The following is a 56,325-nucleotide window of genomic DNA, read 5'->3' as shown; positions in this document are numbered from 1 at the left end:
GGTGGTCGGGCCCCCACACTCCATCGAACTGTCCGGACCCCACTGATGATGACCTTCAGACCTGCCCCGGGAGGCCTGTCGGTCCTGTGCCTAGGGGCACACCCCGACGACATCGAGATCGGCTGTGGCGGCCTGCTGCTCACCCTCGCTCACCGTCCAGTGACCACCGTCTCCGCAGTCGTGCTCTCCGGCACCCCGGAGCGGCGTGCCGAGGCCGAGGCAGCTCTCCCGTCCTTCGTCCCCGGCGCGAGTGTCCAGGTGCTTGACCTCCCGGACGGGCGAATGCCCGGTCGGTGGGAGGACGTCAAGCTGGCCCTCCAGGAGCTTGCCTCCGTGCACTCCCCCGACCTGATCCTTGCTCCTCGGGTCGACGACGCCCACCAGGACCACCGGCTCCTCGGACAGCTCGCCGCCACGTCCTGGCGTAGTGCCGTCGTACTGCACTACGAGATCCCGAAGTGGGACGCCGACCTGACCCCTCCGACCCACTACGTCCCCCTCTCCGAGGAGCAGGCGCGCCGCAAGGTCGCCTTGCTGCACCGGGGGTACCCGAGCCAGCACGGCCGGGACTGGTGGGACGAGGAGCTCTTCCTCGGCGTGATGCGCCTGCGGGGAGTGGAGTGCCGTTCGCGCTACGCGGAGGCATTCCACAGCCACAAGGTCCTGCTCGACCTGGGCCCGGACGAATCATGACCAGCTTCAGCCTTTCGAATGCCGCCCAGAAGCGGCTGCACGAGCTCGTTCCCGGTGGCGCCCACACCTATGCCCGTGGCTGCGACCAGTACCCGGAGGGGATGGCACCGGTGATCCGCCGTGGCAGCGGCGCCAGGGTCGAGGACCTCGACGGCAACATCTTCGTCGAGTACGGGATGGGCCTGCGATCGGTCACCCTGGGGCACGGCCACCCCGCGGTGGTGGAAGCAGTGACCCGGGCGGTCGCGGACGGCACGAGCTTCAGCCGACCGCATCACCTCGAGCTGGCCGCAGCAGAGGACTTCCTGACGCGGGTCTCCGGAGCCGAAATGGTCAAGTTCACCAAGAACGGCTCCGACGCCACGACGGCCGCGGTGAAGCTCTCCCGTGCCGCCACCGGCCGGCCGCTCGTCGCCGTCTGCGCGTCCCAACCCTTCTTCTCGACAGCGGACTGGTTCATCGGGACGACGCCGATGAAGGCCGGGATCCCGGCGGCCGACACCAGCACGACGGTCTCCTTCCGCTACAACGACCTCGACTCCGTCCGAGAGCTGCTCGACGCACACCCGGGGCGCATCGCGTGCTTCATCCTCGAAGCGGCCACTGCTCTCGCCGAGCCTGCTCCGGGATTCCTCGAGGGGCTGCGCACGCTGGCCGACGAGCAGGGCGTCGTGCTCGTCCTTGACGAGATGATCACGGGCATGCGTTGGTCCGGCGGTGGCGCACAGTCGGTGTATGGGATCACCCCCGACCTGTCGACGTGGGGCAAGGCCCTGGGCAACGGCCTAGCCGTCTCGGCCCTCGCGGGCAAGCGGGCACTGCTCGACCGAGGCGGCCTCAACACGGACGACTCCCGGGTCTTCCTGCTGTCGACGACGCACGGCCCCGAAGCCACGGGCCTCGCCGCGTACCTGGCCGTCTCACGCGTCTACCGCGAGGAGGACATCGTCGGGGTCATGGAACGTCAGGGAGCTCGGCTGGCCGCCGAGGTCAACCTGGCCGCCCGCGAGGCTGGCCTGCACGAGCACGTCTCGGTGATCGGCCGTCCCTCCTGCGCCGTCTTCACGACCAAGGACCACCTGGGCGCCCCGTCGCAGGCCTTCCGCACACTCTTCCTCCAGGAGCTCCTGCAGCGGGGAGTCCTGGCCCAGTCCTTCGTCATCTCAGCCGCCCACACCGACGCAGACGTCGACCTCACGGTCGCGGCCGTGAGCGAGGCGCTGCCGGTGTACGCCCGGGCGATCGAGCAGGGGGGTGTCGCTGGCCTGCTCAGGGGACGCCCGGTGGCGCCGGCGCTGCGCGAGTTCGCAGCGCCACGACGGCTCGGCCGCGGGTGAGCTCCGGGAAGCTAGCCGGGCGCTCCTCCACCTGCAGCAGGCTCTACTCCGAGAGTCTGCTGTGTGAGACGATCGCGGAGCCGGTCGACTCCTGATCCGGCCCTGCGCGAAGGGGACTTGAATGCGCGTACTCGTCAACGGCGACCGTGGATACATCGGAGCCGTCCTGGTACCCATCCTCCAAGCAGCTGGCCACGAGGTCGTGGGCCTCGACGCCGGTTGGTACGACGGGTGCGACTTCGGCCCCCAGCCGGGTGGATACACCTCTTTGACGGGTGACGTGCGGGACATCGTCGCCGCCGACCTCGAGGGCTTTGACGCCGTCGTCCACCTCGCCGCGATCTCCAACGACCCCATCGGCCACCTGAACCCCGACGCCACCTACGCTGTCAACGCCGATGCCGTCGGGCACATCGGGGCTGCGGCCAAGGCGGCAGGGACCGAACGATTCCTCTTCTCCTCCTCCTGTTCGCTCTACGGGGCCGGTGGCAGCGCGCTCAAGGCGGAGGACAGCGCGTTCAACCCCGTGACGCCCTACGGCGAGAGCAAGGTGCGCGCCGAGGCCCTCCTCGGCCGGCTGGCGGACGACGACTTCAGCCCGACATATCTGCGCAACGCGACGGCCTACGGCTCCTCGCCTCGACTGCGCGCCGACATCGTCGTCAACAACCTCACCGGTACGGCGCTCACCCGGGGCGAGGTCCGGCTCCAGAGCGACGGGAGCCCGTGGCGGCCCCTCGTGCACGTCCGCGACATCTCGATGGCCTTCCTCGCCGCGCTCGAGGCGCCCCGCGAGGACGTCCACGACGAGGCCTTCAACATCGGCCGCGACGAAGACGTCGTCCAGATCCGCGATATCGCGACCTCCGTCGCCGAGCTCACCGGCCGCCCGGTGACCTTCGCGGACGGCGCCGGCCCCGACGCCCGCGACTACCGTGTCGACTTCCGCAAGCTCGGCGACCGGCTGCCCGCGTTCACCCCGGAGTGGACCATCACCCGGGGCATCGCCGAACTGGCCGAGGACATGGGGCGCATCGGCCTGACCACCGAGGACTTCGAGGGCCCGCGCTACGTCCGCCTCCGGCGGATCGAGGAGCTGACCCGGTCCGGACGGCTCGACGCCCTGCTGCACGTCCGAGGGTGAGCCCGGTGGACGAGACCGACCGATCCGAAAATCTGGGGGGCCTCCTCCTCGACCGCGTCCGCCGCCTGCGACCGCACCTGCGCAGCCTGACGGGAGACGGGGTCAGGGCCACCCTCGACGTCATCGCCGACGAGCTGCCCATCGAGCGGCACTCCGTCCCCTCCGGCAGCCGAGCCTGCGACTGGGTGGTCCCCGACGAGTGGAATGTTGCAGCGGCACACGTCACTCACGTCGACGGGCGACGCGTCGTCGACCTGGCCGACCACGACCTGCACCTCGTCGGCTACAGCGTCCCCGTCCGCGAGCGCATGGACCTCGCGGCGCTGCGCCCGCACCTGCACACCCTGCCCGAGCACCCTGACTGGATCCCCTACCGCACGACCTACTACCACCGGGACTGGGGCTTCTGCCTCACCCAGCGTGTGCTCGACTCCCTGGACGAGGGACCCTACGACGTCGTGGTCGACAGTCGGCTCGAGACCGGCGAGCTCGTCTGGGGCGAGCTGGTCGTGCCCGGCGAGAGCGAGGACGAGGTCCTCGTGAGCAGCCACCTTTGCCACCCGTCGATGGCCAACGACAACCTCAGCGGGCTCGCCGTCGCAGTCGAGCTCGCTCGCCAGGTCCGTGCCCTCCCCTCGCGGCGCCTCACCTACCGCTTCGTCTTCGCCCCCGGGACCATCGGCTCCCTCGTCTGGCTAGAGCACCGCGCCGACGTGCTGCCCCGGGTCCGGCACGGGCTCGTCCTCACCGGCGTGGGTGGCCCAGGCCCCCTCGTGTACAAGCGCAGCCGTCACGGCGACCGCTCGATCGACCGCGCAGCAGCGCACGTCGTCGCACGACGCCGTGGCGAGATCCGCGACTACACCCCTTGGGGATATGACGAACGGCAGTACAACTCCCTGGGATTCGACCTGCCGGTCGGCCGACTGACCCGCACCCCGCACGGCGAGTACCCGGAATACCACACCTCGGCCGACGACCTCGACCTGCTGTCAGGCGATCACCTCGAGGAGGCCGTGCAGGCCCTCCTCGAGATCGTCGAGGTGATCGAGCACGACGGCCTGCACCGCAACCTCCTGCCGCGCGGCGAGCCCCAGCTTGGCCGACGCGGCCTCTACCCGACGACGGGCGGCCAAACCGCCGACGACGCCGTCATGGCGATGCTATGGGTCCTCGCCCTGGCCGACGGGCGGACCTCGCTGCTCGAGATCGCCGAGCGGGCCGACACCGACTTCGGCGTCGTCCGAGCGGCCGCGCGTCGGCTGCTGGACGCCGGGGTCCTCGAGGCCCTCACGTCGGACGCCGCCGAGGGTTGAGGGGGGCACCCAGCAGAAGCTGGTCAGCGCAGCTCAGGGGCGATCATCGCCAGACGTTCGCCCAGCTGGTCTATGGGCGGCGCGCCCAGATCCCGATCCGAGGCCAGGGTCACCGGTAACGGCCACGGGATGTCCAGCTGCGGGTCCCGGAAGGAGATCGTGAGGTCCTCCGCGGGGTCGTGCTGACGGTCGATCCGGTAACTGATGTCCGCCGGCCCGGTGAGCGCCTGGAAGCCGTGGGCGCACCCAGCCGGTATGTACACGGAGCGCGGGGTCTCGTCGTCGAGCTCGAAGGGGAGCCACCGCAGGTACGTGGGCGAGCCGGGCCGCAGGTCGACCACCACGTCGAAGATCGCCCCCCGAGAGCACCGCACGAGCTTGGACTCCCCCGCTCCGACGCGGACGTGCAACCCACGCACCACGCCCGATGCGGACCTGGAGACGGAGTCCTGGACGAAGCCGTGCGGGTCGATGCCCGCCGAGGCGACCACGGCGGCGTCGAAGGTCCGTGAGAAGAAGCCGCGATCGTCCCGGTGCGGGGTCGGCGTGAGGACGAGGACCCCCCGGATCGACGTGTGCGTGACGTCCATGCACCGAGTATGCCGTGCCTGACCCCGGTTGCTTGTCCCGACAAGCACGGGACAGAATGACCGGATGGAACCGCGCTGGCTCACCGACGACGAGCTGACGGCGTGGCTTCGCCTCATCGCCCTGGCGGAGCTGCTGCCATCGCGTCTGGACGCTCAGCTGCGGCGTGACTCGGCCCTGACGCACTTCGAGTACCAGGTGCTCGCGATGCTCTCCGAGGCACCCGAGCGCACGCTGCGCATGTCGTGGCTGGCCCAGCGGACCCAGGCCACCCTCCCCCGCCTGTCGCACGTCGCGCGGCGTCTCGAGGAGCGCGGGCTGCTCGTCCGGCGACCCAGCCAGACCGACGCGCGGGCCACCGACGCCACGCTCACCGACGCGGGCTGGGAGACGATCGTCGCGGCCGCCCCAGGTCACGTGTCGCTCGTGCGCGAGGAGGTCCTCGACGCACTCACCCCGGAGCAGGTCGGCCAGCTGTCCGACATCTGCTCGGCCGTCCTCGACCGGCTCGACCCGGAGGGGCACCTCACGATGAAGGCTGCAGAGGCTCCCCACTGAGCGCGAAGTCGGTCATGGGGCGCCACACGCCGTCGTCACCGTGCTCGTAGAGGTGGAAGTCGGTCACCTCGAAGGTCGCGTCGAAGGTCGCGAGCGCCCCAAAGGCCTCGTCGAGCTGGGCATCGCTTACCTGGTGGGCGATCGTGACGTGCGGGTGGTAGGGGAACTCGAGTTCGCGCACGACGGGCCCGCGCCGCACGGCCTGCTCGAGCCGCTCGCACATCGGGATCCCCCGGGCCACCTGGACGAAGACCACGGGGCTCACCGGGCGAAAGGTTCCGGTGCCCCGCAGCTGCATCGTGAAGGGGCCGTGCGCCGAGGCGACGGACCCGAGGTGGTGGGTGAAGGCCGCAAGCTCGCGGTCGGGGACCTCGGTCGGCGGCATGAGCGTGACGTGGGGCGGAATCGCCCGGGCCATCGGGTCGCCGACGTCCTCGCGCTGCTGCTGCAGCTGCGACCCCCAGGGCTCGGGGATCGCGATGGACACGCCGTGGACCGCCACGATCAGGCCTTGGGGGCGAGCAGCCCGACGCGCTCGTAGACGCGGTCACGGGTCGCGGAGGCGACCTCGGCGGCCCGGGCGGCGCCCTTGGCGAGGATGTTGTCGAGCTCGGCCGGGTCCGACATGAGCTCGTCCATGCGGCGCTGGTAGGGCTCGATCGCGGTGACGACGACGTCGGCGACCTCCTGCTTGAGGTCGCCGTAGCCGCGGTCGGCGAAGTGCGTCTCGAGGTCGGCGATCGACGTGCCGGACAGGGCCGAGTGGATCGACAGCAGGTTGGACACGCCGGGCTTGGCGTCGACGTCGTAGCGGATCTCGCCGTCGGTGTCGGTGACGGCGGAGCGGATCTTCTTGGCGATGCGCTTGGGCTCGTCGAGCAGCGAGATCAGGCCCTTGTCCGTCGACGAGGACTTGCTCATCTTGGCCGTCGGCTCCTGCAGGTCCATGATCCGCGCCGACTCCTTGAGGATGTGCGGCTCGGGGACGACGAGGGTGTCGCCGAAGCGGGCGTTGAAGCGCTCGGCGAGGTCGCGGGTGATCTCGAGGTGCTGGCGCTGGTCGTCGCCGACCGGCACCCGGGCCGCGTCGTAGATCAGGATGTCGGCGGCCATGAGGATCGGGTAGGTGAAGAGGCCGACGTTGGCGTTGTGCCCCTTGGCCGTCTTGTCCTTGAACTGCGTCATCCGGCTCGCCTCGCCGAAGGCGGTCTGGCAGGACAGCACCCACATCAGCTCGGTGTGCTCGCGCACGTGGCTCTGGCAGAAGATTGCCGAGCGCTCGGGGTCGACGCCGCCGGCGATGTACTGGGCGGCGGTGACGCGGCTGCGACGGGTGACGTCGGCCGGGTCGGTCGGCACGGTGAGCGCGTGCAGGTCGGCGACGAAGTAGTAGGCGTCGAAGTCCTCCTGCAGACCGACCCAGTTGACGAGCGCCCCGAGGTAGTTGCCGAGGTGGAGGGAGTCGCTCGTGGGCTGCATCCCGGAGAGGATGCGGGGCCGGTCAGTTGCAGGACTGGTCATGCGCTCATGATGCCAGCCGCGCCGCGGCGGCTCGCACGCGCTCGACGAATCTGTTGGGAGAGAAGGCCTCCACGTGCGCGCGGATCGCCGCGTCGTCCCACGTGGCGCTACGGTCGGCAACGACCGCGGCCCGGATCGCGTCGCCCGTCGGTACGTCGAAGAAGGCGCCGTTGACCCCCTCGGCGATGGTGTCGAGGTAGCCACCGGCGCGCAGCGCGAGCGTCGGTCGGCCGAAGGCCCCGGCCTCGAGCGGGGACAGGCCGAAGTCCTCGTGACTCGCCGCGACGAGAGCGCGCGCATGGCTGTAGGCCCACCGCATCTGCGCGTCGGTGAGGTCGGTCGCGATGCGCACGTTGTCCGGGGCGGCGGCCCGCAGCTGCTCGAGCAGGGGGCCGGCGCCGACGACGAGGAGGCGCTCCGGCAGACCGCGGAAGGCCTCGATGACCTGGTCGACGTTCTTGTACGGCAGCAGGCGAGAGACGACGAGGTGGTAGCCAGGGCCCAGCTCGACGCCCTCGTCCACGGGGGCGCGTTCGCCGGTGGTGTCGACGGCGAAGGGGGGCGGCAGCACCTCGGCGTCGATGCCGTAGGCCTCGTGGACCCGGTCACGCACGACGCGGCTGTTGGCGAGGTAGGCGTCGGCGCGGGCGGCCGCACGGCGGTCCCAGCGACGAAGCGGGGCGCGCAGCGCGAGCAGCGCCAGCCCGGTCGGCGAGCGTCGCGGGTCGCCGCCGAGATAGCGCTCGCTCTGGTAGAGCCAGCGGGCCGGCGCGTGGCAGTAGACGAGCTTGGGTCCGGTCGTCGGGAAGCCGTGCGCCCAGCCGCTGCTGCTCGCGATGACGAGGTCCGCGTCGATCCGCAGCAGGCTCGAGGCCAAGGGAAGGAAGGGCAGCGCCGCGCGGTGGTGGCGGCGCAGCGGCCCGACGCGGTTGAGCGGGCTGACCCGGATGTCGACGTCGCGGAACTCGGGGAAGGTGCCTGCGGGGTCGTAGAGGGTCGTATGCACCGTCGCGTCGGGGAAGGCGCGCAGCAGGGCCAGGACGACCCGCTCCGCTCCGCCGCGCTGGGTGAGGTAGTCGTGGGCGATCGCCACGCGCGGGCGCTCGTGCGTGCTCGGGCCGGGCCGGCCGGCCACCTCGCGCCACAGGCCCACGATGGTGTCGGTGCTCGGCCCGATGCCGAGGTCGGTGCGCGCCCGCTGCCAGCCGGCGGCGCCGCGACGCTCGGCCTCGTCGGGATCATCGAGGGCAGCGGTGATCGCCTCGGCGAGGGCGTCGACGTCACCCGGACGGACGAGCCAGCCGACCGGCACCGGGCCGCCCGTGACGATCTCGGGCACTCCCCCGGCGTCGGTCGCGACGACCGGCACCCCGCGGGCCATCGCCTCGGCCACGACCTGCCCGTAAGGCTCGGGGACGGGCGACGCGTGGACCGCCACGGTCATCGCGTCGAGCTCGGCGGCCGGGTCATCGCTGAAGCCGACGAGCTCGACGTGGTCGTCGAGACCCAGCCGGGCGATCTCGTGACGGATCTCCCCTTCGTGCTCCTCGTGGCCGAACATCGGGGAGCCCATGATGCAGAAGGTCGCCTCCGGGTGGCGGCGCACGACCTGCGCGGCGGCACGGACGAACTCGAGCTGACCCTTGGTCGGGGCAATCCGGCCGAGGATGCCGACGACCGGGGTGGCGGGTCGGGTGCGCGGAGCAGGCGCCAGCTGATCGGGGGCCAGCCCGGGGTGGGCGACGACCAGGCCACGGGCCCCCGGGAGGGTCTCGGCCGTGGCACGTGAGTTGGCGACGACCGCCCGCGGAGCACGAGCCGCCAGCCCACGTACCAGAGCGACCACGGGGGTCGGCAGGTAGTCGCGGCTGATCCGGTCATGGACATGCCACACGAGTGGCCGCCCGGCCAGACGCACAGCCGGGACGCCCAGCAGGTCCGCCTTGAGCGAGGTCGTGTGGACGACGTCGACGTCCAGCTGGCGCAGACGAGCGGCAAGACGTCGGACGAAGGGGATGGCTCCCGCCGCGCTCTTGGCCGCCGTCGCCGGGCGAGCCGCCTCGTACCGCGTCATGCGGCGCAGCCCCGGACGAAGGGGGAGCACCTCGACCTCGTGGCCGTGGTCACGCAGTCGGTCGACGAGGGGCCCATTCCCGAAGAGGATCACCCGAGCCACCACGTCATCGCGTGCCGCGAGCGCATCCATCTGGCGCAGGAGCGCAAGCTCGGCTCCTCCGAGCTGCGCGGTGTGGTCGAGGATGACGACCTCGAGAGGCCGCGCTCGGTCGCTCACCGTCGGCTTCCCCATGCGTGGAGCCTACCCGCGGAGCGGGGTGAGGTAACCGGCCTCGCGGGGGATGTCCGTGCAACGATCGACCCGTGACGATTGTGCAGCGTGCCACCCCGGTCCGGGTGGACGACGATCCGCGCCGGGGCCTGCCGACCAGGACGTCGACATGACCACGGGCTCTGGCCCCGGGCCCGGCAGGCTCGGCCGCCGGGACCTCGAGACAAGAGCCGTGAGCGGCGCCATGTGGACCATGATCCATGTGCTGGTGTCACTCCCCCTTGCCTTCGTGGTCAACGTCCTCCTCGCCCGCCTGCTCGGTGTGGAAGGTTACGGACGCGTCGCCTACCTCACCCTGGTCATGGAGATCGCCGGGGTGGTCGTCCTCGCCGGCGTCGGCGACGGTCTGGTCCAGTTCGGCGCGAAGGCACACTCACGCGGCGACCGATCCGAGGTCCGGTCGCTCCTGAGTCGTAGCCAGGGATTTCGGCTGCTGATCGGCGCCCCCGTCCTGACCCTTCTTGTGCTGCAGCTCGGGGACGTTCCCGTGGCCCTCCTTGTCCTCGCCATCCTCTTCGGCATCTGGATCCCTGCGGGATTCGGAGGCGCGGGTGCAGCGCTGACGATCCAGAACGACACGGCCCCCGAAGCGCGTCTGGCCATGGCGGTCAACATCGTGATGCAGGGCGCCGTGCTGACCGCCGCGTTCCTCCTGCCGAAGGCCGACGTCGTGTGGGCCACGCGCATGGTCGTCGGCGGACTCGGGGTCATCGCGGCGCTCGCTCTGGTCGACCGGCACTACCGGGTCGCACTGCTCGCACCACGGTTCCCGACCGGGATGCCGCCAGGCTTTTGGAGATTTGCCCTGCCGATCGGCGCGTCGGGCGTCGTGAGCGCCATCGCGCTGAATCGCTCCGAGGTGGTGATCCTGGAGGCGCTGTCCACCGCAGAGCAGGTGGGACTCTATGCGGTGGCCTTCGGGCTGGCCGGTCACCTGATGGCCCCGGCGCTCGCCTTGCTCAACCCGCTCACCCCGGCGGTGTCCGCCCTGAGAGAGGTCGACATCGACGCCGTCCAGGACGCCTTCCGTCGCACGGCGCGCATTGGCGGCGTGCTCGGAGGGTTCGTGGTTGCCATCGGTGGCCCGGTCCTCGCGATCCTCGTCCCCACGCTCTACGGCGACGCCTTCGCATCAGCCGCTGACCTGGTGCTGGCACTCACCGTGGTCTCCGGCTTCCTGGTGCTCACGTTCCCGATGCAGGCCTTTGTCACGGCGCGCCTGCAGGGCAGCAGCGTCCTGATGGTCAATCTGCTCTCTGCCGTCGCTGCCACCGTGCTGGCGCTGATCGCCATCCCCTTCTTCGGAGCCTGGGGGGCGGTTATCGCGAAGGTTGCCGTGGTGCTCACGCGCATCGTGTGGCTGGCGGCACGTGAGACGGAGAGCTTCATGGTCGGGCGCCTCGAGTTCCTCGGGACCTTTCGGGCCACCGTCGTCGCGTCCGTGACGGCGGTGATCGTCCACGTCGTGGCGGGCCTGGCCAACCCTTCGGGGACTGTGCAGCTGCTCGCCGCCGCACTGACCGCAGCTCTCTGCGCCGGCGGCATCTACGTACTCCTCCTCAAGGTCGTCGCGACCGGCCTCTCTGTGGGCGATTCCGCTACCCTGCAACGCGTCCTGCCGGCCAATTTGCAGCGGCTGTCGCGCACTACACTCGGGCTCGTCATCAGGTGACGTCCCGTCGAAGCGCACGAGGGTGAAAGGTGGCGGTCCAGGTGTCGGAGGTCATGGCGACCGGAGCTCCGGAAGTTCGACTTGAGGGCGACCGGGCGATCTGGACCAGCCGGGTCCGCGGCTCGACCACCGATGACCTGTGGTTCAGCGTTCCCGCGTCAGCCCACGACATGCTCTCTCCCGTGGCGGACCCCGCCCTCCTGGGCCTACTTCTGCCGGCCATGCGGCAGGGCCGGGACCTGCAGGTCGACGGACGCGTCTCAACTGACCTGTACTCCGCCCTGGACCTCGTCCAGCACGTCGTCTGTCGCACCTATCCGGAGTACCGACGGATCCACGTGGAGTGCTCTGAGCTCGATGATGCCACCTACCGCTCCCCCGGCGTCGGGATGGGGTTCTCCGGAGGCGTCGATTCGTTCGCCGCCCTGGTCCGGCACCACCTCGACCCGGATCCAGGTGTTCGTCGCCTGACTCACCTCCTGTTCAACAACGTCGGCTCGCACGGATCCTCACCCGGCTCCACCGCGCTCTTCCAGAAGCGGCTGGCCAGGGTCCAGAGAGCGACCGGCACACTCGGACTGCCGCTGATCGACCTCGACAGCAATCTCGACGAGCACTTCCGCCTCGACGAGGCCTACACGAGGACCGCGTTCCTCCAGACCGGGTTCATGCGCAATGCTGCCGCCGCGCACGTCCTCGCGTCCGGCATCGGCACATGGCTCTACAGCGCATCCACGTCGCTCGACCCGGTCGGGATCCACCCCTCGCCGGACTCGGCCGAGATGGAGCCCCTCGCCCTGCCGCTCCTCTCTTCAGCCCGCCTGACCGCCCGGATCACCGGCCTCGAGCCCAGGGTCGCCAAGACCCTGGCCGTGGCAGATCTCCCCGCTGACCTGCGGCCGTTCCTCGACGTGTGCATCCACGAGGTCGACGGACCCCCCATCAACTGCTCGCAGTGCGAGAAGTGCATGAGGACGATGCTCACGCTGGAGATCGTGGGCGGCCTCGGCAGGTTCACCCCCCAGGTATTCCGTCCGTGGCGTGTTCGCCAGCGCGCCGCCTACATGGCCGAGGTGCTGGCCGCTCCGTCTGAGCCCTACGAGGCGGAGATGATTGCTGAGGCCGCTCTGCGTGGCTGGGTGTGGCCCCGACGCTCGATCATGCGCGGTCAGGCGCTTCGTCGGTCACGGGGCGCCATGGCCTGGGCGCGCAGGACCCGTGCGGCGATCACGCCCAGGACCTGACCAGGGGGCGAGGCACACCACGTAAGCCCGGTCAGCGGTGTCCCCGCCGCATGGCCTGCACTCGCCACACGCTCTCACGTGACACGGGCAGATCCCGGATGGTCTCCTCCACGCGGGCGATCGACTCCTCCCGGGCCTCGGTGTCCGGGAGCGCCATGGCCGCGAGCAGGTCCGTCGATGACAGGACCCCGTCGGTTCGGATCTCTCGGCTGCGCCCCGGTGTCACGACGGCTTCGTAGTCACGGAACTTGAAGTCGCCACCCCACAGCGGAGGGTGGCGCTGGGTCCACGCAGCAGGGATCCCCAAGGCGTCGGCCACCACCAGTCCGTGTAGGGAGGTGGTGAGCACGGCAGAGCAGTGCGAGATGTGCCGGATGACTGCCCCGGGGCCTCGACGGACATCCACGACCGTGGCTCCACGCACGCGCCGGGCGACCAGATCCTGCAACGACGGGTCCTCGCGGTGCACCCCGTGCGGCACGATGCCGATCCTCCAACGGGCCCTGCCGCGCGACGCCCATCGCCCCACGAGCAGTCCGGGATCGCCCAGCGCCACGTCCTCCTCGATACCCAGCGCCGCCTTGGTCAGCGGACCGCGCACCGCGAGGACCCGAGCCTGCGGGAGCTCCAGCGGGTCACCGTGCAGCAATCCCGAGCCCCAGATTGTCCCGCTGAAGTCTGACTGCAGCTGTTCGACGATGCTGCCGACCCCTGAGGCACGAGCCCTGTCAGGAGGCGTGTGGACCGCGACGACTCCGTACCGCGCGAGGATCCACGGCGTGAGCGCATCGCCGAAGTTGGGGTGTCCGTTCCACCAGTAGGCGGGCAGGATCATCGGCTCCATCGACCGCGACCGCGCAGCGGCGGTAGCCACTCGCCACAACGAGCGCGCGCGGCGCCTGCTGGCGGAGTCGTAGGGCCAGACGCGATCGCCCAAACGGTCAGGCATCACGGCCTCCGGCCTCGTACAGGTCGCAGTACAGGTCAGCCACGGCCTGCCACGAGAACTCTTCGCACCGGGCGCTGCCCGCCGCCGCGAGGGCCGCCGCCGTGACCGGGTCTGCAAGGAGCGCGGCGACCGCACCGGCAAGTGCCGAGGAGTCGATGGGGTCGACCAGCACACCATCGACACCGTCGGACACGAACTCCGGCATCCCCCCGTGAACCGTGCCCACGAGTGGCGTCCCAGCCCGCCATGCTTCGAGGGCCACCAGCCCGAAGGCCTCCCGGCGGCTCGGCACCACGACCACATCGGCGTGTGACATCGCCGTGGCCACCTGCCTCGGACTCAGGCGACCCAGCAGGTGCACCCGCTCGGAGATGCCGGCCGCGCGAGCCAGTGCCCGCAGCCGCTCGGCGTCGGTGCCATCGCCGCCGATGACCACCTGGACGCCGGCCAACCGAGGATCAGCGGCGGCGTCCAGCAGCAGGTCGAACCCCTTCATGTGCTCGACTCGACCGACACCGAGCACCACCGGTCGACCGGGCGGCAGGTCCACCGGCTCCATCGCTTGCGGGTGCGGGTCGATACCGTTGGGGACCACGACACCCTCCCTCAGGCCGAAGCGGGCCCGCAGGTCGGCCAGCACGAACTCGGCCGGCGCGGTCACGGCGACCGCGCGGACCACCGAACGGCGCAGCGCCATCCGCAGCAGGGCCGATCGGTCGTAGGCGCCGTGGTCATCGGCAAAGGTCTCTCCGTGCGTGGTCACTACGAGTGGGGTCCGGGCGATGGCATGAGCCGCGAGTGCGTACACCCCGTTGGGCCCGAAGCAGTGCACGTGGAGAACGTCGGGACGAAACTGACGCATGGCCCTGGACCACGAGCGAGCAGCAACCGGCAGGGCCGCCACGAACCTGAGCACGGCACCCACCTGTGCAGCAGGTAGCGGTGTCGGGAGGTACCTCACGGTGATCCCATCGACGGCCTGCTCGCCGAGGTGCTCACCACGGTCGACCGTCCACACCTCTGCGCTGACGCCCTGACGATGCAGCTCTCGCGCGAGCTGCCGGACGTGCTCCTCCACGCCGCCGACGTACGGGTGGTACGACGATGCGATGAGCGCCACGCGCCGCGGCCTACCCTTGGACACGGATGCCCCCTTCGCCCCACCCACGGGGGCCATCATGGCAGTCACCCCCTGAGGAACGGAAGAGTGCATGCCCCACCTGAGGATTGCACGCACGGCTGCAGCCGATCTGCTGGGCACGGGCGTTTACGAGCAGCAGGTTCTCGCCCGTGCCGCTGCGGCCCTGCCCGCCGGGTGGACCACGAGCGAGGCCGTCGTCCGGTCCCTCCGCTCGCCCTTGGCAGGCACGCATCGGCTGCCGATGGCGCAGGTGGCGCGGGCGCCCGTGGCGGCGCGGCGGGCCGTGGGCCGTGCCATCCACCCCGGCAACGCCGTCGTCCACCGCATGAACCTAGAACTGCCACCGGCGCCCGTGGACGTCATCACCCTCCACGACGTCGTCGCGTGGAAGTACCCCGACGAGTCGCCTCCCGTCCCGGCCGCCGCCCAGGAGATCCGTCGCGCCGCGGCCGTCATCTGCGTCTCGCACTTCAGTGCTTCGGAGGCGGTCGATCTCCTGGGCATCGAGGACCCGCACGTCATCCACCACGGAGTCGACCCACGCTTCCTCGATGCGGCACCAGCCTCGGCCGAGGCGCTCGCGCTACTGGGCATCACTCGTCCCTTCGTGATGACCACCGGGGGCGCGTCCGAACGCAAGAACCTCGCCGGACTCGCCCACGCCTGGCCGGCGGTCCACCGGGCTCGTCCAGACCTCACTCTCGTCCTGACCGGCCCCCCACACCCATGCCGTCAGGCACTCTTCGCCCACCAACCCGGCGTGATCCTGACCGGCATGGTCGCCGTCGATCTCATGCCGGGCCTGATGGCTGCTGCTGAGGCGGTCATCGTCCCCTCCCTGTACGAGGGCTTCGGCTTCCCCGCGCTCGAGGGCATGGCCGTCGGCACCACCGTGGTCGCCGCCGCCACCAGTTCCCTGCCTGAGGTCGTCGGCGACGGGGCTCTGCTCGTCGAGCCGGACAGCACGTCCCTCGCGCAGGGGATCATCGATGCCACGTCGAACGACCCGGAGGTCGCCACCATCGCGGCACGCGGCCGCCGTCGTGCTGCTCACCTCACCTGGGAGCGGAGCCTGGCCCAGCATGCGGCGGTGTGGGCCTCGCTCGCAGGCTGACCCGGCGCCGTCAGCTCGAACCGCGGACGGTCTCCCGGCGGATGAGACCGGCCAACAGGTCGGCCGAGTCCTTGGCGGACCTGGGTGGGGTCGTGTCGTCGGCACCGGCCGAGCCCACCGACTGGAGTGCCCGCCGGAGACCAGCGACGTCGCCCGGCGGCACGACGACCGGGTTGGCTCCCCCACCGACGTAGTCGGCGACGGCCGGGATGTCGCTGACGACCACCGGCGTCCCGGCGGCGAGGTTCTCGAGCAGAACCGTTTGGCCGGTGGAGATGCCGATGTCCCGCAGCGGTAGGACCATGACCCGGCACTCGAGGTACATCTCACGCAGCTCACTGATCGGCACGTGGGAGCGAAAGGTGACGTCCTGGTCCGACATCACGGCCCGAGCCTGGCTGATGTTGTCCTCGTCGGTGACGACCACGAGGCGCTCACCCGGCGAGAGCGCCCGCACGAGCGTCGGGTAGTCCTTGCCCTCGTTCGTGCCCACCGCGAGCACGTAGTCCAGGCGTGGCCTGCCGACCCGGGGACGGAAGAAGTCGGTGTCGACGCCGAGCGGGACGAAGGACACGCGGCGCTCGTCGATGCCGAGGATCTCGGCGAGTTGCCGGACCTGGGCCGAGCTGAAGGTGCAGAGGCGGTCCGCCTCCCGCAGAAGCCGGCGCCGGACCCGGCCCGCGAGGTCGTCCGCGCGGTAGGGCTCGCCGGTGGCCGCAACAGTCAGGACAACGACGGGCACCCGGAGGACGCCCATGGCCTTCAGCAGCAAGGGAGCATTGGCCGCCGCCTCGTGCGTGCAGACCACGGCATCGAGGCGACCCTGGATCACCGCACACCAGATGGCTTGGGCGACCTTCCACCACTGCGCAGCACCGGGCACCCAGGAGGGCACCCGCCACGGACACAGGTGGACGTCATGGCCGAGCTCTCGCAGCTCGACCGCGAAGAACAGTCGGTGGGAAGGCACCTCACCCCTGCGGTGGGCGACCTCCTCGTGCTGGACGTTCGAGACGAACAGGTACGCCATCCGCATCGGTCACTCCTCCCGTGCCACCCGATGGACGCCAGAGTAGCCACCTCGCTGTGGACACCGCTGCTACTGTCAGGCGAGGCAAAGGCGCGCGGAGCGCCGACGTCAGGGCGGACCGAGGCCATCAGCATCGGGAGAACACCATGATCGACGCGACGGACCGAGCACCCCTGGTCACCGTGGGGATCCCGGTGTACCAGGGCGAGAGGTACCTGCCGGAGACGCTCGCGTCCGTGATGGCCCAAGACCACCCCGCCGTCGAGATCCTGATCAGCGACAACGGGTCGGGCGACGGCACCGAGGAGATCTGCCGGTCCGCCGCGGCGGGCGACGACCGGGTGCGCTACCTGCGCTACGCAGACAACCGGGGCGGCACGTGGAACTACAACAACCTCATCCGCGAGGCGCGTGGGTCGCTGCTGACGATCACCGCTGCCGACGACGTCAAGCTGCCCACCTTCGTGTCGAGCTGCGTCGCAGCCCTGGAGGCGGCCGGAAGCGGCTGCGTGCTCGCCATGACGCGAACGCGCATCATCGACGAACACGGCGACGTCGTCGAAGACCTCGGTGACGCGAGCCTGACGATCGACGAGCCCACCCCGCACCAACGGATGGCCCACTTCATGCGGGCCCAGGCTCCTCACCTCGTGTACGGGCTCGTCCGTACCGAAACCTTCCGTGCGACCCGTGGCTTCCGGCCGGTGGTCGGGGACGACTACGTCATGCTCACCGAGCTGGCCACCCGCGGATTCTTCACCCTGGTGCCCGAGCAGTCCTTCCTCCAGCGCAAGCACCCGCTGGCCCACTCGGCCGACAGGGCCGGGGACGTCACCTTCTACCGTCCGCAAGGTCACGGCCGCTTCGCCTTCCCCCACACCAGGCTCGATGTCGACCTGCTCCGTGCATGCCTGGTCGCCCCCCTTCCCGTCGCAGGGAAGACCCGATGCCTGGCTGCCTCGATCAGGAACTGGATCGTGCCCCAGTGGCGCGGGGCTGCCGGCGACGTGCGCGACGCTCTCGGGATCAGCTGGAAACCGCGTCGGCCCGTGCGCTGACGCCGAAGACGACTCCGGCGACCGTGCCGACCACGAGGATGGACCCCAGGGTGTCGCTCGGCCGGTGCGCGAGCCCGACCACGTTGCCGACCATCGCCAGGACGAGCACGAGGCCGAGGGCCACGACCAGCCCCCGCGGACGGCGGGGCAACAGGAGCCGCACCGCAACGAGCAGAGCGGCGACCAGGGTCACGTGCGTCGACGGGAAGGTGTTGAAGGGGTAGGCGTACCCCTCGCCGCTGTAGACCGGCCGCCACAGCACAGGATCCCGCAGCAGCCGGCTGACGACCACCGACACGACGACGAACGCGGCAACCTCGAGCACACGCCGCCGGTCCCACCGCCACCGGACGAGCGCAGCAACGACGACGGCGACGACAAGAGCCGCGGGGACGAGGCGACGGGCCACCCACGGAAGGAGGATCGCCACGGACCCGCCGCCGAACTGCTGGGCGGCCCCGAACACCTGGTTGTCGATCTGCTGGCCTGATTCGGCCACCACCGCGCCGACGTAGACGACGACAAAGCCGACTGCGCAACCGAGTGCCAGCCTCCACTGCCGACTGCCCATGAGGCTCCTCGATTCCGGCGAGCTCTGCTGCGCTACCGACCTGTGGGGGTGTGACGTCGACCAGGCATTCTCCTGAGCCAGTGACGATGCTAGTGTGTGACAGTCAGCGCTACCACGCTGCACGGGGTCTCGCAACTGGAGGAATGCGAACATGGGGGATGACTCGACGCAGGGCGCGGAGCCGCTGGGCCGCCGGTCGGTGGTCAAGGGTGCTGCATGGACCGCTCCGATCGTGACGCTCGGCGTGGCTGCGCCCGCCACCGCGGCCAGTGCCCAGCCGATCACCCCCGACGCCTCGTGGAGCTGCCGTCCCCACAAGGAGGGCTGGACGTACACTGTCCGGTTGACGCTGTCGAACGGCCTGCGCTGCGGGGTGAACGTCAGCATCCGGACGTTCCAGGTCCGGATCAACGGTCGGACGGTCGTGTCCGGAGGCGGCACCGTCTTCGTGTCAGCGGGGAAGTCGAGCACCCTGACCTTCGCCGGGGGCACAACGAACGCCAGAGGTCAGGGTGCACTCACCCTGACCTACTCCTACCGGGACTGCGGGGGCGCCACTCGCGCCGAGACCCGCAACCTCACGCTGAGTCCGCTCGGCCACTGCCAGGGCGCCCACGGCGCAGACCCCGACAAGAGCTCGGTCGCCACCGAGTCGACGACCCCCTCGTCGGCACCGGCCCCGGAGGCGGACGTCGTCACACCCACGCCTGCCCCCTCCACGCCTGCGGCCTCGCAGCCGGCCACGGACCCCCAGCTCACGACGCAGCCAACGACCACGACGGCAGCGCCCACGCACTGATCCACACCTCCGGTCGATGCGCTCAGGGCCGCCCAGCCTGAGGGATCACCTCGGCCGACCACGGCCTGACGGCGAGCCCGGCTCGGGGACCACCTTGCGCGCGATCGCAGGATCCCGCCCGGCTGCCTGCTTTTTGGTCTCGCCGCCGTACCCGTAGGCCCGGTGGCCGCGTGCGGGGGCGAAGTTCAGCGCAAACCCCGACACCGCCGCATCAACCGTGGACAGCTGCTTCATCGCACTGGCGAGATCACGCTTCTTGGTGCGCTCGTGTCCGGCGACCATGAGGATGCCGCCGGTCAGCCGCTGGACGATCACGGCGTCGACCACCGGGAGCACGGGAGGGCTGTCGACGATGACGAAGTCGTAGTCCTCCACCAACGTTGCGAACAGGTCCTCCATCGGCTGGGACCCTAGGAGCTCGCTCGGGTTGGGCGGCACCTGCCCGGCCGGCATGACGTGCACTCCGGACGCGCCCCACCGGTGGATGACCTCATCAGGCGTGGCGTGACCGAGCAGGACCGTCGTGAGCCCGACGGCGCCTTCGATCCCCAGCACGTCCGCGACCGAGGGGCTGCGCAGGTCGGCGTCGACCAAGAGGGTCTTGGTCCCGGCATCCGCCATGGCGAGCGCGAGGTTGACCGCGGTCGTCGTCTTGCCCTCTTCCGGCACGGCCGAGGTGACGACGAAGGAGTGCCGGCCCGTGGTCACGTCCACGAAGAGCAGGTTGGTGCGCAGGCGTCGGACGCTCTCGGCGTGCTGGCCGTGCGGGTCGTGCTCGATGCTCAGCAGGACCCCGCCCGACGTGCGCTCTGCGGGCAGCGTCGCCAGCACCGGCGCGTCTGACAGACTCTTGATGTCCTCCTCCGACCGGACCTTGGTGTCCAGCGCGTGCCGGACCAACGCCAGACCGACGCCCAGCACCAGGCCGCCGAGCAGCGCCAGGGCGAGGTTGTTGCGCAGGTTGGGCGAGGTCGGGCTGGTCGGCACGGACGCCGGCTGAAGTGGCCGCGACACGACCCTGTTGTTGGAGCTGGTGATCACGGTGGAGAAGTCGCCCGCCACGTCAGCCAGGTGTGGACCGATCCCGTTGGCCACCTCAGCGGCCTCCTGCGGGCTGGAGGAGCGTGCCGTGATGTCGACGATCGATGTCGACGACGAGACGGACGCTTCCACGTCGATCGGGTGCCCCTCGACCATCCCCAGGTCCTTGCGCAGCGGGTCGAGCACTGCGGGTGTGCCGAGGATCGACTGGTAGGTCTCGAGATCGCTGGTGGTGAGGACCACGGTCCCGTCGCCCCGCCCTTGCACGGGTTCGACGCTCAGGTAGACCGTGGCCTGGGCGGTGTACACCGGTGTTGTGAGGTAGGTCGTCACTCCCGCCACCGCCATCGCGACCACGACGCACGCCACGATGATTCGCCACCGGGAGGTCACGACGCTGACGAACTCCGTAAACCGCACCAGTGCTCCTGCCGTCGATGTCTCCCTGGCTCCCGCGCCGTTGACCAGCGATAGTGTCCGTAGTCGAGAGCCCTTGTCCTAGGAGTGTATGACGATGCGTGTCCTCAGGATCAGTCACAGTGGGGTCGTCGACGCGTGGCGGGCGCGCGAGCGGTTCGCCAGGGCGCAGGGCATCGAGGTCCACTCGGTGACCGCGACCGAGTGGGACGAAGGCGGGTCAATGGTGGCCATGACCCCTCGGCCCGGCGAGGACATCGAGGCAGTGCGCACTCTCGGGACCCACCCGGCGCTCTTCCTCTACGACCCTCGCCGGCTGTGGCAGCTGCTCGGGGAGGATTGGGACGTCCTGGACCTCCACGAGGAGCCCTTCGCCCTGGCCACTGCCGAGGTCCTGGCGATCCGGGCACTCCGGCGCAACCGGGTTCCGTACCTGCTGTACTCGGCGCAGAACCTCGACAAACGGTACCCACCTCCCTTCGGCTGGTGCGAGAAGTGGTCCTTGAGGCACGCCGGCGCCGTGAGCGTCTGCAACCGGCGCGCGGGCGAGATCGTCCGGCGCAAGGGCCTCATCGGTCGCGCGGTCCTCATCGGGCTGGGTATCGACGGCTCCACGTTCACCCCCGACCCAGCCGGGCACCTCGACGGCTCGTCGATCCGGGTGGGCTACGTGGGCCGGTTGGAGCACCACAAGGGCGTGGACGTCCTCATCGAGGCCGTGGCCCGCAACCCGCGGCTCACCCTCGCGATCGCTGGTGCAGGACCCGAGCATGAGCGACTGCGCTCGATGGCAGCGAGCTCGCCCGCTGCGGACCGCGTCGAGTTCCTCGGTCCGGTCGACCAGGCGGCACTGCCCCACTTCTACCGACGCCTGGACGTGCTCGCCGTCCCGTCACGCACGACCGCCAGCTGGCTGGAGCAGTTCGGGCGCGTGGCTGTCGAGGCGATGGCCTGCGGTGTCCCCGTCGTCGCGAGCGACAGCGGCGCACTGCCGGACGTCGTGGGCGATGCCGGCCTCCTCGTGCCCCCGGATGACCCTGACGCCCTGGCTGCGGCGTTGGGGCGCGCCGGTGATGACACGCCGACCCACGAGACGATGCGCACGCGGGGACTGGCCCGGGCACGTGACTACGATTGGGAGTCCATCGGCGCGGAGTACGTGACCCTCTACGAGGCCGTCGCAAGGCTCCAGCGGCACGACACGCACCGCGAGCTGGAGATCATCGTCGTCGCTTACCACTCTGCGGACATGCTCCGCGACACCCTCACCCCGATCCGGCACTTGCCGATCACCGTCGTGGACAACTCCTCCGACGTCGGGGTCCGTGCGGTGTGCGAGGACCTCGGTGTCCGCTACCTCGACCCGGGGAACAACGGCGGGTTTGCCGCCGGCGTGAACCACGGCCTGGCCCACCGGCTCCACCCGTCGTCGGACGTCCTCCTCCTCAACCCGGATGCCGTGATCGACCCGGACGGCATCCGCACATTGCACGAGCGACTGCTCCGTGAGCCCGATCTCGCCAGCGTGGGGCCGGCCCAGGTCGACGGATCGGGTCGGAGCAGTCGCGTTTCGTGGCCCTTCCCGACTCCGTGGGGCAGCATCGTCGAGGCGATCGGACTGGGCCGCTGTCGCCGCGCCGAGTACGTGATCGGCTCGGTCCTCCTTTTGCGTGCCGAGGCCTTGGCCCAGGTCGGCGAGCTGGACGAGTCCTTCTTCTTGTACGCGGAGGAGACCGACTGGGCCCGACGAGCAGCACACCTGGGCTGGCGCCACGAGCTCGTCGCCGAGGTGGCCGCGACCCACCTCGGCGGGGCGACGAGCACGGACTCCTCGCTCCGTGACGCCCACTTCCACGCGTCCCAGGAGCGATACCACCGCAAGCACTTCGGCGACGTCGGCTGGCAGGTCACGCGGGCCGCAACCATCCTCGGTTCCGTGGTGAGGGGCATCGTGCTCCGCGACCAGCGAGCCGCCGCCGCCCGACGGCGCGCGGTGCGCTATCTCCGCGGCCCCGTCGCGGTCGAGACCGCACTGACGGGCAGGTCCGCTGCGCTTACCCGCTCTGGAGAGCGACCATGGACGCCCTGAGGTCGAGCGGCGGGCCTGCGGCGCTCGTGCTCGCCGCGCTGCTCCTCGCACTCGGCGTGGGGTGGCTGGTCCCTCAGACGCCGCTGATCGCACTGGCGGCGGCCGGCGCGGTCCTCCTGCTCGGACTCGTCGCAGTGGACGCCGCACTCGTCCCCCTGCTCTTCCTGCCGTTGCTCTACGTCACATACCGCGTCGGCGGGGGCGGCGTCGACCTGTCGGTGTCCGACCTCGCCCTGGGTCTGGGCACGATTCCGGCGCTGGTCTTCGCCCGACGTCCCTACAGCCGACCCATGCGACAGATCCTCTGGTTCACCGCCATCTACCAGACCAGCACGCTCTTCACGGTGATCGCCAACCCGTACCTCGCCAACGGCGTCGAGTGGGTCCACGCCTGGTTCCTCATCGGTGGGGCGCTGATCTACGGGTGGGCCATCGGTCGTGGTGGCCACGGGCGAACGGGCATGCTGCTGCTGCTCGCCACCGCGTGCGTCCTGTCCCTCTTCGTGGTCGCCCGCGGCCTGATCAGCCTGGCCCAGGGCACCTTCGGGCCGGTGGAGCTCGGCTACGGAATGCAGAAGAACTTCCTCGGCACGGTCCTCGCGATGACCGCCCTCATCGCCTACGTCCGACCCCGCTGGCTCCAGCTGCAGCCGCACCTCGCGGCCGGCATCTTCTGGCTGCTGGCAGCAGCCGTGGGGTTCACCCAGTCCCGTCAGGCGATCATCGCGCTCGGTATCGTCCTCGCGATCCTCGTGCTCCGGTCCAACACCGATCGCCGTCGTTCCAAGCTCATCCTGCTGGTCGTCATCCCCGCCGCCGTCGTCGTCGGCACCCTGGTCCAGGAGCAGTCGAAGAGCGGCAATCAGTTCAACTCCTACTTCCAACGCCTGACGTGGTTCGGGGACGCCATCGAGATCTGGTCCACCCAGCCCCTCGTCGGGGTCGGGCTGAGGTACTGGTACACCGGCAGGTACCCCGCCTTCCAACCCCCCAACGCGGAGATCGAGGTCCTCGCCTCCGCCGGGCTGATCGGGTTGGCCGGGTTCGTCGTGCTGATGATCGGTTGCGTGTACGTCCTGTGGCGGGTCCCTCCGGAATACGGCCTCCTGGCCGTGCTGGCCGTGCTGTCCCGCTTCATCCAGGGGCAGTTCGACCTCTTCTGGGTCGCGAGCCAGTGCTCCATCCCCTTCGTCATCGCCGGGATCTGCCTGGGTGTCCAGGCCCTGCACGACGACGAAGGGGGCACCCTCCTCGCCCAGGACGCGACGATGGACGGTGCGCGCCATCCCGGGGCCACAGCCGGAGCAGTGTCATCATGAGGATCACCCACGTGGTGTGCACCCAGGACTTCGCCGGCGTCGAGAGCCACGTCGCCGTGCTCGCCGCCGCCCAGCACGACCGCGGCCACGAGGTGACCGTGCTCGGCGGGGACGTCGAGCGGATGCGCGCCGCCATAGACCGTCCCGCGGTGTCCGTTCGTCCCGTCCGGGGGATCCTCGACGCCGTCCGGCAGCTCGCCGGCCCCGCCGGGTCAGCAGCCGATCTCGTCGCCACCCACATGTCGGCCGCCGACCTCGCCGCGACGATCGCGCCGACCCTCGTGGGCACGCCGATCGTCAGTACGCGCCACTTCGCCGCCCGTCGCGGTTCCCGGGCGGTCAGCCGAGCGGCACTGTGGCTGACCGCTCGCCGGATGGACGCCGAGATCGCGGTCAGCTCGCACATCAGGAAGGTCGTCGGAGGGGAGCCCACCGTGGTCCTGCCGGGGATACCGCATCGCCATGCCGGTGAGAGCGGCGAACCACGCGAACCAACCGTCCTGATGGTCCAGCGCCTCGAGGCGGAAAAGCAGACCGAGGTCGGGATCCGGGCCTTCGCCGCCTCAGGTCTCGCCGACGACGGATGGCAGCTGAGGGTGGCCGGTGACGGTGCCGAACGCCCTCGGTTGGAGGCACTGGCGCGCGAACTGGGCATCGGCGGGAGCACGACCTTCCTCGGCCACCGGCACGACGTCGATGCCCTCATGTCCCGCGCCAGCATCTTCATGGCGACGTGCGGAGTGGAGGGGCTGGGGCTGGCCGTCGTCGAGGCGATGGCCAGCGGCCTGCCGGTCGTGGCCAGTGCGGCTGCGGGCCACCTCGAGACCGTGGGGCCGGTGGCCGCGGCCGCACTCTTCCCCGTCGGCGACCCGGTGGCCGCCGGGAGGCTGCTGGTCGCCCTCGCCCACGACCCGCGCCGGCGCGCGGCCTACGGAGCAGCTCTCAGGGCACGGCAGCACTCCACCTTCTCGATCACCGGTCAGGCAGCTGCCACCGACGCGGTGTACGAGCACGCGGCGGCCCGACGTGCCGTGACGACCGGGCCCGCCGACAGGTGCCTGGTCGTCATCTCCCTCGAGCCGTGGGACGAGGTGTGGCGGAGGAACCAGCACCTCGTGGCGGGCCTGCTGCGTACCGACCCCGGGCTGAGGGTCCTCTTCGTCGAGCCGCCCAGCGACCTCTCCCAGGCGATCCGCACGGGCTCGTTGCCCCGCCCCGGTCGCGGCCTGCGGATCGGACCTCGGCTCGACGGGGTGGCGCCCGGCGCGATCTGGCTCCACGAGCCGACCAAGCCCCTCCCCCGCCTGCTCGACCACGGCTACGACCGCAGGTGGGCCCGGGGCATCCTGAGGTCGGCATCCCGCGCCGGCCTGCCGCAGCCGACGCTGTGGGTCAACGACCCCGCTGGCGCCGAGCTGCTCGAGATGAGCGACTGGCCCGCCCTGTACGACATCACCGACGACTGGCTCGCGGCCCAACGGGACGACGCGACCCACGCGCGCCTCGTCCGCCAGGAGGACGAGCTGATGCAGGGCTGCGCCGAGGTCGTCGTCTGCTCCACGGGCCTCGTGCGCACCAAGTCGCCGCGACGGCCGGTCACCCTCATCCAGAACGCCGTCGACGCGGAAGGCATCCGGCGTGCCCGCGCTAGGCCGGCGGACCTCCCGCCCGGTCCTGTCGCGGTCTACGTCGGCACGCTGCACAGCGACCGTCTCGACCTCGGCCTGTGCGTCGCCACGGCGGACGCGCTCGGCGACACGGGCACGCTGGTGCTCGTCGGGCCCAACGCCCTGGGGCGAGACGAGGACGCCCGGCTCGCGGCAGCGGGGGTGGTGCGCCTCGGCCCCCGTCCCGCGTCGGAGGTCGGCGGGTACCTCCAGCACGCGGACGTGCTCGTCGTCCCCCACGTCGTCGACGAGTTCACCGAGAGCCTCGACCCGATCAAGCTCCACGAGTACCTGGCAGCAGGTCGGGTCGTCGTCAGCACACCCGTGTCCGGCTTCCGCGACGTCGCGGACGAGCGCCGCCGGGTCGTCCCTGCGCAGGATTTCGCCGCGACGGTCGCGGCAGCGGTCCCGGCCAGTGACACCTTCCCGACCGGGTCGGACCCGACCGTGCCGACCTGGGCCGAGCGGGTCGAGCAGATGCGCGCGGTGCTGGAGCGGGTCAGCGGCGGGCAGCCGGGCGACGGCGTCGCGGACGTCCCGCTGGGCGCCCGGGTGCGCCTGGGGCACGCCGCGATCCAGCACATCGCCGCAACACACGGCGTGGATCTGCTCCACATCAAGGGTGCGGCGATCGACGACGCGATGACCCACCCCGGCCGGCGGCCCGGTGACATCGACGTGCTGGTGCGTCCCGAGGACGTCGCGCTGCTCCTCCGACTGACGACGGACGCCGGGTTCCGCCTCGTGAGCGGGTTCCGGACAGGCTCTCCCTTCGGGCACGCGGCGACGCTCGACCACCCGGTATGGGGTCACCTCGACGTGCACCGCCACTTCCCCGGCATCGGTCTGGACGCCACCGCGGCGTTCGACCACCTCTGGGAAGGACGCACCCACCGCGACATCGGCGGCGCCCGCTGTGCCACGCCCGGACCCGCGGCTCACGGCGTCCTGCTCGTGCTGCACGCCGCGCGCAATGTCGAGGGAGGCCAGGCCACGGCGGACGTCGAGCACGTCTGGCACCACGCCGACGACGAGGCCCGTGCGGCGATGGCGGCGGAGGCTGTGGCCATCGGTGCCGAGACCGCCTTCGCCGTGGGGACCGGGGAGACGGACCGCGTCCAGGACGCCGCCGGACTGCGTGACTGGCTCGCCCTGACCCAGGGGGACTCCCGCCTGTCCGAGTGGCGGGCCAGGATCCGCACCGCGCCCGATGCGCCCTCCAGGCTGCGGCTCATCGCCATGCTGCCCCTCGTCAACACCGACGCGCTGGCCGCTCGACTGGGCCGCCCACCCACACCCGGGGAGATCGCAAGGGCCTTCGTCGACCGCGTCCGGCAGGCCGTCGTCGAGGTCACGGGACGGGCCCGATGACAGCCCGCGACACCCACCGCGTCCCGACCGGGGTCGGGTGGACCGTCGACCGCGACGACGGGGGCACGAGGGTCTACGTCGCGCGCCTGCCGCACGGGCCGATCCACGTGCTCGACGGGACCGCGGCGCTCATCTGGCTCGAGGCGCTGCGACAGGACCCGAGCAACCTGTCGACAAGGGTCGCAACGGCTGCCGGCGTGCCCGAGGAGGCTCTGGGCGACGACGTCACCCGGTTTGTCGCCGACCTCGTGGCGCGCGGGCTGCTCACCACCTGACGCGTCACCCCTGCAGGTGCCTGACCCGCCGGGTACTCGTGGACGATCTCCCCGATCGCGGCATTCCCATCGGGCGGGATCGCGGCGATGATCGACTCCTCGCTGCCCTCGGTCTCGTCCTTGATCAGGTCGATGCGGCCCACGACCTGGAGGACCCCGCGCGGGCCCCGGGCGAGGCCCTCGCAGAGCACCTCGACGGCGACCTTGCCGTCGCTGGTCGGCTGGTACCCGGCCAGACCGCGGTAGAAGCGTGAAAGGTCGGCGCCCCGGTGCCGTAGTCGTGCCGGTGGAAGACCTCGTTGACGGTGCGCACGTCGTGCGGGTGTGGAGGAGCGTCACCAGCTCCGTGGGCGAGCGCAGCTCGGACCGCCACGGATGTGCTGCGGGTCCCCCGGACGTACCCCAGCAGCGAGTCCACCGGGTGGCGGCTCGTCAGAAGCGTCGACCACACGCCGCGGTAGTTGCGCGGCCAAGGGGGGCACTCCAGCGACGACGCCCGTCCCTGGGCATCAGTACGCCCCGTCCTTGGTGACGACGGCGTGGAAGGTCCGCCAGAGGATGACGAGGTCCTGCGCGACCGACCAGTTTTCGACGTAGTAGAGGTCGAAGCGCACCGACTGCTCCCAGGTGAGGTTGCTGCGGCCGTTGATCTGCCACAACCCCGTCATGCCCGGCTTGACGAGGAGCCGACGGTGCGCATCGTGCTCGTAACGTGCCACCTCCGAGGGCAGCGGCGGGCGCGGACCGACCAGGCTCATGTGCCCAGTGAGGACGTTGAAGAGCTGGGGCAGCTCGTCGATCGAGTACCTCCGGATGTAGCGCCCCACCGGAGTGATGCGCGGGTCGTCCTTGAGCTTGAAGAGCACCCCGCGGTCGACCTCGTCCGGGGTGCGCTGGCGCAGCTGGTCGAGCCGGTCCTCGGCGTCGACCGCCATCGAGCGGAACTTCGTCATGCGGAAGGTCCTGCCGTCGAGCCCGACCCGCTCCTGCCGGAAGAAGACCGGCCCACCGTCCGACAGCCTGATCAGGGCGGCGACGACGACCAGCAGCGGCGAGAAGAGGAGGACGAGGGCGAGCGCCCCGACCCAGTCGATGGTCGACTTCAGCACCAACCGGGGGCCGGAAAAGCTCGGCGCCTCGACGTGCAGGAGCGGCAGACCGGCTACGGGCCGGGTGAGCACCCGCGGACCGGCGATCTCCGTCAGACCCGGGGAGACCACCAGCTCGATGCCGCTGCCCTCGAGCGCCCACCCGAGCCGCCGCAGGCCTCCGGCGCCGAGGGCGTGCGTGTCGGCGCAGGCGACCACGTCGACGCCGAGCTCGATCGCCACGCGCGCCCCCTCGCGCTCGGTGCCCAGCACCGGCATGTCGGCCAGGCCATCGGGGGCCGCCGCCGTGCACACCCCGATGACGCGGTACCCGGCCTCGGGCACGGTCGCGAACGTGTCGACGAGGTGACGCACCGTGCTCGGGTCACCGACGACGAGGACGTCGTGGCTGAGGTCACCCGCCGACCGGCGGTGACCCAGCCAGGCGCGCCAGACCCGACGAGCGGCCCACAGAACGATGATCCCTGCCGGGAGCGCGAGCAGGATGTAACCGCGCGCGACCTGCACCTGGAGCGCGAAGGCAGCCATGGCCACGACAGCGAAGACCCGCAGCGTGGCCGTCGCGATGAGCCGGTACTCCACGGTCCCGTGCCCAAGGACGTGCATGTCGTAGACGCCGTGGAAGCGCAGGGCGAGCCACCACGCAAGGATGAGGAGGATGCTGAACCACGTGTAACTGATGGTGACGTCGCCACTCGTCGCCGCGACGTCGGTCCGGCCGTCGATGCCGAATCGGACGACCTGCGCACCGAAGGTGGCCCAGGTGATGACGAGGAAGTCGGTCAGGGCAAGCAGTCCCTGGAGCGGTCGGAGTGCTGCCCGGCCCGCGCCGACGCCGGGAGCCAGACGTGGCAGGCCGACCACGGTCAAGCTCGCGGGTTGGTCAAGGATGCGGCAACCGGACCGTCGGCCAGCCGGATGGCCTCGGCCATCCGGCCCCGAGACGCACCTGCCTCGACAGCACGGCGGCGCAACTCCTCGAGCCGGGCCGACGCGGCTGCACCATCGCCAGGAACTGTCTTGCGGCCGCGGAGACGCAGGAACGACATGCCTGCCCCGTAGGCCACGACCGGCACGGAAGCCCACCCCAGGAACACCATCAACTCGATGTGCACGAACTCGCCTCCCCAGCGAAGTGTCGAGGGGCGGTCTGTCCGCCCCGAGCTCGTGGACCTCCCCGGCCACGATCTCGAGAAGGAACTTTACCGTTCACTTACCATCCTTGCCATACCTTGACCACAATTTTCGTGTGACCTCCGTCGCCCGCCGAAGATCGTCTACGACGGCTCGCTCGTCGCACGACCCCCGGGTGGCGGCACCGCAGCCGAGGTTGAGATGCTGCGGGCACCACAAGCGACGTCGGCGGAGGCCCTGACCATGAAGGTGATCGTCCAGATCCCCTGCCTCGACGAGGAGGCGACCCTCCCCCTGGTCCTCGCGACGATCCCGACGCACATCCCCGGCGTCGACACCATCGAGACCCTCGTCATCGACGACGGCTCCAGTGACCGTACCGCAGACGTCGCCCGCGAGCTCGGCATCACGCACCTCATCCGGCACAGCCGGCCGCTCGGACTGGCCCGCTCCTTCCGTGACGGTGCCGACTTCGCCCTGCGTCACGGCGCCGACATCCTCGTCAACACCGACGGCGACAACCAGTACCCGCAGGAGCGCATCGGCGACCTCGTCGAGCCGATCATCGCCGGCCGCGCCGACATCGTCGTCGCCGACCGGCAGACCGCCACGATCGCCCACTTCTCCCCCTTCAAGCGGCGCATGCAGTCCTTCGGGTCGGCCGTGGTCAACCGGGCCGCGAGCACCGACCTGCCCGACGCCGCCAGCGGCTTCCGCGCCTACTCCGCCGCCTCCCTCATGCGGCTGAACATCGTCACCGAGTTCTCCTACTGCATGGAGACGATCATCCAGGCCGGCCACAAGCGGCTGGCCATCGAGTCCGTCCCCGTCGTCACCAACGACAAGACCCGTGAATCGCGGCTCTTTACGAGCATCTGGCAGCACATGGCCAAGTCCGCATCGGCGATCGTGCGCTCCTTCATCATGTTCAAGCCGCACGCCTTCTTCGGGATCGTCGGCAGCGTCCTGCTCGTGCTGGGGCTCATCCCCTTCGTCCGCTTCCTCGTCCTGGCCGCGATGGGCGACTCGGCCGGCCACATCCAGTCGCTGATCTTCGGCACGACCCTGCTCGTCGGCGCCCTCTTCAGCTTCGCGCTGCTCATCCTCGCCGACCTGCAGCGCACCAACCGTGTGCTCCTCGAGGAGACGATCGAGCAGCTGCGCCTCATCCGCTTCGGCCCACCACGCATCCCCCCGGTCCACGACGACCGGGGGTGACCTCCCTTCGTCGGACCGCGGGACGCGACCGGCCCGACCCGTGGGAGGATCAGGGGAGACCCACCCCACACCCCACGGAGGGACACACATGACCGCGAAGATCGTCTGGACCAAGATCGACGAGGCGCCGGCACTGGCCACCTACTCGCTGCTCCCGATCGTCCAGGGCTTCACCTCGGGCTCCGGTGTGGAGCTGGAGACGAGCGACATCTCGCTCGCCGGCCGCATCCTCGCCCAGTTCCCCGACCGGCTGACCGACGAGCAGCGCGTCGCCGACAACCTCGCCGGGCTCGGCCGGCTGGCCAAGACGCCCGAGGCCAACATCATCAAGCTGCCCAACATCTCGGCCTCCGTGCCGCAGCTCAAGGCAGCGATCGCCGAGCTGCAGGGCCAGGGCTACGACCTGCCGGACTACCCCGACAACCCGAGCACCGACGAGGAGCAGCAGGTCGCCGCGGCCTACGCCAACGTCCTCGGCTCCGCGGTCAACCCCGTCCTGCGTGAGGGCAACTCCGACCGCCGCGCCCCGCTCGCGGTCAAGAACTTCACGAAGAAGCACCCGCACAAGCTCGGCCCGTGGACCGCCGACAACAAGGCCCGTGTCGCCTCGATGAGCGAGGGCGACTTCTACGGCAACGAGAAGTCCATCGTCTCCCCCGCCGACGACACCCTGAAGATCACGCTGACGGCCCAGGACGGCACCGAGGCCGTCCTCAAGGACTCCGTCCCGGTGACGAAGGGGGAGATCGTCGACGCGACCTTCATGTCGGCCAAGGCGCTGCGCGCCTTCTACGACGCCCAGATCGAGGCCGCCCGCGCCGAGGGCCTGCTGCTGTCGCTACACCTGAAGGCGACGATGATGAAGGTCTCCGACCCCATCCTCTTCGGCCACGGCGTCGCTGCATGGCTCGGCGACCTCGTCGACAAGCACGCCGCGTCCTTCCTCATGGCCGACGTCGACCTGCGCTACGGCCTGGCCTCGCTCTACACCCAGCTCGACAAGCTGCCGGCCGAGACCCGCGACGCGATCCGTGCCGACATCGACGCCCTCGCCGAGCGCCGCCCCGCGCTGGCGATGGTCGACTCCGACAAGGGCATCACCAACCTCCACGTCCCCAGCGACGTCATCATCGACGCCTCGATGCCGGTCGTCATCCGCGACTCCGGTCAGATGTGGGACGCCGAGGGTGGCCAGCAGGAGACCCTCGCGATGATCCCCGACCGCTCCTACGGCCCGATGTACGCCGCGGTCATCGAGGAGCACAAGCGCAACGGCGCCCTCGACCCGTCGACCATCGGCAGCGTGCCCAATGTCGGCCTCATGGCCCAGAAGGCCGAGGAGTACGGCTCGCACCCGACGACCTTCGAGATCCCGACCGCCGGCACCGTCACGGTCACCACCTCGGCCGGCGAGGTTGTCCTCGAGCACGCCGTCGAGGAGGGCGACATCTGGCGGATGAGCCGGGTCAAGGACATCCCCGTCCAGGACTGGGTCAAGCTGGCCGTCACCCGCGCCCGCGCGACCGGTGCCCCGGCCGTCTTCTTCCTCGACGAGGCCCGCGCCCACGACGCCCAGATCATCGCCAAGGTCAAGGAGTACCTGCCGCAGCACGACACCGAGGGCCTCGAGATCAAGATCCTCTCGCCCGTCGATGCGGTGACCTTCTGCCTCGAGCAGATCCGCGCCGGCAAGGACGCCATCTCGGTCACGGGCAATGTCCTGCGCGACTACCTCACCGACCTCTTCCCGATCCTCGAGCTCGGCACGAGCGCCAAGATGCTCTCGATCGTCCCGCTCCTGGCGGGCGGCGGTCTCTTCGAGACCGGTGCCGGCGGCTCCGCGCCCAAGCACGTGCAGCAGTTCGTCAAGGAAAACTACCTGCGCTGGGACTCCCTGGGTGAGTTCTCCGCGCTGGGCGCCTCCCTCGAGCACCTCGCCACGCACTTCGACAACCCCAAGGCGCAGGTCCTCGCAGACACCCTCGACACGGCGATCGCCACCTTCCTCGAGGAAAACAAGAGCCCGGCCCGCAAGCTCGGCTCGATCGACAACCGCGGCAGCCACTTCTACCTCGCCCTCTACTGGGCACAGGCGCTGGCGGCCCAGGACACCGACGCCGAGCTCAAGGAGCGTTTCACCCGCGTCGCCGCCGAGCTCGGCGACAACGAGGCGAAGATCAACGACGAGCTCATCGGCGCGCAGGGCTCGCCGGTCGACCTCGGTGGCTACTACAAGCCCGACGCCGCCAAGGCGTCGGCGGCGATGCGCCCGAGCGCGACACTCAACGCCATCATCGACAGCCTCTGAGCTGACGACGAGGCGAAGGGGGGAGGTCCGGTGGACCTCCCCCCTTCGTGACGGCCGCGGGCGGCCTCCTCAGGACGGCGCCCTTCGTCGTCCCGGGCGGACCGACCCATCCGTCACCCCGGGCAGCGCCGAACCCCCTCCATGAGTTCTCGGTCCGCACTCCCCGCCGCCTGCGGCGTCCTCGCGGCAGGCCTCGGCACGGCCGCTGCCCACCTCGTCGCGGCCCTGACCTCCCCCGCGTCGTCGCCGGTCCTCGCCGTCGGCAGCCAGGTCATCGACGCGACCCCGACCCCGGTCAAGGAGTGGGCGGTCGGCACCTTCGGCACGGCCGACAAGCCGATCCTCATCGGCTCGGTCGCCGTCGTCTCCCTGCTCCTCGCGGCCCTCGCGGGCACCGTGCGGCCACGCTCCCGGCTGGCCTCGACGCTGCTCCTCCTGCTGCTCACCGGCCTCGCCGGCGCGGCCGCGGTGCTGCGGCCCACCGCCGACGACGTGGCCTGGCTCCCCGCCCTCGTCGCGGCCGTCGTCGGGATCCTGACGCTCGACCTGCTCGTCGCCCGGGTGCTGCCCTCGGGCTCCGCCCACGCCGACCCCACGCACCCGACGCGACGTCGGGTCGTCGCCCTCGGGGGCACCGGCGCCGCCGCGCTGGCGATCGGCGGCTCAGGGCAGGCGCTCGTCGCCCGGTCCGCGCCGCCCACGCTCACCCTGCCGCGACCGACGCGGCCCCTGCCCGCCCTGCCGAAGGGGGTGGACGTCGGCAAGTCCGGGATCTCCCCCTTCGTCACGGCGAATGCCGACTTCTACCGGATCGACACCGCACTCCTCGCCCCGCGCGTCGACCCCGGCGAGTGGTCGCTGACGATCGACGGTGACGTGCCACGTGAGGTGACGATGGACATCGACGAGCTGCTCGCCACGCCGATGGTCGAGCGCGACATCACCCTCAACTGCGTCTCCAACGAGGTCGGCGGCCCCTACATCGGCCACGCCCGCTGGCTCGGCGTGCCCACTCGCGAGCTGCTCGCCCGCGCCGGACTCGACACCGACCCACGCGACCCCGACCTGCAGGTGCTCTCGACGTCGACCGACGGCATGACGATCTCGACGCCGCTCTCGGCCCTCCTCGACGACCGCGACGCGCTCGTCGCCGTCGGCATGAACGGCGCCCCCCTGCCCCGCGAGCACGGCTTCCCCGCCCGCCTCGTCACGCCCGGGCTCTACGGCTTCGTCGGCGCCACGAAGTGGCTCACCCGCATGACCGTCACCCGCTACGACGCGGCGAGCGCCTACTGGACAGACCGCGACTGGGCGACCGACGGCCGGGTGCGCACCCAGGCCCGGATCGACACGCCCCGGGCGCTGCGTCGCATCCCGCCCGGCCGCACCGTCATCGGCGGCGTCGCCTGGGCACAGCGCCGCGGCATCGAGCGGGTCGACGTGCGCGTCGACGACGGCGAGTGGCGCCGGGCGACGCTCGGCACCGAGGCGGGCGTCGACTGCTGGCGCCAGTGGTTCCTGCCGTGGAACGCGACCCCGGGTCGGCACGACCTCACCGTGCGCGCCACCGACGGCACGGGCGAGGTGCAGACGCGTCAGGAGGCCACTCCCTTCCCCGCCGGCGCCACCGGCTGGCACTCGATCGCCGTGACCGTGACGGACTGACCCATCCGCACGCCCGACGGCTCCGAATCCCTTGTCGCACAGCCACCCACGATGACCGGAGGCACGACATGTCCCGCATGACCACGACCCGCACCGTCGCCCTGCTCGCCGCAGCCGCGCTCCCCTTCGCCCTCACCGCCTGCGGTGACGACACCGACACCGGCAGCTCCGCGAGCTCGTCGAGCAGCTCGGAGTCGATGGGGTCCGACGACTCGATGTCCTCGTCCACCGACGCCGCCGAGGCGGGCGCCCCCTTCGGCGAGGGGTGCGCATCCGTGCCCGAGGACGGCAAGGGCTCCTTCGACGGCATGTCGACCGACCCGGTCGCGACCGCCGCGAGCAACAACCCGCTCCTCAAGACGCTCGTCAAGGCCGTCACCGAGGCCGACCTGGCCAAGACGCTCAACTCCTCCGAGGACATCACCGTCTTCGCCCCGACCGACGACGCCTTCGCCGCCATGGACCAGGCCACGCTCGACAAGGCGATGGGTGACCCCAAGGGCCTGCTGACGACGGTGCTCACCCACCACGTCGTCGAGGGCCGCCTCGCTCCCGAGGACCTCGCCGGCACCCACGAGACCCTCGCCGGCGACAAGATCACCGTCAAGGGTTCGGGCGAGGACTTCACCGTCGGCGAGGCCAACGTCGTCTGCGGAGACGTCCAGACCGCCAATGCCACGGTCTACATCGTCGACTCGGTCCTCATGCCGACCGCCAAGAAGTAACCTGATCCGTCACCATGGACCTCGTGCCCCCTCCCCGTGAGCAGGACCCGCCGGACGCCCGCACGGCCTCCGAGCGGGAGCCTGCCCACGGGGGCCACGACCGGCTCGCCCACCGCCTCAAGCAGGTGGCGAAGGGGGACGAGGTCGCCTTCGCCGCCGTCTACGACGAGACAGCTCCCCGACTGCACGGTCTCGTCCTGCGGATCCTGCGCAACCCGGCGCAGTCCGAGGAAGTGACCCAGGAGGTCTACCTCGAGGTGTGGCGCCGGGCCAGCCACTTCGACCCGCGGCGCGGGTCGGCGATCGGCTGGCTGCTCACGATGGCCCACCGCCGCGCCATCGACCGGGTGCGCTCGAGCCAAGCCGCCGCGGTCCGCGACGACGGCTGGCACGCCCGGTCCCGTGAGGTCGACTTCGACACCACCGCGGAGACGGCGACGGCCCGCATCGAGGCCGCCCGGGTGCGCTCGGCCCTCGACGGGCTGACCGCCAACCAGCGCGAGGCCGTGAGCCTGGCCTACCTGGGCGGCTACACCCACACGGAGGTCGCGAGCCTCCTCGACCTACCACTCGGCACCGCCAAGACACGTATCCGCGACGGACTCATCCGTCTGAGGGACCAGCTGGGAGTGACCCCATGAGCGACGACCTGCACAGCCTCTCCGGGGCCTATGCCCTCGACGCCCTCGACGACGACGAGCGCGCCGACTTCGAGGAGCACCTCGCGCGCTGCCCGGCCTGCCGCGACGAGGTCGACTCCTTCGGCGCGGTCACTCCGCTGCTCGCCGAGACGGTCGCGGTCACCCCGCCGCCGTCACTGCGGGACGACATCCTGGCCCGGGCCGCTCAGACCCGTCAGGACCCGCCGCCCGCCGCGCACCCCACGCCCACCCACGCCGAGGACGAGGCGCAGGTGCTCTCCCTTCGCCGGCGGGCGCGGCGCCGCTGGGTCGCCCTCGCCGCGGCTGCCGCCCTCCTCGTCGGCGGCGGTGTCACCTGGCAGGTCGTCGACCGCGCCACCACGAGCATCTCCGAGGAGGTCGCGGCGGCACCCGATGCGCGCACCCAGGAGGTCACCACCGCCGACGGCGGCACGGTCCGGGTCGTGCGCTCCGAGCGCATGGGCAAGGCCGTGCTGCGCGTCGAAGGGCTCGCCGACCCCGGCGACGGGCACGCTTACCAGGCCTGGCTGCAGGACCCCTCGGGCGCCATGACCTCCGCCGGGATGGTGCCCGGCACCGACGGCGAGATGGTGCTCGAGGGTGATGTCACCGCAGCTGAGGGCGTCGGCCTGAGCGTCGAGCCCACTGGAGGGTCCCAGCAGCCGACGACCGACCCCGTGGCACTCGTGGCGCTGGGCTGACGGACGCCGGTGACACCGGCACCCCGCCTCGGAGTAGGGTCGAGACCGTATCTGCTCCCCAATCACCGCACGAAGGGGTACGACTTCTCGTGAGCACCACTCCCGTCAAGGTCGCCGTTACCGGCGCCGCCGGCCAGATCGGCTACAGCCTTCTCTTCCGCATCGCCAGCGGGTCGCTCTTCGGCCCCGACACCCCGGTCGAGCTGCGACTGCTCGAGATCACCCCGGCCCTCAAGGCCCTCGAGGGTGTCGTCATGGAGCTCGACGACTGCGCCTTCCCGACCCTCGCCGGTGTCGAGATCGGCGACGACGCCGAAAAGGTCTTCGACGGCGTCAACCACGCGCTGCTCGTCGGTGCCCGCCCCCGCGGCCCGGGCATGGAGCGCGGTGACCTCCTCGAGGCCAACGGCGGCATCTTCGCCCCGCAGGGCGCGGCCCTCAACAAGGTCGCGGCCGACGACGTGCGCGTGACGATCACGGGCAACCCGGCCAACACCAACGCCCTCATTGCGATGAACAACGCGCCCGACATCCCCAACGAGCGCTTCAGCGCCCTGACCCGCCTGGACCACAACCGGGCGATCAGCCAGCTGTCCGCCAAGCTCGGCGTGCCGGTCACCGAGATCAAGAAGATGACGATCTGGGGCAACCACTCCGCCACCCAGTACCCCGACCTCTTCCACGCCGAGGTCTCCGGCAAGAACGCCGCCGAGGCCGTCGGTGACCAGGAGTGGCTCGAGAGCACCTTCATCCCGACCGTTGCCAAGCGCGGCGCCGCGATCATCGAGGCGCGTGGCGCCTCCTCCGCGGCCTCCGCCGCCTCGGCCACCGTCGACCACGCCCGTGACTGGGCGCTCGGCACCCCCGAGGGCGACTGGGTCTCGATGTCGGTCTGCTCCGACGGCTCCTACGGTGTCCCCGAGGGCCTCATCTCCTCCTTCCCCGTCACGGTCAAGGACGGCAAGTGGGAGATCGTCCAGGGCCTCGAGATCGACGACTTCTCCCGCGGCAAGATCGACGCCTCGGTCGCCGAGCTCGCCGAGGAGCGCGACGCCGTCACCAAGCTCGGCCTCATCAAGGGCTGACGCCAGCACGGCTCACGAAGGGGGCCCGCCGCACCAGATGGTGCGACGGGCCCCCTTCGGTGTCCGCTCAGGATCAGCGGGCCGAGAGATCGAGGGTGAAGCCCGAGACGAGGACAGCGACACCCAGGACGACGAGGGTGATGACGTCGACGAGCGGCCCGCGCACGGCGATGCCCCCCATGGTCGACCCGCGCACGGTCACCCGCAGCAGGGCCGCGAGCAGCAGGCTCCCCCCGAGGCAGAGGGTCGCCCTCAGCACGTGGTCGGTCGCGAGGAAGAGCATGGCCACGGCGACCCCGGCCGCCACGACCCACCACGCGGCGAGCGCCGGTACGTCAAGGGGAGGCCTGGCCGGAACCGTCGGTTGCTCGGGCTCGCTCATCGCAGCTGCTGCTCCGCGGCCTCGACGACATTGGTCAGCAGCATCGCGCGGGTCATCGGGCCGACGCCCCCGGGGTTGGGGCTGATCCACCCGGCGACCTGGGCGACGTCGTCGGCCACGTCGCCGGCGATCTTGCCGTCGACGCGGCTGACGCCCACGTCGAGCACCGCTGCGCCCGGCTTGACCATGTCGGCGGTGATGATGCCCGGCACGCCAGCGGCCGCGACGACGATGTCCGCCTGACGCACCTCGGCGGCCAGGTCACGCGTGCCGGTGTGGCAGGAGACGACGGTGGCGTTCTCGCTGCGGCGGGTGAGGATCAGGCCGAGCGGCCGCCCGACGGTGATCCCCCGGCCGACGATCGCGACGCGAGCGCCGGCGATCGGCACGTCGTGGCGGCGCAGCAGCTCGATGCAGCCCATCGGGGTGCACGGCAGCGGGGCCGGCTCGCCGAGGACCAGCCACCCGAGGTTGGTCGGGTGCAGCCCGTCGACGTCCTTGGCCGGGTCGACCGCCGAGAGGATCCTGTTCTCGTCCAGGCCGGTCGGCTGCTGCACGAGGAAGCCCGTGCAGGCCGGGTCGTCGTTGAGACCGCGCACGACCTCGAGGACCTCGTCGAGGGTCGCGGTGCCCGGCAGGTCACGGCGGATGCTCGTGATGCCGATCTCGGCGCAGTCCTTGTGCTTCGCGGCGACGTACCACGAGCTCCCGGGGTCGTCGCCGACGAGCACGGTGCCCAGACCGGGGGTGATCCCCTGGTCCTTGAGCGCCGCCACCCGCGTGGCGAGCTCGGTCTTGATCGACGCGAGTGCCGCCTTGCCGTCGAGGATCTGTGCAGTCACGGATCTCATCCTTTCACGAGGGTCGAGGGGTCGGGTGCGGTCCGCGTGGGGCGGGCGAACCACCCGGCGACGGTGGCCGCGGCCAAGGTCACGCCGGCTCCGAGGGCCATGACGAGGGTGACCTCGTGGCCGGACGTGGGCACGGCCAGATCGATCGCCAGGGCCGAGAGGATCTGTCCGCTGAGCAGGGCCAGACCGAAGACGAGCACACCCAGGTGCTGCACGGCCCACGCGGCCACGGCGATGAAGACCACGCCGATGCAGCCGCCCCACCACGCCCACCACGGCACGCCAGCGAAGGACACCGGCTCATAGGCACCACGCAGCCACTGGACGCCGAGGAAGACGACGAGAAAGGCGGTGCCGGTGAGGAAGTTCTGCCCCGTCGTCGCAAGGACGTCACGGCTGACGAGGTTGACCCGGCCGTTGACCCCCTGCTGCATCGCGAGGCCGGCGCCGGCCACCACCGCGAGGACGACGGGAAGGGGGGAGAGTCCACCTTCGCCCAGGGAGCCGGAGACGGTCACGCCCACGCCGGCGACGGCGAGGACGGCCGCGATCACCCGGCTGGGCAGGATCGGGCGGCGTCCACCGGGACCGATCCCGAGCCGGTCGACGAGCAGGCCGGTGGCCGTCTGGCCGGCGACCGTCGCGACGGTGAAGATCGCGACGCCCACGAGCGGCACCGCCGCGGTCTGGATGGCGACGAAGAACCCGCCGCCGACGCCGCCGAGGCACTGCCACCAGCGCAGCCGCTCCTCGCGAAGGGCAGCGGCGATGCGGCCGATGCCGCGACGGACCCGGGCCGACAAGAGCGTCGCGAGCCCGAGCAGGACCAGCCCGGAGCCGAAGCTCCACACCGCCGCCTGCGCGGGCGCGCCGAGCACCGACGAGACCTCGCCGTTCATCCGCGACTGGGCCGACATGCCCCACCCGCTGACGAAGGCCAGGATGAGCGCCAGCCGGTACCGGCTCGCGGGCGCCCGGGGTGCGTCAGTGGGCAAAGTGGCGGGTACCGGTGAAGTACATCGTGATGCCGGCGGCCTGCGCCGCAGCGACGACCTCGTCGTCGCGGACGGACCCACCGGGGGCGACGACGGCGCTGACGCCGGCGTCGAGCAGCACCTGCAGCCCGTCGGCGAAGGGGAAGAAGGCGTCCGAGGCGGCGACAGCCCCCTTCGCCCGCTTCTCGCCCGCCCGGCTCACCGCGAGGTGGCAGGAGTCGACGCGGTTGACCTGACCCATGCCGATGCCGACCAAGCCCTGGTCCTTGGCGAGCAGGATCGCGTTGGACTTCGTCGCGCGCACCGCGCGCCAGGCGAAGGCGAGGTCGGCGAGGGTCGCCTCGTCGGCAGCCTCACCGGTCACGAGCGCCCAGTCGCTCGGGTCGTCGCCGTGGCCCTGGGTCGGCTTGTCGTCCCCCTTCGCCTCGACGACGCCGTCGAGGGCATCGCGCTGCTGGACGAGCAGGCCACCTGAGACCGGCCGGGTCTCGACGCCGCCCGGGGCAGGAGTCGCGACCTTGAGCAGGCGACGGTTCTTCTTCTCCTTGAGGATCTCCAGCGCGTCCGGCTCGAAGTCGGGCGCGACGACGACCTCGGAGAAGGTGTCGTTGAGGGCCGTGGCCATCGCCGCGGTCACCGGGCGGTTGGTCGCGACGATGCCGCCGTAGGCGGAGACGGGGTCGCACGCGTGGGCGCGCTCGTAGGCGACCTCGATGCTCTCCCCCACCGCGATGCCGCACGGGTTGGCGTGCTTGATGATCGCCACGGTCGGCTGGTCGCCGTGGTCGTGGGCGGCGCGCAGCGCGGCGTCACCGTCGATGTAGTTGTTGTACGACATCTCCTTGCCGTGCAGCTGCTCGGCGCCGGCGATGCCGCCCCCGCCCTCGGCGACGTACAGCGCGGCGGCCTGGTGCGGGTTCTCGCCGTACCGCAGGCCGGACTTCTTGGCCCACGTGCCACCGACCCAGCCGGGGAAGGGCGTCTCGTCGCTCGGGCTGACGACCGAGCCCATCCACGTGGCGACGGCCACGTCGTAGGTGGCCGTGTGGACGAAGGCGTCGGTGGCCAGGCGCTGGCGCTGGGCGAGGGTGAAGCCGCCACCGCGCACCGCCTCGAGGACGTCACCGTAGGTCGTGGGGTCGGTGACGATCGCGACGGAGGCGTGGTTCTTGGCCGCGGCGCGCACCATGGTCGGGCCGCCGATGTCGATCTTCTCGATGCAGTCCTGCACGCCTGCACCGGAGGCGACGGTGTCGGCGAAGGGATAGAGGTTGACGACGACGAGGTCGAAGGGGGCGACCTCCAGCTCCTCGAGCTGCCGCACGTGGTCCTCGAGCCGGGTGTCGGCGAGGATGCCCGCGTGGACCCGCGGGTGGAGGGTCTTGACCCGGCCGTCGAGGCACTCGGGGAAGCCGGTGAGGTCCTCGACCTTGGTCACCGGGAGGCCGAGACCGGCGATCGTGGCGGCCGAGCCGCCGGTGGAGACGAGTTCGACCCCGGCGTCGGCGAGCCCGCGGACGAGGTCCTCCAGGCCGGTCTTGTCGAAGACGGAGACGAGGGCACGGCGGACGGGACGGCGGTCTGACACGAGTACTCCTGGAGGGTCGCTGCGGTGCGGTGGGTGCACCCAGGCGGGCGATGCACCTCGACTTGTCTCACTCCCCGGTGGTGATCCACCTTCGCCAGTCGTGTGCCCCCGAGTCTAGATGCTCAGCCGATGTGCACCCGTCGTCCCTCGACCCGCCAGCCGCCGGTGGCCATGGCGGTGACGACGTCGACGAGCATCTCGCGCTCGACGACCTTGATCCGCTTGTGCAGCGTCTCCTCGGTGTCGTCGGGCGCGATCGCCACGGTGCGCTGCTCGATGATCGGCCCGGTGTCGACGCCGGAGTCGACGAGGTGGGCGGTCGACCCGGTGACGGTCACGCCGTACGCGAGGGCATCGCGCACCCCGTGGGCACCGGGGAAGGCGGGCAGCAGCGCCGGGTGGGTGTTGACGAAGGTGGCGGCGGCCAGGGCCTGCGGCCCGAGGATCTTCATGAAGCCGGCCGTGACGACGAGGTCGGGCGCGTGCTCGGCGATGCGGGCGGCGAGCGCCTCGTCCCACGCGCCGCGGTCGGCGTGGTCGCGCACCGCCTCGACGAAGGTCTCCACCCCGGCCGACCGCGCGCGCTCCAGGCCGGCGCACTCCTTGTCGGCGCCGACGGCGACGACCTGCGCGGGCAGGGTGCCCGCGGACTGGGCGTCGAGCAGGGCCTGCAGGAGGGACCCGGAGCCGGAGACGAGGACGACGAGACGAAGGGGGGCGCTCACCCCGCGAGTCTAGGTCGCGTGGGTGAGCGCCCCTCGTCGTCCCGGGGACGAGACCCGTCGTCGACGTCAGACGAGCGTGTACCCGCCGGTGCTGATCGTGAATCCCTGGCCATCGACCGTGCACCGCACGTGCTCCCGGGTGCTCGTGCACCGGGCGCCACCGACGTTGAGGCTCTTGCCATAGGGCAGGACGGCCTGCCCGTTGCCCGCGGTGCCGAAGGACTCCTGCCACCACAGCCGCGCCTGCTCGGAGTCAGCTCTGCCGGTGGCGACGACGTCACTCACGCAGCCGACCTGCGCACCTCCGTCACTGCTCACGTGCATGCTCGTGCCGGTGTCCCACTCGCAGTCGGCGGCGACGTCATCGGCGACGGGGAAGGTGGCGCCGACGAGGTCGCACCGCACCTGGGTGGTGCCCATGGCGGTCATGTGACAGCTGATCCTGCCGCTCGGCGAGACGAAGAGCGCTTCGGAGTCCCGGGTCGTCAGCTCGTCGCCGCCGCCCGACGGTGCGGACGCGTTGGCATCGGGCGGCACGGTCCCGGGTTCGCTCGGATCGGCCGGCGCCGCGGAGGGCCCGCTGCTGCTGGGCGCGGCCGGGGCCGCGGTCGACGTGGCGCTCGCGGCCGGGGAGGCAGTCTGCGTCGTCGTCGCCGAGGTGGTCATCTGCGAGCGCTCGGTCACCGTGGTCTGCGACGCCGGGTCCCCGGCCTGGTCGGAACCGCCACAGGCTGCGAGCGAGAGCGCGGCGATGGCGGCGGCCGCCACGGTCATGATCGGTCGGGTCCTGCGGTTCATCGGAGTGCCCCTGTCCTGCGGCTCCCCCTGCGGGGCCGCTCACCCCAGCAGACGGTCGGAGCCGCGATCCGGTTGCATCACGAGTCGGTCACGGCACCCGGGACCGCTGCGGCAGGACGAAGGGGGATCCGCTCAGCGGCGCAGGACCCACCAGTCACGGGCGAGAACGGCCAGGGCGCCCAGCCCCAGCTCGAGCAGCAGCACGAGCATGAGCGGCAGCGCGGGAGCACCGAGGTCGCTCAGGCGCACCGCACCGATCGAGCCGCCGCCGAGACCGTCGAGCACGGCCACCCCGACGGCGGCGACGAGGACGGCGGTGGCGACGGCCGCGAGCTTGGCCTGGGTGGGGGCCAGACGCGGCACCTCGCGGAGGGCCCAGCGGGCGACGAGGACCCCGACGACCACGGGCAGCAGCACCAGGAGCCGGGTCACCCACGGCAGGTCACCGGGCTGGGGCTGGGCGGCGAGCACGGGCACCATCGGCAGCAGCCCGGCCTCGGCCCCCGACCAGGTGGTCATCGCCCCGCCGGCGGTGGCGACACCCGGGCCGGCGGCGAAGGACAGCGCCCAGATGCCGAGGTTGGGCAGCAGCAGCAGCTGGAGGAGCACGAGGAGCAGGCCGCCGAAGAAGCCGGCCTCGAGCTCGGACTGGATGTGCCCGACACGGCCCAGGTGGATCGCCGTCGCGACGACGACGAGCAGGGAACCCATTCCGACGAGGGTGGCGGCCCCCTTCGCCCCGGGCCGCAGGCCACGACGCAGCGCGAGCGGCGCGCTCGCCCACCGCTCGGCGACCGGCTCGGGCAGGCCGTGCGCGAGGAGCAGGCCGACAACCGGCACGACGACGAGGGGTACGGGCAGGCTGGTCCAGCCGGGAGTGGCCGGGGAGAGCTGACCGAGCAGTGCGGCGACGAGACCGAAGAGCGCGTACCCGCCGACCCAGGCGCCCTGCAGCCGCGGCTCGGACTCGTCGGGCAGACCGCGACGGGCGCCCCACCGGGCGAGCAGCACGAGCAGGAGGGTGCCGAGCAGCGGGGTGAGGGCGAGGACGCCCTCGCCCACGTGCAGGCGGCCGCCGCCGAGGACGAGCCACAGCAGGCTGCCCGAGCCGAGCACGTCACCGAAGCTCGCGGTGGCCCGCGGTACGGCCAGACCGGCGAGGACGACGAGCAGGACGGTGACGCACCACCCGGCGGCCGCGGTCGCCGCGCCGGCGCCCGCAGCCCGCACCTCGGGCCGCTGGCGGGTAGCGTCGTGCCCGGTCGTGGCCGACCGGATCATCTCCATCACCGTCACACCCCCATCGTCACCGACGACGCGGGGCCGGTGGTGGAGGCAAGCCGAGGCTCGGCAAAAGATTTCGGGATCGGGGGCAACCGAGTGCCCCCCTGACGCGTCTGGAGGGGTGAATGAAGGGAGGCGAAGCATCGGCGGAGGCCGAGTTCGACGACTTCTACCGCTCCACGGCGCAGCGCGTCGTGCACCTCGTCTATGCCTCGACGGGCGACCTCGAGCTGGCTCGGGACTCCACCCAGGAGGCCTTCGCCAGGGCGTGGCAGCGGTGGGACCAGGTCCGCGCCACGGACGAGCCGGGCGCCTGGGTACGAACCGTGGCACGCCGCATTGCGATCTCCGCATGGCGCAAGGACACCAACCGGACCAAGGCGATGGAACGCCACGGCGAGGGCTCCGCCCCCACCGCTCCCAACGAGGACCGCGTGGCGGTCGTGGCTGCCCTGCGCACCCTCGGTCCGGACGTGCGCGAGACGCTCGCCCTGCACTACCTCACCGACCTCTCCGTGGAGGAGATCTCCCGCCAGACCGGCACCCCGCCGGGCACCATCAAGGCGCGCCTGCACCGCGGGCGCGCGCAGCTCGCCAAGATCCTCGCCGACAAGGAGGCCCACGATGACTGACCGTCACGACCCGCCGTGGGACCCCGAGGACGACGAGCTGGTCCGGGCGGCGCTCATGTCGCTCATGGACGACGTCCGCGACGAGCCGCTGCCCGAGCCCGCCTTCATCCGCGCCCGGGCCGAGGGCTCGAGGGACCGGGAGCACGACGCCACCGGCACCGTCGTCGAGCTCGGCCGCCGCCGGCGCCGGACCTTTGCGGTCGTCGCCGGCGTGGCCGCCGCCGCACTCGTCGCGACCTCGGCCGCGGTGATCGTCGTGGACCGACCCGGCACCGCACCCGCCGGCACCACGACCGTCACCGCCACCGACGATGCGATCGCCCTGCTCGACTCGCAGGAGTGGAGCGCCGCGCTCGGGCTCGACGTGACCAGCACCCGTTCGTCGGCCGACCCGCAGGGCCAGTGCTTCCAGACCCCCGAGAGCGGGTCCTGGGACCGACGCGTCTCCACGCTCGCCGACGGCCGGGTCATCGCCGGGCAGTGGATCGGCACCTCGACCACGAGCACCGACGCCCCGACCGACGCGGTCGACGAGGCCGTCGCCCGCTGCGAGGAGACCTACACCGTCTCCTCGCGCATCACCGAGCAGCTGCCGCTCACCACCGGCGACGCGACCTACCGCTCGTGGCACGCCACCGGCCCCGACGGCTCGACCTACTGGTGGGTCGAGGCCTCACGAGGTCGCACGACGACCTTCCTCACCGTCGCCGAGCTCGACGGCATGACCTACTCGAGCGACGAGATGCGCAACCTCGCCAAGGCTGCGCTGGGCGACGTCGACCTGGTGACCGACACGGGCTGGATGCCGGGTGACGGCGTCAGCACGACGACCGGCCCGGACGGCGCCGAGATCACCTACTGACCGCAGCGACAGCCGCGGCGATGCACTCCCGGCGAGCACGGCAACGCCGACCCGGGAGCAGGGGGGATCGACCGGGTCGGCGCTGTGTCGCCAACGGTAGGCCCGGGGAGGACTGCACGTCACTCCCCGGACCCCACCGTCCGGATGTGTCCTGCGTCACCCACGCAGGGAGCGCAGGGTGAGCGCGGTCGACACCGCGGCCTCCGCCGCCTCACGCCCCTTGTCCTCGCGCGACCCCGGCAGCCCGGCACGGTCGAGGGCCTGCGCGTCGTCGTCGCAGGTCAGCAGGCCGAAGCCCACCGGGGTCCCGGTCTCGATCGCCACCCGCGACAACCCGTCGGTCGCCGCGGAGCAGACGTAGTCGAAGTGCGGTGTGCCACCGCGGATCACCACCCCCAGGGCCACGACCGCGTCGTGGGTCCTCGCCAGCTGCGCCGCGACGACCGGCAGCTCGAAGCTGCCCGGCACCGGGACGAAGGTCGGCTCGATGCCCGCCTCGCCCAGCGCGGCCCGCGCGCCGGCGACGAGGCCGTCCATGACCTGGGTGTGCCAGCTCGACGCGACGATCGCGACCCGCAGGTCGCTCGCGTCGCCGAGGTCGATCCGAGGTGCTCCGTGCCCGCTCATCGGGTGCTCCCTTCGTCGTGGGTCTCCGGCAGCCACGGGAGGTCGTGGCCCATCCGGTCGCGCTTGGTGCGCAGGTAGTGGAGGTTGTCGCTGGTGATGCTCGGCGGCAACGGCTCCCGGCCGGACACCTCGATGCCGAGCGAGGTGAGCGCCTCGACCTTCGCCGGGTTGTTGCTCAGCAGGCGCACGGTGCCGAGCCCGAGGTCGCGCAGCACCTGGGCGGCGTGCGTGTAGTCCCGCGCGTCGACGGGCAGGCCGAGCTCGGAGTTGGCGTCGACGGTGTCGGCGCCGGCGTCCTGGGCGGCGTAGGCGCGCAGCTTGTCGACGAGCCCGATGCCGCGACCCTCGTGGCCGCGGACGTAGACGATGACGCCGGCCCCGGCCCGCACGACGGCCGACTGGGCCGCCTCGAGCTGCGGGCCGCAGTCGCAGCGCTTGGAGCCGAAGACGTCTCCGGTCAGGCACTCGCTGTGCACCCGCACGAGGGGGGTGCCCTCGCTGATGTCGCCGTGGACGAGCGCGATGTGCTCGCTGCCGTCGACACCGCTGCGGTAGCCGTGGGCGGTGAACTCGCCGTGCACCGTCGGCAGCCGCGTCGAGACGACCCGCTCGACGAGCGCCTCGGTGCGGCGGCGCAGGTCGACGAGGTCGGCGATGCTCACCAGCGGCCAGCCTCGCTCGTCGGCGAGCCGGCGCAGCTGCGGCAGCCGCGACATCGAGCCGTCCTCCTCGACGACCTCGCAGATGACGCCGGCCGGGCGGCGGCCGGCGAGCCGGCACAGGTCGACGGCGGCCTCGGTGTGCCCGCGGCGCACGAGGACACCCCCGTCACGAGCCCGAAGGGGGAAGACGTGGCCCGGGCGGGCCAGGTCCTCGCGACCGGTCGCCGGGTCGGCGAGCAGCCGCGCCGTGCGGGCCCGGTCGGCGGCGCTGATGCCGGTCGTCACACCCTCGCGCGCGTCGACCGAGATCGTGTATGCGGTGCCCTTGGCGTCCTCGTTGATCGCCGTCATCGGCGGCAGGGCGAGGCGGTCGAGGTCCTCCCCCGTCATCGCGACGCAGATGACCCCGCTGCCGAGGCGCACGGTGGCACCCATGAGCTCGTCGGTCGCGGCGTCCGCGGCGAAGATGATGTCGCCCTCGTTCTCCCGGTCGGCGTCGTCGACGACGAGCACCGGGCGACCGGCGGCCATGGCCTCGATGGCGGTCTCGATCGGGTCGAGCAGGCTCTCGTCGTGGCTCATCGTGCGTCCTTCGTCCCGAGCGCGAGGGTGCGCTGCACGTACTTGCCGAGGATGTCGACCTCGACGTTGACCCGGTCGCCGACTCCCTTGCGGCCCAGGGTCGTCAGCTCCATGGTCGTCGGGATGAGGGCGACCTCGACGTGGTCGTCGCCGACCGCGGTGAGGGTCAGGCTCACCCCGTCGAGACAGATCGAGCCCTTGTCCACGACGAAGGGGGCCAGCTCGGGCGCGAGCGAGAGCCGCACCTCCTCCCAGCGATCCCCCGGGCGTCGCTCGGTGATCGTCGCGGTCCCGTCGACGTGCCCCTGGACGAGGTGCCCGTCGAGGCGCGCGCCGAGCACCATCGCCCGCTCGAGGTTGACCACGTCGCCGACCGCGAGGTCGCCGAGGACGGTGCGGCGCAGGCTCTCGGCCATGACGTCGAAGGTGACGACTCCCCCCTTCGCCTCGTGGTCGGTGACGGTCAGGCAGGCGCCGTTGACGGCGATCGACGCCCCGTGGGCGACCTCGGTGGTCGTCACCTCGCCACGGACGGTGAGCCGGCTGGAGTCGGCGCCCGGCTCGATGGCGACCACCTCCCCGAGCTCCTCGATGATCCCGGTGAACATCAGCGCTCCCTCCTCACGGTGGCGGTGACGGCGACGTCGTCGCCGAGGCGGGCGACGTCGGTGGTGGTGAGGCGCAGCGCCTCGGTGATGGTCGTGATCCCCGCGTCCGCGAGGACCGGCGAGCCGGCCCCGAGCAGCGCGGGGGCGATGTGGGCGACGACCTCGTCGACGAGGTCGTCGGCGACGGCGGACGCGGCCAGTCGCGCGCCGCCCTCGAGCAGGACGGAGTGCACCCCGCGCCCGTGGAGGGCCGTGAGCAGGGCCGCGAGGTCGAGGCTCCGCTCCCCCGCCGGCAGGGCGAGCACGTCGACCCCGGCCGCGGTGAGCCGGGCCACGTCGGCGCCCTCGGCGACGACGACGAGCGTCGGCGCGACGTCGTCGAGGACCCGGGCGGTGAGCGCGATCTCGGCGCGCGGGTCGAGGACGACGCGCAGCGGTTGGGTGACGTCGTCGAGGCCGCGGACCGCCAGGTGCGGGTCGTCCGCGCGCAGGGTGCCGGCGCCGACGAGGACGGCGTCACGCTCGGCGCGCAGCCGGTGGACCGCCTCGCGGGCCGTCGCGCCGGTGATCCAGCGGCTCGTGCCGTCGGCGGCCGATGTGCGTCCGTCGAGGGTCGTGGCGAGCTTCCACGTCACCCACGGCCGACCGGTGCGCACGGCGTGCAGCCAGGCCCGGTTGCCGTGCTCGGCCGCCTCTCGGCCGACCCCCTCGACGATCTCGACACCGTTGCGGCGCAACAGGTCCGCTCCCCCGCCGGCGGTCTCGGTGGGGTCGGGGACGGCGACGACGACCCGGGCGACGCCGGCGGCGAGGAGGGCGCTCGTGCAGGGGCCGGTGCGACCGGTGTGGCGGCAGGGCTCGAGGGTGACGACGGCGGTGCCGCCGCGTGCGGAGTCTCCGGCGGCAGCCAGCGCCTCGACCTCGGCGTGGGGGCCACCGGCCCGGGAGTGCCACCCTTCGCCCACGACGGCACCGGCCGCGTCGAGGACGACGCACCCGACGACGGGGTTGGGGGCGGTGCGACCGAGGCCGCGCGCCGCCAGCTCGACGGCGCGGGTCATGGCCCACTCGATGGTGACCGGTTGCTGCATCTGCCTCTCCGTGGTCCGACGCGGACCACGGAGCACAGGAAGGCACGCCGATGGCGTGACGACGACGTGGGACCACCGGGCAGCCGGTGACGACCGCACCGGACGGTCACCCGACAGGGAGCCCGCACGGCACGGCCCACGCCGTCGCGTGCTGCCTCCCATCCGGACTTTCACCGTCGGTGCTGGAGTTCCACCAGCTCAACCCGGCCTCGAGAGGACGGGCTCGCGGACTGTTACCGCCGGCTCGGAATTACACCGACCCCGGAGCACGCGTACGACTGAACTCGTACGCGCATCAGGCTACTCCCCTCACGGGTCGGTGCCATCGTGGGTCTCACCACACGGCACCGGCCCGGAGGATGTCACGTCAGTTCTTCGCGAAGTAGCGCAGCCGGTCGAGCGAGCCGTTCCAGACGTTCTGATCGATCGGGCTGTCGGTGTACTGCCAGAAGGAGTAGGTGCCCCAGCCGGTGGGCAGCGTGCCGACGCTGCTGGAGTAGCGGGCGATCCACAGCGGCGACTTCGCCGCGAAGCTCGTGTCGTGGCCGACGCACTCGTTCCACCAGTTGGTGTTGGTGTAGATCACCGGGTAGCGGCCGGTGCGCGCCTTGTACTGGTTGAGGAAGGAGTTGATCCAGGTCCGCATGCCGCTCTGGGTCAGTCCGTAGCAGGTGCTGCCGTAGGGGTTCCACTCGACGTCGAGGACGCCGGGCAGCGTCTGGCCGTCGGCGGACCAGCCGCCCCCGTGGTCGACGAAGTAGTTGGCCTGGGTGGCGCCCGAGGAGGTGTTGGGCAGCGCGAAGTGGTAGCTGCCGCGGACCATGCCTACGTTGTAGGAGCCGTTGTACTGCTGGGCGAAGGAGGGGCTGGTGTAGCCGGTCCCCTCGGTCGCCTTGACGTAGGCGAAGCGCTTGCCGGCATTCCACTGCGCGGTCCAGTCGACCGAGCCCTGCCAGTTGGACACGTCGATGCCCGGGACGCCCGCGGGCGCGGCCACGGTTGCGCTGCTGCGCGCCGTCGGCTGCTGCGAGCGCTCCTTCCACCCCATGCGCGCGTCGCCGGGCTCGGTGATGCCGGCCGCCTTGGCCTCGGGTGTCGGGCGGTCCTGGGTGGGTGCGGCCGAGGCGGTCGTGGCCGTGAGGGCGGTCGCCGCGAGCAGCGCGGCGAGCACGGTGGTCGTGCGGGACATGGAGGTCTCCTGGCGTCGGGTGCGGGCCGCGGCAGGCGGCCCGCGTGGACCCTAGGGACCGCAGGTGACGAGGGGCCCACGAACTCCCCTCGCTGCGGTCAGACCTTCGTCAGGATCTGCCGGGCACGACGAAGGGGAGGGAAGACCTCGCGGTCTCCCCTCCCCTTCGCTCGTGGGTCGGGCTGGTTACTTGCCCAGACCCTGCATGATCTCGCGCATGAGGGCAGCGGTCTCGGACGGCGTCTTGCCGACCTTGACGCCGGCGGCCTCGAGGGCCTCCTTCTTGGCGGCAGCCGTGCCCGAGGAGCCGGAGACGATGGCGCCGGCGTGGCCCATGGTCTTGCCCTCCGGGGCGGTGAAGCCCGCGACGTAGCCGACGACCGGCTTCGTGACGTGCTCCTTGATGTAGGCCGCAGCCCGCTCCTCGGCGTCGCCACCGATCTCGCCGATCATGACGATCGCGTCGGTCTCGGGGTCGGCCTCGAAGGCCTCGAGGCAGTCGATGTGCGTCGTGCCGATGATCGGGTCGCCACCGATGCCGACGGCCGTGGAGAAGCCGAACTCACGCAGCTCGTACATCATCTGGTAGGTCAGCGTGCCCGACTTGGAGACCAGGCCGATGCGACCGGCGCCGGCGATGTCCGCCGGGATGATGCCGGCATTGGACTTGCCGGGGCTGATCAGGCCGGGGCAGTTGGGGCCGATGAGGCGCGTGGCCTTGCCGACGGAGTAGTTGTAGAACTCCGCGGAGTCCCTGACGGGGATGCCCTCGGTGATGATGACGGCGAGGCCGATCTCGGCGTCGATGGCCTCGACGACGGCGGACTTGGCGAAGGCCGGCGGCACGAAGATGACCGACACGTCGGCGCCGGTCTCCTTGATCGCGTCGGCGACGGAGCCGAAGACGGGGACGGACTGGCCCCCCGGGAAGTCGACGCTCTGGCCGGCCTTCTTGGGGTTGACGCCGCCCACGACGTTGGTGCCCGAGGCGAGCATGCGCGTCGTGTGCTTCATGCCCTCCGCGCCGGTCATGCCCTGGACGATGACCTTGGAGTCAGCGGTGAGGAAGATTGCCATGTCTGTTTCAGTCGTCCTTTACTTCGCGGCCAGCTCGGCGGCCTTGCGGGCAGCGCCGTCCATGGTGGCCTCGACGGTCACGAGCGGGTGGTTGAACTCGGCGAGGATGCGACGACCCTCGTCGACGTTGTTGCCGTCGAGACGCACGACGAGGGGCTTGGTGGCCGAGTCGCCGAGGGTCTTGAGGGCGCCGACGATGCCGTCAGCGACCGCGTCGCACGCGGTGATGCCACCGAAGACGTTGACGAAGACGGACTTGACCTGCTCGTCGCCGAGGATGACGTCGAGGCCGTTGGCCATGACCTCGGCCGAGGCGCCGCCACCGATGTCGAGGAAGTTGGCCGGCTTGGCCTTGCCCCCGGTGAAGTCCTCACCGGCGTAGGCGACGACGTCGAGGGTGCTCATGACGAGCCCGGCGCCGTTGCCGATGATGCCGACGTTGCCGTCGAGCTTGACGTAGTTGAGGCCCTTCTCCTTGGCCTTCGCCTCGAGCGGGTCGGCCGCGGCCTTGTCCTCGAACTCGGCGTGGGCCGGCTGACGGAAGTCGGCGTTGCCGTCGAGGGTGACCTTGCCGTCGAGGGCGACGATGTCGCCCTGCTCGGTCTTGACGAGGGGGTTGACCTCGACGAGGGTCGCGTCCTCGTCGCGGTAGACGACCCACAGCTTCTTGAGCACGTCGGCGATCTTGGCCTGGTCGGCCTCGTCGAAGCCGGCGGCCTGGACGATCTCGGTGGCCTTGGCGTCGTCGATGCCGACGTTGGGGTCGACCGCGATGCGGGCGAGGGCCTCGGGGCGCTCGACAGCGAGCTGCTCGATCTCCATGCCGCCCTCCTTGGAGCACATGGCGAGGTAGGTCCGGTTGGCCCGGTCGAGCAGGATGGAGAAGTAGTACTCCTCGGCGATCTGCGCGCCCTGGGCGATCATGACCTTGTGGACCGTGTGGCCCTTGATGTCCATGCCCAGGATGGCCTCGGCGTGCGCCTCGGCCTCGTCAGCGGTCTTGGCGACCTTGACGCCGCCGGCCTTGCCGCGGCCACCGGTCTTGACCTGGGCCTTGACGACGGTGACACCGCCGCTCTTGGCGCCGATGGTCTCGGCGGCTGCTCGAGCCTCCTGGGGGGTGGTGGCGACGGCGCCGGCAAGAACCGGGACGCCGTGCTTCTCGAACACGTCGCGTGCTTGGTACTCGAAGAGATCCACGAGGGTGATTCCGTCCTCTGCTGTGGTAACGGGGTGCGGGACGAGACTAGCCCCCGGACGAAGGGGGAGCACGTCCGGTCTCGCGAGCGCTCGCGACGCGGGGTCGTTCAACCGTGGATCACGGAGTCGTCACGAGATCTCGCTCAAAGCACCGAAGCGGGGTTACCCTCGGGTCACCATGGCCACGCAGCAGCCGCACGACGGCGACCTCGCGACCGGCGACCCGGCACCGACGTCGGCGAGCCTGCGGTCCGGCGTGGTCGACCAGGCCCGGCGGATGGCGACGACGCAGGCGATGGTCTTCGCCGCCGTCGAGCTCGTCTGGGCGACGACGCACTTCTCCCTCTACCCCTTCGGCACCCGCTCGCCCCGCCGCGGCGGCCCGCGCCACGGCTACCGCATCGAGCACCTCAACCCCGTGCGCCGCGGCATGCTCGTCGCCGGCCTCGTCGAGAGCGGGACGCCGATCCTGCTGCTCCACGGCTTCGCCGACAACCACTCGATCTTCACCGTGCTGCGTCGCGGCCTGCTGCGGCGCGGCTTCAGCCGGGTCTTCGCGATGAACTACTCCGTGCGCACCCGCGACGTGCGCACGGCCGCCGCCCAGCTCGCGGAGGAGGTCGAGGCGATCGTCGAGGAGACGGGCTACGAGCGGATCCACATCGTCGCGCACAGCCTGGGTGGGGTCGTCGCCCGCTACTACGTCACCCGCCTCGGTGGTGACGAGCGCATCCACACCCTCGCCACGCTCGGCGCGCCGCACACGGGCACGCTCGCGGCCTACCTCCTGCCCACCTCGCTCACCCGCCAGTTGCGCCCCGGCAGTGCGCTGATGCAGGAGCTCAACGAGCCCGCGCCCGGCTGCCGGACCCGGATCATCGCCTTCTGGTCCGACACCGACGAGGTGATCGTCCCGGCGGTTGGGGCCTCACTCCAGCAGGAGGGCGTCGAGGTGACCAATGTGCGCCTGCGGGGCGTCGGGCACCTGTCGCTGCCGATCCTGCCGACCGTCGTGCACAAGATCGCGACGAGCCTCGTGCAGATCGACTCCGAGGGCAACCAGACCGCGTCGGTCACCGACATCTCCGCCTGATCGGGCGCCCGCGCGCGACGGCCTCGACGGGGTCGACCACACTCGTGTGGCCCGGGCCACCCTCAGTTTTGCATAACGAAATGGTCACGCTAGGGTTGCCGAGATTTGTCCACGGTCCCACCCCAGGGGCTGAGTCCGAGATCCCCTGCGAGGACGTCCCCTTCATGAGTGAGTACACCGGTCGACACCGGCCGCCCACCCGCGCCGAGCGCCGCGCCCAGCAGCGCCGATCGCGCCTCCCCAAGAGCTTCGGCCCCGCCTACGCGCTGCCCACCGCGGCCGCCGCGGCCCTCGTGCTGACGGCTGCCGGCGCCACCGCCGCGCAGTCCTCGCCGTTCACCTCGGCCGCCTCGCACGCGCAGGCCGCCTTCACCCCGGCCGGCGCCGAGACCCCGAGCGCCGCTGCGCTGCTCTCCGACCCCGACGTCGTCGAGAGCGCCCGCGCCCAGTCCGCCACGACCACCGACGAGACCGACGGTCTCGCCCAGCGCCGCCAGGCCGCGTCGACCTCGGTCGCCCAGGACCAGGGCCGCACCCAGGAGCGCCAGCGCGTCGCCCGCGACAAGGCCCGCAAGCAGCTGGCCGCCGACCGCGCCGAGGCCAAGAAGCGCGCCGCCCGCGAGCGCTCCGCCGAGAGCACCTCGGGCTCGACCACCACGGCCGCCGGTGCCGAGACCAGCGACTCCGGTGACGCCAGCTCGGTCGGTGCCCAGGGCTGGGTCAAGCCGCTCGACAACGCGGTCTTCACCTCCCCCTTCGGTCACCGCTGGGGTCGCCTGCACGCCGGTCAGGACTACGCCGCCGCCGTCGGCACCCCGCTCAAGGCGATGAGCAGCGGTGAGGTCATCGGCGCCGGTCCGATGGACGGCTACGGCATCTACATCGACATCAAGTACTGGGACGGCACGGTCTCGCGCTACGGGCACCTGAGCTCGGTGAGCGCCTCCGTCGGCCAGCAGGTCGCCCCGGGCGACACCGTCGCCCTCTCGGGCAACACCGGCCGCTCGACCGGGCCGCACCTGCACATGGAGATCCACCCGGGCGGCGGCGAGCCGATCGACCCCGCCGGCTGGCTCGCCGAGCGCGGGATCAGCTGACCCACCCAGCCAGCCCGAAGGGGGCCGACGACCACTGGTCGTCGGCCCCCTTCGGTCGTCCGGAGGCTGCATTGCCGTAGGGCAATGCGACGTCAGCCTGCATTGCCGTAGGGCAATGCAGCCTCAGAGCTTTTCGAGGGGGGCATAGCGCAGCAGGAGGCGCTTGACGCCGTCCTCGCCCCCGAAGTCGACGTGGGCCATGGCCTTGTCGCCCTCGCCCTCGACCCGGATCACGGTGCCCAGACCGAAGCTGTCATGGGTGACCTTGTCGCCGTCGGACAGGGCGATCACCGGACGGTTGCCGGGCGAGCGGACACCGGGCCGCGCAGCCAGTCGAGCGACCGCCGGGGCATTCGTCGAGCGGGTCGGGCCGACCGGCGGACCGGTGCGCTCCCACCGCACGAGGTGCTGCGGGATCTCGTCAAGGAAGCGCGAGGCGGGGTTGTACTGCGGCGCACCGAAGGCGCTGCGGACCGCGGCCCGCGACAGGTGCAGCCGCTCCCGGGCACGGGTGATGCCGACATAGGCCAGCCGCCGCTCCTCCTCGAGCTCGACCTCCTTGCCCAGGCTGCGCTGGTGCGGGAAGGTGCCGTCCTCCATGCCGGTGAGGAAGACGACCGGGAACTCCAGACCCTTGGCGGTGTGCAGAGTCATGAGGGTGACGACGCCCTGGTCGTCGGCCTCGTCGTCGGGGATCTCGTCGGCGTCGGCAACGAGGCTGACCTGCTCGAGGAAGTCGTCGAGGCTGATGACCTCGCCGGTCTCCTCGCGGGTCGCGTCGAACTCGCGGGCCACCCCGACGAGCTCTTGCAAATTTTCGAGGCGGGTCTCGTCCTGCGGGTCGCGGCTGGCCTGCAGCTCGGCGACGTAGCCGGTGCGGTCGAGGACGGCTTCGAGGAGGTCACCGATGCCGGCCCCCTCCTCCTGCAGCGCGCCCAGACTCTCGAGGAGTGCGGTGAAGCCACGTACGGCCGTGACCGACCGGGTCGCGATGCCCGGTGCGTCCTCGACCCGACCGAGCGCCGCGACGAAGGGGATCCGCTCGCGATCGGCGAGCTGCGCCACGGCGGCCTGGGCCCGGTCGCCGATGCCCCGCTTGGGGACGTTGATGATC

The 56,325-nt window shown here is 71.4% G+C and carries 52 protein-coding genes and 2 riboswitches (2 of these 54 running past the window's edge); of the genes, 27 read left to right on the top strand and 25 right to left on the bottom strand.

The window, feature by feature from the left end; genetic code table 11:
* The 5 genes from B9B60_RS06030 to B9B60_RS06010 form a co-directional block, all read left to right on the top strand.
* Positions 1–46, top strand: partial view of a polysaccharide pyruvyl transferase family protein gene (locus B9B60_RS06030; protein ID WP_143445460.1) — the end only. The gene continues 1,193 nt to the left of window position 1, outside the view; the window shows 46 of its 1,239 coding nt (coding positions 1,194–1,239); its start codon lies beyond the left edge, outside the window; it ends in the stop codon at positions 44–46.
* Positions 46–693 carry a PIG-L deacetylase family protein gene (locus B9B60_RS06025; protein WP_084450292.1) on the top strand — a complete coding sequence of 216 codons (648 nt, stop codon included), beginning with the start codon at positions 46–48 and terminating at the stop codon, positions 691–693. Before B9B60_RS06030 ends, B9B60_RS06025 begins: the two co-directional genes overlap by 1 nt.
* Positions 690–2,030, top strand: coding sequence for a glutamate-1-semialdehyde 2,1-aminomutase (locus B9B60_RS06020; protein WP_084450291.1), 1,341 nt, complete (start codon positions 690–692; stop codon positions 2,028–2,030). The genes B9B60_RS06025 and B9B60_RS06020 overlap by 4 nt, the downstream gene beginning before the upstream one ends.
* 121 nt (positions 2,031–2,151) lie before the next feature.
* On the top strand, positions 2,152–3,174 hold the full coding sequence (locus tag B9B60_RS06015) for an NAD-dependent epimerase/dehydratase family protein (RefSeq protein WP_084450290.1): 1,023 nt from the start codon (positions 2,152–2,154) through the stop codon (positions 3,172–3,174).
* Between the two features lie 5 nt (positions 3,175–3,179).
* Complete coding sequence (locus B9B60_RS06010; RefSeq protein ID WP_200811165.1) at positions 3,180–4,490, top strand: DUF4910 domain-containing protein; 1,311 nt, start codon at positions 3,180–3,182, stop codon at positions 4,488–4,490.
* Between the two features lie 23 nt (positions 4,491–4,513).
* Here B9B60_RS06010 and B9B60_RS06005 read toward each other — a convergent pair whose 3' ends face one another.
* Entirely contained in the window at positions 4,514–5,080 is a 567-nt protein-coding gene (locus B9B60_RS06005) for a dTDP-4-dehydrorhamnose 3,5-epimerase family protein (protein ID WP_084450288.1), read from the bottom strand.
* Between the two features lie 64 nt (positions 5,081–5,144).
* Between B9B60_RS06005 and B9B60_RS06000 the strand changes: the two genes are divergently transcribed.
* The gene (locus B9B60_RS06000) at positions 5,145–5,636 is read left to right on the top strand and encodes a MarR family winged helix-turn-helix transcriptional regulator (protein WP_084450287.1); all 492 of its coding nucleotides are present in this window, start codon (positions 5,145–5,147) and stop codon (positions 5,634–5,636) included.
* Here the strand turns inward: B9B60_RS06000 and B9B60_RS05995 are convergent.
* The 3 genes from B9B60_RS05995 to B9B60_RS17765 are packed head-to-tail and all read right to left on the bottom strand — an operon-like array spanning position 5,605 to position 9,465.
* Positions 5,605–6,123: a 2'-5' RNA ligase family protein gene (locus tag B9B60_RS05995; RefSeq protein WP_407656458.1), complete on the bottom strand. Its 519-nt coding sequence runs from the start codon at positions 6,121–6,123 to the stop codon at positions 5,605–5,607. The two genes, B9B60_RS06000 and B9B60_RS05995, sit on opposite strands and share 32 nt — an antisense overlap.
* 17 nt (positions 6,124–6,140) lie before the next feature.
* Positions 6,141–7,157 carry a tryptophan--tRNA ligase gene (trpS, locus tag B9B60_RS05990; protein WP_084450285.1) on the bottom strand — a complete coding sequence of 339 codons (1,017 nt, stop codon included), beginning with the start codon at positions 7,155–7,157 and terminating at the stop codon, positions 6,141–6,143.
* A gap of 4 nt (positions 7,158–7,161) precedes the next feature.
* Positions 7,162–9,465 carry a glycosyltransferase gene (locus B9B60_RS17765; RefSeq protein ID WP_084450284.1) on the bottom strand — a complete coding sequence of 768 codons (2,304 nt, stop codon included), beginning with the start codon at positions 9,463–9,465 and terminating at the stop codon, positions 7,162–7,164.
* A gap of 148 nt (positions 9,466–9,613) precedes the next feature.
* Between B9B60_RS17765 and B9B60_RS05980 the strand changes: the two genes are divergently transcribed.
* On the top strand, positions 9,614–11,176 hold the full coding sequence (locus B9B60_RS05980) for an oligosaccharide flippase family protein (RefSeq protein ID WP_159451161.1): 1,563 nt from the start codon (positions 9,614–9,616) through the stop codon (positions 11,174–11,176).
* Positions 11,177–11,229: 53 nt separating this feature from the next.
* Entirely contained in the window at positions 11,230–12,420 is a 1,191-nt protein-coding gene (locus B9B60_RS05975) for a hypothetical protein (RefSeq protein ID WP_159451160.1), read from the top strand.
* Positions 12,421–12,451: 31 nt separating this feature from the next.
* Here B9B60_RS05975 and B9B60_RS05970 read toward each other — a convergent pair whose 3' ends face one another.
* On the bottom strand, positions 12,452–13,264 hold the full coding sequence (locus B9B60_RS05970; protein WP_159451159.1) for a polysaccharide pyruvyl transferase family protein: 813 nt from the start codon (positions 13,262–13,264) through the stop codon (positions 12,452–12,454).
* Between the two features lie 97 nt (positions 13,265–13,361).
* Entirely contained in the window at positions 13,362–14,546 is a 1,185-nt protein-coding gene (locus tag B9B60_RS05965; protein ID WP_234993774.1) for a glycosyltransferase family 4 protein, read from the bottom strand.
* A gap of 34 nt (positions 14,547–14,580) precedes the next feature.
* On the opposite strand from B9B60_RS05965, the gene B9B60_RS05960 reads away from it, so the two are divergent.
* Positions 14,581–15,624 carry a glycosyltransferase family 4 protein gene (locus tag B9B60_RS05960; RefSeq protein ID WP_084450279.1) on the top strand — a complete coding sequence of 348 codons (1,044 nt, stop codon included), beginning with the start codon at positions 14,581–14,583 and terminating at the stop codon, positions 15,622–15,624.
* A gap of 10 nt (positions 15,625–15,634) precedes the next feature.
* Here B9B60_RS05960 and B9B60_RS05955 read toward each other — a convergent pair whose 3' ends face one another.
* Positions 15,635–16,660 (bottom strand): glycosyltransferase family 4 protein, encoded by a 1,026-nt coding sequence (locus B9B60_RS05955; RefSeq protein WP_084450278.1) that lies wholly within the window; start codon positions 16,658–16,660, stop codon positions 15,635–15,637.
* A 140-nt stretch (positions 16,661–16,800) separates the two neighbouring features.
* Here B9B60_RS05955 and B9B60_RS05950 point away from each other — a divergent pair, with 140 nt between their 5' ends.
* Positions 16,801–17,712, top strand: coding sequence for a glycosyltransferase family 2 protein (locus B9B60_RS05950; protein ID WP_084450277.1), 912 nt, complete (start codon positions 16,801–16,803; stop codon positions 17,710–17,712).
* Here the strand turns inward: B9B60_RS05950 and B9B60_RS16835 are convergent.
* A complete protein-coding gene (locus tag B9B60_RS16835; protein WP_143445457.1) occupies positions 17,681–18,283 on the bottom strand; it encodes a phosphatase PAP2 family protein in 603 nt (200 codons plus the stop codon). The genes B9B60_RS05950 and B9B60_RS16835 overlap by 32 nt on opposite strands.
* A 151-nt stretch (positions 18,284–18,434) precedes the next feature.
* On the opposite strand from B9B60_RS16835, the gene B9B60_RS05940 reads away from it, so the two are divergent.
* Positions 18,435–19,082, top strand: a complete 648-nt coding sequence (locus tag B9B60_RS05940; protein WP_143445456.1) for a hypothetical protein — start codon at positions 18,435–18,437, stop codon at positions 19,080–19,082.
* Positions 19,083–19,127: 45 nt separating this feature from the next.
* Here B9B60_RS05940 and B9B60_RS05935 read toward each other — a convergent pair whose 3' ends face one another.
* The gene (locus tag B9B60_RS05935) at positions 19,128–20,543 is read right to left on the bottom strand and encodes a tyrosine-protein kinase domain-containing protein (RefSeq protein ID WP_084450274.1); all 1,416 of its coding nucleotides are present in this window, start codon (positions 20,541–20,543) and stop codon (positions 19,128–19,130) included.
* A gap of 94 nt (positions 20,544–20,637) precedes the next feature.
* On the opposite strand from B9B60_RS05935, the gene B9B60_RS05930 reads away from it, so the two are divergent.
* The 5 genes from B9B60_RS05930 to B9B60_RS05910 are packed head-to-tail and all read left to right on the top strand — an operon-like array spanning position 20,638 to position 27,515.
* Positions 20,638–22,629, top strand: a complete 1,992-nt coding sequence (locus B9B60_RS05930) for a glycosyltransferase (RefSeq protein ID WP_234993765.1) — start codon at positions 20,638–20,640, stop codon at positions 22,627–22,629.
* Positions 22,617–23,948, top strand: a complete 1,332-nt coding sequence (locus B9B60_RS05925; protein ID WP_084450273.1) for an O-antigen ligase family protein — start codon at positions 22,617–22,619, stop codon at positions 23,946–23,948. Before B9B60_RS05930 ends, B9B60_RS05925 begins: the two co-directional genes overlap by 13 nt.
* Complete coding sequence (locus B9B60_RS05920) at positions 23,945–26,986, top strand: glycosyltransferase (RefSeq protein WP_143445455.1); 3,042 nt, start codon at positions 23,945–23,947, stop codon at positions 26,984–26,986. Before B9B60_RS05925 ends, B9B60_RS05920 begins: the two co-directional genes overlap by 4 nt.
* Complete coding sequence (locus B9B60_RS05915) at positions 26,983–27,261, top strand: PqqD family protein (protein ID WP_084450271.1); 279 nt, start codon at positions 26,983–26,985, stop codon at positions 27,259–27,261. The genes B9B60_RS05920 and B9B60_RS05915 overlap by 4 nt, the downstream gene beginning before the upstream one ends.
* A gap of 38 nt (positions 27,262–27,299) precedes the next feature.
* A complete protein-coding gene (locus B9B60_RS05910; RefSeq protein WP_084450270.1) occupies positions 27,300–27,515 on the top strand; it encodes a hypothetical protein in 216 nt (71 codons plus the stop codon).
* A 255-nt stretch (positions 27,516–27,770) separates the two neighbouring features.
* Here B9B60_RS05910 and B9B60_RS05905 read toward each other — a convergent pair whose 3' ends face one another.
* A complete protein-coding gene (locus B9B60_RS05905) occupies positions 27,771–29,234 on the bottom strand; it encodes a sugar transferase (RefSeq protein WP_234993773.1) in 1,464 nt (487 codons plus the stop codon).
* A 513-nt stretch (positions 29,235–29,747) separates the two neighbouring features.
* Here B9B60_RS05905 and B9B60_RS05900 point away from each other — a divergent pair.
* The 7 genes from B9B60_RS05900 (at position 29,748) to B9B60_RS05870 (ending at position 37,868) form a co-directional block, all read left to right on the top strand.
* Positions 29,748–30,722 carry a glycosyltransferase family 2 protein gene (locus B9B60_RS05900; RefSeq protein WP_084450411.1) on the top strand — a complete coding sequence of 325 codons (975 nt, stop codon included), beginning with the start codon at positions 29,748–29,750 and terminating at the stop codon, positions 30,720–30,722.
* 88 nt (positions 30,723–30,810) lie between these two features.
* On the top strand, positions 30,811–33,030 hold the full coding sequence (locus tag B9B60_RS05895) for an NADP-dependent isocitrate dehydrogenase (protein ID WP_084450268.1): 2,220 nt from the start codon (positions 30,811–30,813) through the stop codon (positions 33,028–33,030).
* Between the two features lie 141 nt (positions 33,031–33,171).
* Positions 33,172–34,695 carry a molybdopterin-dependent oxidoreductase gene (locus tag B9B60_RS05890; protein ID WP_084450267.1) on the top strand — a complete coding sequence of 508 codons (1,524 nt, stop codon included), beginning with the start codon at positions 33,172–33,174 and terminating at the stop codon, positions 34,693–34,695.
* A gap of 68 nt (positions 34,696–34,763) precedes the next feature.
* Positions 34,764–35,420: a fasciclin domain-containing protein gene (locus B9B60_RS05885; protein WP_084450266.1), complete on the top strand. Its 657-nt coding sequence runs from the start codon at positions 34,764–34,766 to the stop codon at positions 35,418–35,420.
* A gap of 23 nt (positions 35,421–35,443) precedes the next feature.
* Positions 35,444–36,061: an ECF RNA polymerase sigma factor SigK gene (sigK, locus tag B9B60_RS05880; RefSeq protein WP_226282634.1), complete on the top strand. Its 618-nt coding sequence runs from the start codon at positions 35,444–35,446 to the stop codon at positions 36,059–36,061.
* Entirely contained in the window at positions 36,058–36,783 is a 726-nt protein-coding gene (locus tag B9B60_RS05875; protein WP_084450264.1) for an anti-sigma factor, read from the top strand. Before sigK ends, B9B60_RS05875 begins: the two co-directional genes overlap by 4 nt.
* A gap of 89 nt (positions 36,784–36,872) precedes the next feature.
* Positions 36,873–37,868, top strand: a complete 996-nt coding sequence (locus B9B60_RS05870) for a malate dehydrogenase (RefSeq protein ID WP_084450263.1) — start codon at positions 36,873–36,875, stop codon at positions 37,866–37,868.
* A 73-nt stretch (positions 37,869–37,941) separates the two neighbouring features.
* On the opposite strand, the gene B9B60_RS05865 is transcribed toward B9B60_RS05870, so the two are convergent.
* The 7 genes from B9B60_RS05865 to B9B60_RS05835 form a co-directional block, all read right to left on the bottom strand.
* A complete protein-coding gene (locus B9B60_RS05865) occupies positions 37,942–38,250 on the bottom strand; it encodes a DUF3017 domain-containing protein (RefSeq protein ID WP_084450262.1) in 309 nt (102 codons plus the stop codon).
* Entirely contained in the window at positions 38,247–39,092 is an 846-nt protein-coding gene (locus B9B60_RS05860; protein ID WP_084450261.1) for a bifunctional methylenetetrahydrofolate dehydrogenase/methenyltetrahydrofolate cyclohydrolase, read from the bottom strand. The genes B9B60_RS05865 and B9B60_RS05860 overlap by 4 nt, the downstream gene beginning before the upstream one ends.
* A gap of 5 nt (positions 39,093–39,097) precedes the next feature.
* Entirely contained in the window at positions 39,098–40,096 is a 999-nt protein-coding gene (locus B9B60_RS05855; RefSeq protein ID WP_084450260.1) for a DMT family transporter, read from the bottom strand.
* Positions 40,086–41,684 carry a bifunctional phosphoribosylaminoimidazolecarboxamide formyltransferase/IMP cyclohydrolase gene (gene purH, locus B9B60_RS05850; RefSeq protein WP_084450259.1) on the bottom strand — a complete coding sequence of 533 codons (1,599 nt, stop codon included), beginning with the start codon at positions 41,682–41,684 and terminating at the stop codon, positions 40,086–40,088. Before purH ends, B9B60_RS05855 begins: the two co-directional genes overlap by 11 nt.
* A 30-nt stretch (positions 41,685–41,714) precedes the next feature.
* Positions 41,715–41,796, bottom strand: a riboswitch (ZMP/ZTP riboswitch).
* Positions 41,797–41,806: 10 nt separating this feature from the next.
* Complete coding sequence (gene purN / locus B9B60_RS05845; protein ID WP_084450258.1) at positions 41,807–42,409, bottom strand: phosphoribosylglycinamide formyltransferase; 603 nt, start codon at positions 42,407–42,409, stop codon at positions 41,807–41,809.
* A gap of 66 nt (positions 42,410–42,475) precedes the next feature.
* Entirely contained in the window at positions 42,476–43,207 is a 732-nt protein-coding gene (locus tag B9B60_RS05840; RefSeq protein ID WP_084450257.1) for a hypothetical protein, read from the bottom strand.
* Between the two features lie 132 nt (positions 43,208–43,339).
* Complete coding sequence (locus B9B60_RS05835) at positions 43,340–44,488, bottom strand: cell division protein PerM (protein ID WP_143445454.1); 1,149 nt, start codon at positions 44,486–44,488, stop codon at positions 43,340–43,342.
* 128 nt (positions 44,489–44,616) lie between these two features.
* Between B9B60_RS05835 and B9B60_RS05830 the strand changes: the two genes are divergently transcribed.
* A complete protein-coding gene (locus tag B9B60_RS05830; RefSeq protein ID WP_084450255.1) occupies positions 44,617–45,123 on the top strand; it encodes an RNA polymerase sigma factor in 507 nt (168 codons plus the stop codon).
* On the top strand, positions 45,116–45,985 hold the full coding sequence (locus tag B9B60_RS05825; RefSeq protein ID WP_084450254.1) for a hypothetical protein: 870 nt from the start codon (positions 45,116–45,118) through the stop codon (positions 45,983–45,985). Before B9B60_RS05830 ends, B9B60_RS05825 begins: the two co-directional genes overlap by 8 nt.
* Before the next feature lie 156 nt (positions 45,986–46,141).
* On the opposite strand, the gene ribH is transcribed toward B9B60_RS05825, so the two are convergent.
* From ribH to sucC, 7 genes are all read right to left on the bottom strand, one after another.
* Positions 46,142–46,612 carry a 6,7-dimethyl-8-ribityllumazine synthase gene (ribH, locus tag B9B60_RS05820; protein ID WP_084450253.1) on the bottom strand — a complete coding sequence of 157 codons (471 nt, stop codon included), beginning with the start codon at positions 46,610–46,612 and terminating at the stop codon, positions 46,142–46,144.
* The gene (locus B9B60_RS05815) at positions 46,609–47,856 is read right to left on the bottom strand and encodes a bifunctional 3,4-dihydroxy-2-butanone-4-phosphate synthase/GTP cyclohydrolase II (protein WP_084450252.1); all 1,248 of its coding nucleotides are present in this window, start codon (positions 47,854–47,856) and stop codon (positions 46,609–46,611) included. Before B9B60_RS05815 ends, ribH begins: the two co-directional genes overlap by 4 nt.
* A complete protein-coding gene (locus B9B60_RS05810) occupies positions 47,853–48,464 on the bottom strand; it encodes a riboflavin synthase (protein ID WP_084450251.1) in 612 nt (203 codons plus the stop codon). Before B9B60_RS05810 ends, B9B60_RS05815 begins: the two co-directional genes overlap by 4 nt.
* Positions 48,464–49,555: a bifunctional diaminohydroxyphosphoribosylaminopyrimidine deaminase/5-amino-6-(5-phosphoribosylamino)uracil reductase RibD gene (gene ribD, locus B9B60_RS05805; protein ID WP_084450250.1), complete on the bottom strand. Its 1,092-nt coding sequence runs from the start codon at positions 49,553–49,555 to the stop codon at positions 48,464–48,466. The genes B9B60_RS05810 and ribD overlap by 1 nt, the downstream gene beginning before the upstream one ends.
* 144 nt (positions 49,556–49,699) lie before the next feature.
* A riboswitch (FMN riboswitch) is annotated at positions 49,700–49,829 on the bottom strand.
* A 93-nt stretch (positions 49,830–49,922) separates the two neighbouring features.
* Positions 49,923–50,744 carry a lysozyme gene (locus B9B60_RS05800; protein ID WP_084450249.1) on the bottom strand — a complete coding sequence of 274 codons (822 nt, stop codon included), beginning with the start codon at positions 50,742–50,744 and terminating at the stop codon, positions 49,923–49,925.
* A 186-nt stretch (positions 50,745–50,930) separates the two neighbouring features.
* Positions 50,931–51,821 carry a succinate--CoA ligase subunit alpha gene (gene sucD / locus B9B60_RS05795; protein WP_084450248.1) on the bottom strand — a complete coding sequence of 297 codons (891 nt, stop codon included), beginning with the start codon at positions 51,819–51,821 and terminating at the stop codon, positions 50,931–50,933.
* 18 nt (positions 51,822–51,839) lie between these two features.
* On the bottom strand, positions 51,840–53,021 hold the full coding sequence (gene sucC / locus B9B60_RS05790) for an ADP-forming succinate--CoA ligase subunit beta (RefSeq protein WP_084450247.1): 1,182 nt from the start codon (positions 53,019–53,021) through the stop codon (positions 51,840–51,842).
* 178 nt (positions 53,022–53,199) lie between these two features.
* On the opposite strand from sucC, the gene B9B60_RS05785 reads away from it, so the two are divergent.
* Together B9B60_RS05785 and B9B60_RS05780 are read left to right on the top strand one after the other, a co-directional pair.
* Positions 53,200–54,114 (top strand): esterase/lipase family protein, encoded by a 915-nt coding sequence (locus B9B60_RS05785; protein WP_234993764.1) that lies wholly within the window; start codon positions 53,200–53,202, stop codon positions 54,112–54,114.
* A 164-nt stretch (positions 54,115–54,278) separates the two neighbouring features.
* Positions 54,279–55,211, top strand: a complete 933-nt coding sequence (locus B9B60_RS05780) for a M23 family metallopeptidase (RefSeq protein WP_084450246.1) — start codon at positions 54,279–54,281, stop codon at positions 55,209–55,211.
* Between the two features lie 123 nt (positions 55,212–55,334).
* Here the strand turns inward: B9B60_RS05780 and pcrA are convergent, their stop codons facing one another.
* On the bottom strand, positions 55,335–56,325 hold the end of the coding sequence (gene pcrA / locus B9B60_RS05775) for a DNA helicase PcrA (protein WP_084450245.1). Its footprint extends 1,442 nt past the window's final position; only the last 991 of its 2,433 coding nucleotides appear in the window; the start codon falls outside the window, past its right edge — the gene reads right to left on this strand; the stop codon is at positions 55,335–55,337.

Source organism: Janibacter indicus, assembly GCF_900176385.1.
Taxonomy (GTDB): Bacteria; Actinomycetota; Actinomycetes; order Actinomycetales; family Dermatophilaceae; genus Janibacter; species Janibacter indicus.
The sequence above is the reverse complement of the archived record's forward strand: the minus strand, read 5'-3'. Positions and strand labels throughout refer to the sequence as shown.

Excerpts from the sequence above, each read along its gene's own strand:
- B9B60_RS05865 (WP_084450262.1), bottom strand. The coding sequence starts at position 38,250 with ATGAGCGAGCCCGAGCAACCGACGGTTCCGGCCAGGCCTCCCCTTGAC.
- B9B60_RS05885 (WP_084450266.1), top strand. The coding sequence starts at position 34,764 with ATGTCCCGCATGACCACGACCCGCACCGTCGCCCTGCTCGCCGCAGCC.
- B9B60_RS05930 (WP_234993765.1), top strand. The coding sequence starts at position 20,638 with ATGCGTGTCCTCAGGATCAGTCACAGTGGGGTCGTCGACGCGTGGCGG.
- B9B60_RS05920 (WP_143445455.1), top strand. The coding sequence starts at position 23,945 with ATGAGGATCACCCACGTGGTGTGCACCCAGGACTTCGCCGGCGTCGAG.
- B9B60_RS05925 (WP_084450273.1), top strand. The coding sequence starts at position 22,617 with ATGGACGCCCTGAGGTCGAGCGGCGGGCCTGCGGCGCTCGTGCTCGCC.
- sucD (WP_084450248.1), bottom strand. The coding sequence starts at position 51,821 with ATGGCAATCTTCCTCACCGCTGACTCCAAGGTCATCGTCCAGGGCATG.
- B9B60_RS05830 (WP_084450255.1), top strand. The coding sequence starts at position 44,617 with ATGAAGGGAGGCGAAGCATCGGCGGAGGCCGAGTTCGACGACTTCTAC.
- B9B60_RS05785 (WP_234993764.1), top strand. The coding sequence starts at position 53,200 with ATGGCCACGCAGCAGCCGCACGACGGCGACCTCGCGACCGGCGACCCG.
- B9B60_RS05950 (WP_084450277.1), top strand. The coding sequence starts at position 16,801 with ATGATCGACGCGACGGACCGAGCACCCCTGGTCACCGTGGGGATCCCG.
- B9B60_RS05800 (WP_084450249.1), bottom strand. The coding sequence starts at position 50,744 with ATGTCCCGCACGACCACCGTGCTCGCCGCGCTGCTCGCGGCGACCGCC.
- B9B60_RS06005 (WP_084450288.1), bottom strand. The coding sequence starts at position 5,080 with ATGGACGTCACGCACACGTCGATCCGGGGGGTCCTCGTCCTCACGCCG.
- B9B60_RS05940 (WP_143445456.1), top strand. The coding sequence starts at position 18,435 with ATGGGGGATGACTCGACGCAGGGCGCGGAGCCGCTGGGCCGCCGGTCG.
- B9B60_RS05890 (WP_084450267.1), top strand. The coding sequence starts at position 33,172 with ATGAGTTCTCGGTCCGCACTCCCCGCCGCCTGCGGCGTCCTCGCGGCA.
- B9B60_RS05970 (WP_159451159.1), bottom strand. The coding sequence starts at position 13,264 with ATGGAGCCGATGATCCTGCCCGCCTACTGGTGGAACGGACACCCCAAC.
- B9B60_RS05980 (WP_159451161.1), top strand. The coding sequence starts at position 9,614 with ATGACCACGGGCTCTGGCCCCGGGCCCGGCAGGCTCGGCCGCCGGGAC.
- B9B60_RS05875 (WP_084450264.1), top strand. The coding sequence starts at position 36,058 with ATGAGCGACGACCTGCACAGCCTCTCCGGGGCCTATGCCCTCGACGCC.
- trpS (WP_084450285.1), bottom strand. The coding sequence starts at position 7,157 with ATGACCAGTCCTGCAACTGACCGGCCCCGCATCCTCTCCGGGATGCAG.
- B9B60_RS05975 (WP_159451160.1), top strand. The coding sequence starts at position 11,230 with ATGGCGACCGGAGCTCCGGAAGTTCGACTTGAGGGCGACCGGGCGATC.
- B9B60_RS05960 (WP_084450279.1), top strand. The coding sequence starts at position 14,581 with ATGCCCCACCTGAGGATTGCACGCACGGCTGCAGCCGATCTGCTGGGC.
- B9B60_RS16835 (WP_143445457.1), bottom strand. The coding sequence starts at position 18,283 with ATGGGCAGTCGGCAGTGGAGGCTGGCACTCGGTTGCGCAGTCGGCTTT.
- B9B60_RS06020 (WP_084450291.1), top strand. The coding sequence starts at position 690 with ATGACCAGCTTCAGCCTTTCGAATGCCGCCCAGAAGCGGCTGCACGAG.
- B9B60_RS05915 (WP_084450271.1), top strand. The coding sequence starts at position 26,983 with ATGACAGCCCGCGACACCCACCGCGTCCCGACCGGGGTCGGGTGGACC.
- B9B60_RS06015 (WP_084450290.1), top strand. The coding sequence starts at position 2,152 with ATGCGCGTACTCGTCAACGGCGACCGTGGATACATCGGAGCCGTCCTG.
- B9B60_RS05780 (WP_084450246.1), top strand. The coding sequence starts at position 54,279 with ATGAGTGAGTACACCGGTCGACACCGGCCGCCCACCCGCGCCGAGCGC.
- B9B60_RS05840 (WP_084450257.1), bottom strand. The coding sequence starts at position 43,207 with ATGAACCGCAGGACCCGACCGATCATGACCGTGGCGGCCGCCGCCATC.
- B9B60_RS05900 (WP_084450411.1), top strand. The coding sequence starts at position 29,748 with ATGAAGGTGATCGTCCAGATCCCCTGCCTCGACGAGGAGGCGACCCTC.
- B9B60_RS05965 (WP_234993774.1), bottom strand. The coding sequence starts at position 14,546 with ATGGCCCCCGTGGGTGGGGCGAAGGGGGCATCCGTGTCCAAGGGTAGG.
- B9B60_RS05955 (WP_084450278.1), bottom strand. The coding sequence starts at position 16,660 with ATGCGGATGGCGTACCTGTTCGTCTCGAACGTCCAGCACGAGGAGGTC.
- B9B60_RS05895 (WP_084450268.1), top strand. The coding sequence starts at position 30,811 with ATGACCGCGAAGATCGTCTGGACCAAGATCGACGAGGCGCCGGCACTG.
- B9B60_RS05825 (WP_084450254.1), top strand. The coding sequence starts at position 45,116 with ATGACTGACCGTCACGACCCGCCGTGGGACCCCGAGGACGACGAGCTG.
- B9B60_RS05815 (WP_084450252.1), bottom strand. The coding sequence starts at position 47,856 with ATGAGCCACGACGAGAGCCTGCTCGACCCGATCGAGACCGCCATCGAG.
- B9B60_RS06025 (WP_084450292.1), top strand. The coding sequence starts at position 46 with ATGATGACCTTCAGACCTGCCCCGGGAGGCCTGTCGGTCCTGTGCCTA.
- ribH (WP_084450253.1), bottom strand. The coding sequence starts at position 46,612 with ATGAGCGGGCACGGAGCACCTCGGATCGACCTCGGCGACGCGAGCGAC.
- B9B60_RS05835 (WP_143445454.1), bottom strand. The coding sequence starts at position 44,488 with ATGATCCGGTCGGCCACGACCGGGCACGACGCTACCCGCCAGCGGCCC.
- ribD (WP_084450250.1), bottom strand. The coding sequence starts at position 49,555 with ATGCAGCAACCGGTCACCATCGAGTGGGCCATGACCCGCGCCGTCGAG.
- B9B60_RS06000 (WP_084450287.1), top strand. The coding sequence starts at position 5,145 with ATGGAACCGCGCTGGCTCACCGACGACGAGCTGACGGCGTGGCTTCGC.
- B9B60_RS17765 (WP_084450284.1), bottom strand. The coding sequence starts at position 9,465 with ATGGGGAAGCCGACGGTGAGCGACCGAGCGCGGCCTCTCGAGGTCGTC.
- B9B60_RS05810 (WP_084450251.1), bottom strand. The coding sequence starts at position 48,464 with ATGTTCACCGGGATCATCGAGGAGCTCGGGGAGGTGGTCGCCATCGAG.